This window comes from Gilliamella sp. W8145 (genome assembly GCF_016101145.1).
Taxonomy (GTDB): domain Bacteria; phylum Pseudomonadota; class Gammaproteobacteria; order Enterobacterales; family Orbaceae; genus Gilliamella; species Gilliamella apis_A.
Window position 1 is genome coordinate 115,344 of the sequence record NZ_JACFRC010000002.1, and the last position, 57,671, is coordinate 173,014.

Here is a 57,671-nt window from a genome sequence, read left to right on the forward strand (position 1 = left end):
TATTGATGAATATGCGATTGATCCCGGTATTTTTCCGCAATAGATAAAACTCTTTGTCGAGTTTGCGGAGAAATGCGATATTTTTTATCTCGTTTATTAAATATATGACTGACGGTCGTTGCCGACACGCCAGCCAAACGAGCAATATCATTAATTTTCAGTTTATTACTCGCCATATACTAATCACCTTAATATTAACGTGGGGTGCGTTGTTGTTTATTTGGGAATACTGGGTTGTTATTCACCGATGGACTTTGATACCAATAAGCAACACTGGCGATATCATCACAACGTTCATACAATCTTATATCATCATTACCTATTTGTTGAAACGCCAGTTTGATATTTTTGTGAAATGCAATTGGATCTGGAAGATGCCAACGGTATAAACCATGCATTGGTAAACCATCGTCACCAAAGCCATGTACAGGATTGGAATCACCTGTTTGGAAAAAGTCACGCGTCGCATCACGGTTTGTTTGATAAGGGTAACCCATAAACATCGTTTGGAAACATTTTGCTTTTGGACGTCCTTGGCTATCTCGATTATGAAATGCCCATGCACCACCAAAGTAATCTTCTGAACCGGTTGAATGTTGGGTTGGATATTCACTGTCATCATCAAGATAGAATTTAAATTCACCTTCACCCCACCAATAACGCTCTAATGCAGTCAGTGCTAAGTAGGTACCGACATAATAACCATAACCTTGAACATTATCTAATATAACATAATCTTGTGCATAATTAGTTACACGTTGACGACGCCATTGTGCATGGAAATAAAGCGGATTTTCAAACGGTTTTGGCATTAATGCATAGTTAATGGTAAAGAAGAAATGCTGTAAATCGGCTTCATGTTCATTATGAATCTCAATTCGCGCTTTTTTATTAAATGGCATTCTAAAATAACTATTAAAACCACCGGTTGGATTAACCACGATTGGCATTGAATTTATATCACATCTAGCACCAAAACCATTACAGAAAAAGTCACCAATTGGACTTTCTACTGAAGGAACTGTTTCATCATCCCAATAGATACGAATAACCACATCACGTAATACAAAACTACCTCGATGCGTTCTATCGGTTAAAGTAAACCACATATGACGGATCTCAGCAGGACCAGTAATTTCAGCGATAGTTACTCTTTCACCCGCTGCAATTGAAATACAGCCTTGTCCTTTTCGACCTGGCCCTAAAGCACTAGCTTTCATACACGATTTACCCTTTTCACCAGTCATATTTTCTGGAGAAATTGTTCTGGTTTGTTCAAAGTTAAACTGTGTTACTGAATTAAATATATTCATTTTGTATCCTCAATATTTTTTATCAAATACTATTTATTAAATTACTAAAATCTGTTTTATGATTTAATGTTGTCTTCAAGCTTAGGACTATCTGACTTTTTATCACGGCTTAAGAAGAACACTGCAAAAATCATAAAGGCTAAAACCACCAAACCTAAGTTATTAAAGGTGGTTGCTGAACCATGAGTATCATAGAAATTACCAACGAAGGTAGAGAACAAAATCACGCCGACAGAACCAGCAACTTGATAACCTATTAAAAATACGGTAGCAGAGAGACGAGCGTTAAAATTATTATCAATATATTTAAACACTGACACTAAAATGGTTGAGATTTCTAAGCAGTGCATCAATTTTATTACTGAAATAATAGCAATACTTTCGACATGCCCAGTTAAGAAGATTCGCGTAGCGGAAATAAAAGCAGCAAAGATTAACGCATTTTTTGCCCCTACTTTATTAACCACAAATGGCACACAAAACATAACCGCAGCTTCTAAAAAGACCTGAAATGAATTTAAAATACCGTATAAGCGATAACCATCATTAACATCTTCAAATTGCTGAGTAAAATAGACTGGGAATAATTGTTGATCGTAAATGTTGTACAAGCTATAAGTTCCGAGAACATAAACAACAAATATCCAAAACTTTTTCAATGCAAATACTGAAACAATTTCGTTAAAACTTAACTTTTCTTTCTTTTGAAATACTAGCGAAGATGATTTGCTTAAATCAGGTTTGAAATTAAGATTGAGTATCATAAAACAGATACCTACAACTGAGGCGGCCCAAAAATTAAGATGAGGATTAATACTAATTAAAATACCAGCGACAAACGTACCAGCTGCATAAGCAATACATCCCCATGTACGACATTGACCAAATTCAAAATCAAATGCTCGGCTTATTTTTTCACAGTATGAGTCGATTAACCCCATACCAGCAATCCAACCAAAGCCAAGAAAGAAACTACCAAAAATAACACCAGCATAAAAATTATGTCGCAATAGTGGTTCATAAACATAAATTAGCGCAGGTGCAGCACAAGTTATAATGATACTTTGAAACCAAATAAGGTGTTTCTTAAGCACAAGTTTGTCTTGATAAACACCATAAATGATCATGATGATCAATGAAATAAAATAGTTAAATGAATAGATGATACCGGTTTGCTTTGCAGTTAAACCAATCTCTTTACTAAGCCATATTGCATAAAAAGAAAAAACAAAACTACCAGCTGCGTAATACATAATGCTATAAAACGAAGCAAACCAATAAGTTGGTTTTTTATAAAATGCACTTGTCATAATTTATCCTATAAAGAGTTAAGCACTAATTTGAGTATGAATAGCTAAAAATTTAGCTTTAACGGCTTTATTGGATAAATGTGATCAACTTCAAAGTAATTTTATTTTTAGTAAACGGTTTAATTGGCAATAAGTAGAAATAACATTAATAAACAGTATGTTATTTAAATTACTGAGAGGTGAATAAAAATTACAATTTAATTAAAAGAGTCAAACATCTTGATTTAAGACTTAAAAAAATAGCTAAAAATGCAATTAGCCAATAAATAAAAAAATAACCGCTAATAATAAACTAGCGGTTATTTCAAATATCATGGTTAAGCATTTAAGCTAATTAATTTACCATCTTGCTTAACAAAAGATTGATTAACATGAACATCTTGACTATTTTTAATACATAGTGGCTCACTGACTACATTATCAATAATAACGTTATTAAACAAAACACTTTGAGCATTCTCAATAAAGAATCCTTTACCTGCTTCTGGTTTTACATCTTTAAACATATCGACTTCACCAGCTTGTGCATTTAATTGCATTGAAACCCGAATATTATCAAAAGAGATATTAGAAATTGGCGATTCAGGGATGCCATATAAAAAACCGGCGTAGGCACGAACATTTTTAGCAATAATGTTTGAGAAACTAATATTGTGACATGCCGGCGTTGATACATCGACAGGTAGAGCTTGTTTATTCCAGACAATTGGGTCATTCCCTTTAGGGCCACAATAATAGTAATAGTTCATCACAAACGCAGAGAGAACTTCGTCCATGACGATATTACTAAATGTGATGTCAGAAATAGTTCCACCTCGACCTCGTCGAGTTTTAAACCTTACTCCACGATCTGTTTTTTGGAATACACAATTGGTAATCGTAACATTACGAATACAACCACTCATTTCACTGCCAAGAACCACCGCACCATGACCATGAATCATATTACAATTAGTAATTAAAATATTTTCACATGGACTTTTTTCTGCTGTTTCTTCGGTACCAGCCTTTATCGCAATACAATCATCGCCAACATCAATATAACAATTAGAAATTCTCACATTACGACAAGATTCAGGATTAATTCCATCGGTATTAGGTGAATCAGCAGGGTTAAGAATCGAAATATTATCGACAACAACATTATTCGATTCCATCGGATGAACGGTCCAACTAGGTGATTGAGTCAGAAATACTTTCTCAATAGTCACTCGTTCACAAAAATCAAAACCAATTAAATAAGGTCGTGGATATTTGAGATTGCTTCGTTCATGACGGAATGTATGCCACCATTTTTGTCCATTACCATCGATCTTACCATTTCCGGTGATAACCACATTTTTGATATTGTGTCCGTAAATACAAGGCATATACACATCTTGCTTAACCCCTTCCCAACGAGAATTAACCACCGGATAATCTTTTTCATCATCAGAAAATAATAAAGTTGCCCCTTGTTCAACAACTAAGGTTAAGTTGCTACAAAGTCTGATTGCACCAGTAAAATAGATACCAACTGGAATAACTAATGTTCCACCGCCTAATTGGTCAATATGTTGAATTGCTTTTTCAAACGCTAAGGTATTTATTGATTTTCCATCACCAATAGCACCAAAATCTGTTATAGAGAGAATCGTCATAAGTTTGTCCTAGATATTTTGGCAAATATACCCCATTTAATGTGGCTTAAATATTTGCTTTGTTACTTTAAACTTTAGGATCAGCACAGCTGATCCTGATTAAGAATTTATTCCGTTTTAGTCGTTTTTTGTTTGAAACCAATATTATTATTACCAAAACATTTTTCATAATTGATGCCAGATAATTCCTCAACCACTTTGCGAGTTTCAGGACTAACATCTTCCATTTTGCCTCCTTGTCGGATACGGGCAACTTCATTAATAATGATAGAATGAGTAGCATGATCAAGTTTCATTCGCCATGCAAAGAATGCACCAATTAAAGCCATGCCAATAACACCATACAAAATAATGCCATTAATTGCATCAATCGCACTTTGTGGCTGAATATGAGATTTCGATTCAAACCCATATGCACTTAATATCATGCCAAGAACAAACACAATTGAAGCTCTAACTAATTTACCCGCCATGGTCATCGCTCCAGCATAAACCCCTTCTCGACGTCTATTGGTTACAACCTCATCTACATCCGCCAAAAATACATATACACTCCAAGGAATATAGTAAACACCGCCGGTTCCTAAACCAAACCAAATGGTAATACCCACTACAAGCCAAGTAATATGTGGTAGATTAAAGTAATAGATACCGACATAACCTATCATTGATGAAACAACAATTAATAGAGCGATAATAAAAGGTTTTTTAAAGCCTTTTTTGGCACAATACATCATAAAAAAGGCAGTGGAAACTAACTGGCAAATACTACTTAATGAATTCATTGAAGCAACAAATGAACGTGGTTCACCGAGACTAAAAACAATGAAATAGGTAAATACCGCTGTAAATAACCATTCAGCACCAAAACCAAATAGATACATGCCTAAATGCGTTCTAAATGTTTTAATACGGAAGGTGGATAGAATATCAATAAACAGCTTTTTGATAGCCTCAAAAAAGCTATGAACTGACTCATCTTTTACTTCATCTTTAGGTTTTTCCCAGCTATTACAATACAACAAAATTAACGCTAACATCATAATAGTTGCATAGGTGATTCCGGTTAATAAAAATGGGGTTGCCGATTCTTTACTATAAAAATAAAAAAATACACCGGGAATTGCCGCCCCCAAGAAGTTCGCTACTTTACCAAACATCGCTTTCGAACCAGTTAAATAAGTACGCTCCGAAAAGTTAGCGGTCATTTCAACCGGTAATGTATTAAATGGAATCATAATACTGGTATAAATAATCTCAAATAAAATATACGTTATGAGGTAATACCAAAATCCCATACCATCGATCCATAGCATAGGATAAATAACCATTAGAGGAATGCCTATCAAAATAAAGAATCGACGTCGTCCAAATCGTTGACCTATTTTAGTTTGATAAAAATTATCAGTAATAAAGCCCATTAATGGATTGAGAATGACATCAAGATAAGTGGCAATTGAAAAAATTAGTGCAGCTTGTACCACACTTAATCCACAAAAAGTGGTATAAAAATAGAGTAACCAAGCACCGCTAATCGCTAATGCTCCACTACCTATTAAATTACCACTACCATATGAGAATCTTACTAACCATGTAATTTTATTCTCTTTTTTTTCGTTCATAAAAGATACCTATATTATTTTAAAAAAAAGGGTCCCCGCATTAAGTCCCGAAGGACTTAATGTCATAGGTATTAACTATTGAATTTATGCCTAGAGAGTTACGCCGCTTTTTAAGATGGCTAAATTCCTGAAATTATTGATTTCGTTTCGAGTTTTTTCGCCACTAGCGATCAAAGCAATATGCTCAATAAACTCTAGCAACAAAGATTGCATGGACACGCCTTGTATAAGCTTACCGGCATTAAAATCGATCCAATTGGCTTTCTTGTCGGCCAATTGCGTATTAGTTGCAATTTTTACTGTTGGCACAATTCCACCATAAGGCGTACCTCTTCCTGTAGTGAAAAGAACCATGTGACATCCAGCAGCCGATAAAGCCCCAGTAGCTACAGCGTCATTACCTGGTGCACTTAGTAAATTCAGTCCATGTTTAGTTAACATTTGACCATATTTAAGGACATCAATAACTTCACTGCCGCCCGCTTTTTGGGTACATCCCAGAGACTTTTCTTCTAAGGTTGTAATCCCACCAGCCTTGTTACCAGGAGAGGGATTTTCATAGATAGGTTGATTATTTGAAATAAAATACTGTTTAAAGTCATTTATCATATCAACGGTTTTATCGAAAGTAGACTCATCAACACAATGTGACATCAAAATATTTTCAGCGCCAAACATTTCTGGCACTTCAGTTAGTACACTAGTACCACCATGAGCAACAATATAGTCAGAAAAAAGACCGAGCATTGGATTGGCTGTAATGCCAGAAAAACCATCTGAACCACCGCACTCCAAACCAAATTTCAATTCACTTAAGCGCCCTATTTGGCGTTTATCTTGTTTCATAATCGCATAAAGATCTCTTAAGTGAACCAATGCAGCTTCCACTTCATCGGTTTCTTGCTGAGCAATTAAAAATCTAACTCGAGATTCATCATACTCACCTAAATCTGCCTTAAACTCAGAAACTTGGTTATTTTCACAACCAAGCCCTATTACCAATACAGCGCCCGCATTAGGATGTTTAACTAAATTTTGTAATATAGTTTTAGTATTTTGATGATCTTGTCCTAATTGAGAGCAACCATAAGGATGTTCAAGTACTGTAATACCGTCGATATCTAATTGATTATTTAACTCATCACAAAATTGTTTAACAATTTGTTCGGCGATACCATTAATACAAGTGACAGTTGGAATAATCCAAAGTTCATTACGGATACCTACTTCACCATTGTTACGTCGATAGATCTGTACTTCTTTATCAGCTATCTCATGTAACAGATCGTTTTTAGATAAACGAGGTTGATATTGATAATCATTAATATCACTTAAATTGGTTTTCAAATTATGTGAATGAATATGCTCACCAGCCTTAATAAAGCGAGTAGCGTGACCAATTGGTAAGCCATATTTAATAATATTTTCATTTTGCTCAATATCGTTAAGGGCAAATTTATGCCCTTGTTTAACTGGTTCTTTTAGGTCAATGACCAAACCATCTACGACAATATTTTCTTCATGTGCTTCTAAATCAGATAATGCTACCCCAACATTATCTTTATTATTAATTTTTATAAATTTAATCATTGAATCACTCATACTATTTGCTGCCAGCAATACATTTTTCAATTGCTTGACGCATACCATCGTCAATTATGATCGTTAAATACTGTGTTAATGTTTGTGCTAATTGCGGGATACTTAGTAGATCGTGCTGCCAATGGTCTGTATCACCTAATACAACATGAACTAAATCTTCTAATGAACTTTTACCCTCAGCAATCGCTGTCCAACTACTATTAAAGCGTTGTAACCAAATTGCATCATCTTGTAATGGGTAACTTTGCTCATTACGCACTCCACGATAAAAAGCAATTAATGCCGCAAAAGAGAACACCAAATGTTTAGGTAATATCCCGTTCACTTTTTGATAATTGATTAATTGAGGAAGAATACGGGTTTTAAACTTCGTCATACTATTTAAGGCAATCGACATCAGTTGATGTTCAATAAATGGATTTTTAAAACGGCTAATCACTGAGTCAGCAAAATCAACCAACTCTTGATGAGGTAGATCCAAAACAGGGATAATTTCATCAAAAATGGTCTCTTTTATATAAGATAAGATCTGTGCATCATTCATTGATTCGCCAACAGTATCAATACCAGCTAAATAAGCAACTGGCACCAGAGCGGTATGTGCTCCATTTAAAATCGCCACTTTACGCTCTTTATATGGTTTAATATCTTCAACAATTTTGATATTCATATCGCATTTATCAAGGCATAGTTTTTCTGCTAACCATTGTGGTCCTTGAATAACAAACAGATAAAAATATTCAGCAGAATCAATAAAGTTATCTTTATAACCTAATTCTGTTTCAAGTTCGGCAATTTGTGCTTTCGGGTAACCAGGAACAATTCTATCGACTAAAGTTGAACAAAATAAATTATCATTCTCTATCCAATCAACAAATTTGTCAGACAAGTTCCATTGATCTGCATACTTAAGTACTAATTGTTTGAGTGCATCACCGTTATAATCAATTAATTCACAAGGAATAATGATTAAACCACTCTCTTTACTACCAGCAAAATGAACAAATCTTTCATATAAAAAAGCGGTTAATTTAGCTGGATAACTAGTTGCAGGTTTATCGGTTAATTTGTCACTTTCAACATAACTAATTCCTGCTTCAGTCGTATTTGAAAAAATAAATTGAATATTTGGATCTTTTGCTAACTCAAGATACTCATCATATTGAGTATACACATTGATTTCATTATTCACTGAACGAATAAGTCTAAACTCTTTTACGGCTTCATTTTGTTCATTTAATCCACGAACTAATGTGGTATATAAACCATCTTGAATACTCAATGATGGTGGAAAATCAGTATTTAATGGACGCACCACAACCACACCCGCATCAAGATCAGTCTTCTCGTTAAGAATATCTAATTGCCAATCTAAAAATGCACGTAAAAAATTACCTTCACCAAACTGAACAACACGCGTTGTATATTTTGCTCCCGGAAAATCATTTCTATTTAATGTTTTCATTACTTTAACTCTTATTTAATTACTCTAATTACAACGACTTAATAATCTTAACTTAATTCAATGCCAAAATAGTTTTTAGCATTATCAAAACTAATATTTTTAACCATTTGTCCCAATAATTGGATATCACGAGGTGCTTCACCATCTTCAACCCAACGTCCAATCATGCGACATAAAATACGTCTAAAATATTCATGACGAGTATAAGATAAGAAGCTACGGCTATCAGTTAACATGCCAACAAAACGACTTAATAAGCCAAGTTGGGCAAGCTGTGTCATTTGACGAATCATGCCGTCTTTTTGATCATTAAACCACCAACCTGAACCAAATTGCATTTTTCCTTGAATACCTGCACCTTGGAAGTTACCAATCATCGTGCCTAGAATTTCATTATCAGAAGGATTTAAACAGTATAAAATCGTTTTAGGTAGCGCATCTTGTTTAGCTTGTGCATCTAATAAACGAGATAGAGGCTGGGCAATCGGTGAATCATTAATAGAATCGAATCCAACATCAGGCCCCATTAAATTAAACATTCTGGAATTATTATTACGTAATGCGCCAATATGGTATTGTTGGACCCATTGACGTTTGTTGTATTCAACACCTAAAAAGATAAGTACCGCAGTTTTAAATTGAGCAACTTCTTTTGTGGTCAACACTTGACCAGATAATCGCTTACTGAAAATAGTATCTAATTCTTTTTCTGTTGCTTCTTCATAAACCACTGTATCTAATGCATGATCGGAAATCTTACAGCTATGAGCAGCAAAATGGTCCATACGTTTTGATAAAGCTTGACAAAGAGTCTGGAAATTAGAAATTTCAAGATCGGCAACCATAGCTAGTTTTTGCATATAATCAGCAAAAAATTCAGAATCAATATTGAATGCTTTATCTGGACGCCAGCTTGGTAAAACTTTAACGTCAAATGAACTGTCTTGAGCAATAGTTTTATGATGCGTTAAATCATCGATTGGATCATCTGTCGTTCCTACCATTTTAACTTTCATTTTTTTCATAATACTGCGAGCTGAAAATTCCGGTGTGGCTAACATCTCATTACAACTATTCCAAATTTTCTCGGCAGTTGATGGTGATAATAAAATATTATCAATTCCGAAAGGACGACGAAGTTCTAAATGAGTCCAATGATATAGAGGGTTACCAATAGTATGAGGTACAGTTTCAGCCCAAGCTTTGAATTTTTCAAAATCATTAACATCAGTACCTGTACAAAATTTTTCAGCAACACCATTGGTACGCATTGCGCGCCATTTATAATGATCACCTTTTAGCCATATATCATACAAATTTTTAAATTGATAATCGTTGGCAATTTGTTCTGGTGGTAAATGGCAGTGATAATCAAAAATTGGCTGTTCAGCAGCATAGTCGTGATAAAGTTGACGAGAAAATTCAGTATCAAGCAAAAAGTTTTCAGTTAAAAAACTCATTTTATTCTCCAAAAAGCAGTGATTAACTAGTAGGTTTAGATGTCAATATTTTGTCTTATATTAACATATAAGACAACTTAAAAAGTTGACATACATCACAGAATTAGTTCATACCCATAATATATAAAGGGATATTTTTCATTAAAAGTTAGCTGACAAGTATGTTTATTTGAAAAAATTACAGCAATATTATTTAACTTAAAGCAATTAGATGTTATTTTAAAAGTCTGAGAAAACTTAAAGGATTTATGCCAACTTCACCATGACCCAAGAACAGAACGAATATCAACGACTTTATCAAGTCATCGCAACTGAACTTAAGAATCGAATTATTAATGGTATTTATCCAGTTGGCAGTAAATTACCTTCCGAAAGATTAATTTGTGAAGAGTTAAAAGTTAGCCGATCAGTAGTTAGAGAAGCCATTATCATGCTTGAAGTTGAAGGTTATGTTGATGCACGTAAAGGGTCTGGCATCCATGTAATTGCTAATAGTTTGCAAAATAATATTATTACTACCTCACAAGGTTTAAATTTTTCGACTACAGGCCCCTTTGAGTTACTACAAGCTCGGCAACTTATTGAAAGTAATATCGCTGAATTTGCCGCCACTCAAATTACTAAAGATGATATTGTTAAACTTTTAGAAATTCAGCATAACGCCAAAAAAGAAGATCATTATCGAGATTCTGATTGGGATTTAAAATTCCATACTCAAATTGCAATGATTACCCGCAATACTGCTTTGATCACCATTGTTCAAGAAGCGTGGCAGCAACGGACATTAAATCCTTTATGGAAAAAACTTCATGAACATGTACAACAACAAGATATTGAAAGTTGGTGGGATGAACATGATAAAATTTTAGAAGCGTTAATTAATCGAGATCCTAAAGCGGCTAAATTAGCCATGTGGCAACATTTAGAAAATACAAAAAAAATGTTATTTGATGCAGCTAGCGAAGATTTCGAAACCAAACGCGATCACTACCTCTTTTCTGATAACCCAGTTATCAGTATTAATGAAATGGAGCATTGAGAGAGAGTAAATAGCCAATTTAACAGCAAAACTCAAAAATAGCTTAAAAGCAAATTAAAACACTTTGCATTAGTAGGCAAAGTGTATCAATTCGTGAATCGAAAAAAATTAGATATTGCTAAAATAATTAGCGTTGATCGTCAATTGTCACCCCAGCAGGTGGTGTAAACTTGAACTTATCCATCGCAACTTTGCCTAAAGTTTGACGAGATAAATCATAAAAGCTGCGCTGACCATCTTCTTCAATAATCGTAAAATTCGAAATCATGCCGGTTGGTAAAACCGAAATAACAAAATCTTGATTAGAGCCATCAGTCGGTTTTAAGGTAAAAGAATCTTGTTTACGTGTAACATTATAGGCATTCCAAATTGGATTATGGCTATCAGTAATTAGCAACATTAAACGATTATCTACCGCTTTTTTCAAACTCATTACACTCACTTGTTCAACGGCTGGAGTGTAGACCCACATATTAGTGCCATCAGAAATAATCGAAGTTTCATCAGGTTCAGTCATTGTCCAATTAAAATAATAGGGTCTTGTCACCCATAAATCACCTTTTCCTTGTTGAACTGGTTGCTTATCAGCTGTTTTGACATCTTGTGAAAATCGTGCATAAAATCCATCAATTTTAGCTAATCGTTCTTGTAACACCTCTTTATCGCCTGCCCATGCAGAAAGACTTGTAAGTAACCCAATTAACATTAAAAACTTCTTCATTACCAATCCTTATGTATTTTGTATAATAAAATATATTCAATAATCATTTATTTTAATAACTAATTTAGTTCAAAATATTACCGTTTTTCCGTTAGCTGTGGAAGATATTTTCTTTTCTTTTTCACTATTATTAATGAAGCGGTATATAATAACCATATTTTGTAATTACAGGTATATAGTACACCATGCCTAGTCTCTCTTTTGAATTTGGTTCAGATGAATTTAAACCTTTAGCTGCAAGGATGCGTCCACGCAATTTATCGGAATACATTGGTCAAAGCCAGCTACTGGGTAAAGATAAACCGCTACCCAAGGCTATTGAGGCGGGTCATCTGCACTCAATGATTCTGTGGGGACCGCCTGGTACAGGTAAAACCACCTTAGCAGAAATTATTGCCCATCATGCCAACGCTAAAGTTGAACGTATTTCAGCGGTTACTTCTGGTATAAAAGATATTCGAGAGGCAATAGAGAGGGCAAAAATAAACCAGCAATCTGGTGTTAGAACCATCTTATTTGTTGATGAAGTCCATCGTTTTAATAAAAGTCAACAAGATGCATTCCTACCTTATGTCGAAAATGGTACGGTAACCTTTATCGGCGCAACAACTGAAAACCCATCATTCGAATTAAATTCAGCACTTTTATCTCGTGCGAGAGTATATCTACTAAAATCACTGACCAATAATGATATTGAGCAAATTTTACAACAAGCTATGGATGATACTGATCGGGGTTATGGTAACTTAAATATCAAATTACCGGAACAAACTAAACAACAGATTGCCGAATTTGTTGGTGGTGATGCAAGGCGAGCACTAAATACACTTGAATTATTGGTCGATATGTCCGATGGCCAAGCCCTTACACCAGAATTACTAAAAGAAGTCATTGGCGAGCGTAGTGCAAGATTTGATAATCAAGGCGATCGTTTTTATGATCTGATATCCGCAGTACATAAATCAATTAGAGGCTCTGCACCTGATGCCGCACTTTATTGGTATGCCAGAATCATTTCGGCTGGTGGTGATCCACTCTATGTTGCCCGTCGATTATTAGCGATAGCTTCAGAAGATGTTGGAAATGCCGATCCAAGAGCAATGCAAGTAGCACTAGCTGCTTGGGACTGTTTTACCCGAGTGGGGCCAGCTGAAGGCGAACGAGCTATCGCCCAAGCAATCGTTTATCTTGCTTGTGCACCAAAAAGTAATGCTGTTTATCTTGCATTTAACCAAGCAATGAAAGATGCAGCATCTCAGCCAGATTATGATGTACCAGAACATCTACGCAACGCACCAACCCAATTAATGAAGAATTTAGGTTATGGAGCTCAATATCGTTATGCCCATGATGAACCTAATGCCTTTGCTGCCGGTGAAAACTATTTTCCTCCAGAAATGGCGACAACTAAATACTATTATCCCAGCCAACGAGGAGCTGAAAAAAGTTACGCTGAAAAATTAGCGTGGTTAGAAGATCAAAATAAAGCGAGTAGCATTCAACGCTATAAATCGAAATAAAATTAACATGTAATTTAATATATTTTACCAAATAAAATTGCATTGATTATTCGTCAAAACCTAAATTAGCAATAATCGAAGCGTATTAATCCACATAAAGAACAAACAACAATTAAAGTAGAATTGATAGAAATAAAAAACAAAAAATATTATTTAACAAAGTGTTAATGCAAAAAAAATCAATATTAATTTTAGAAATTAACAATCATTTACAATAAATCATTCGCTATAAACTATCGTTTAACCTATAATCATTCGTGAAATCTTGCACGCAAAAAAAGCCTTTCTAAGAAATAATTAAAGAAAAATGAAATATAGGAAATATACCGTGAGTTACTTAACGAGCAGTAGATATTTAGCACTATGGTTTTATTTAGTATTGTTATTCCAATCAATCCAGTCCTCAGAAGCTAGCCTTTCGCAAACGACGGTTAAAACGATAGTAGGATCACCACCACATTTATCACTACCGTTAGAGATGAATATGGACGATTTAGACTTATTTGGTTTAAAAGTCTACAATCAAAATTATTATGGTGAGGAGGTCGATCATTTACCTCTCATGAGTAACTATCCTTTCAAAGATAAAGTTGCAATTGCTCCAATGAAATATCCAAATGAAAATGAGTTCCATGATGCTGATGGTGATGAATTAATTGGATTTGAAGCAAACGGCAATATTAAAATGGAATGGTTTTATACCAATTCAAAAAATAAATTAGTTTCGTTTGTTCCAAAAGATAATGACACATTTTGTTCTTTAGCCAAAAAAAATATAAATGCTCCGTTCAAAGTAAAATTGACAGCTGATTCTTTATTATTAGTAACTACTCATGGGCATCCTGACTACTTTGTCTATCCTAATGACGATGTAACAACACCACCGTCAAAAACTTATACCATTATGGATGATGTCGGAATTTGTTATGCTAAACCAGAAATAAAACCAAAAGAATCCAAAGCTAATGGACTATCGCAATGGGATCGAGATAATGGCTTTTTACCACAATCGAGAAATGATCCTAGCAAAAACTTTCCTACAACCGGTTTTTATGGTGCGCGATTTCAGTTAAATTTGACTAATGCACAATTGGCTAAAGATTATGAGTGGTCAATTAAACAAGGTAGTGAGTTGGTACAAGTTAACAAAGACGATAAAACTCAAGAGGTCACAGTGTCATTTGATATGCCAGATGCTAAAGATCCAGCAAAAGCTTGGCAATATATAATGGGATCTGATGATGGATATACGGTTATTGTAGAAGGAAAAAATCCCCAAAAAAATACCGCTATTCAATATTCATTTACCCTCGTTAAATGGTTTACCGGTTGGGATGAAAATAAAATTGGTGAACCTGGTGCCTCTGTTACAACGGGGCCTAAAGTGGATGAAAGCTGTAGCGCCTTAGCTGGTGGAGGAAAATATCGCATAAGTTATACTAACGAAGTGGTTAATTCCAGCTTACAGGCGGCTAAAGCTAAATATACTCGAGAGATAGGCACGCTTTTCAGTGAATGGGGAGACCCTAGTCAAAAAGCATACCCAAACTCTTGGGCGGCCAATGATAAACAAGATCTTAGACACAAAAGAATTTGGTTATATGATCCGGACCAAAAAAAATACTGTGATTTACATACTTATCAAGCAGTTTATCACTGTGTCGCTGAAAGTGATTTAAAAAATGGCTTATGCACAGCAGTAGCTGAATATAACTAGCAATTTTTGATACGACTGCTTAATAACTATTAACCAACTATCCAATAATAGTTTTTTATGATTTTGGATAATTAGTACTAACAAATAACTTATTAGTTTGCAATCTATTGGTGAAAATAACCTCAATAAGATGAAGGTTATTTATTGTTCATGTAATTATTATCACTAAATTGTATAAATTATCAAATATTGAAAGACAAAATCTTAAATATTGTTATTTATCAAATATATGTTAAAAACATGAATATTTATTTATAAGTAAAATAATGATTAGTTGTCTTTGAGATCGACTAAAGAGATTGTTTGCTTTATAATCAGCGCCACAAAAACATAAAAAAAATAAAAATATCATTTTATCAAATACTTATAAATTATTAAATTAGAATGATAAAACATGAATAAAAAGGAATTTAACAGTGAATCAAATTATCGAGATGTCTGTAAAGATAATATCGTCAATGCTACTTTTATTACTAGTATCTTCCTCTAGCTATGGTTCGCTCGATTCAAAAACCGTTGAAGCTATTCATGGTAATAAGCCATTATTATCAGCAAAATTAGAAAGTAATATGAAAGACTTTGATCTTTTCGGTCTAAATACCGATGGTAAGAACTATTACGGTGATGAAGTCAAAAAAATGCCATATTCAACAAGTTATCCATTTAAAAATAACATCAAAGTCGCTCCTATAAAACTTCCTGATAATAGCCAATTTGTTGATGAGGATGGTGATCAACTATCTGCAATCGATACCAGTAGTGCAATTACCATGAAATGGTATTATACCAATGCTAAAAATCAACTTATTGAATTTGAACCAGAAGATAGCGATACATTTTGCTCATTATCAGAAAAAGGGTGGTATGCGCCTTATAAGATCAAACTAGAAGCAGATGGTGTACTATTATATACTCAATATGGACTACCTAATTCAAATCAATACCCTAATGAAAACATTATTGATAGCCCATCTAAAATGTATACCTTATTGGAAGATAATGGATTTTGTTATGCACGACCTTCGTTACAACCAAATGAAGCCCAAAGTGGCAAAAAAAACCAATGGAATAAAAATTATGGTTTCTTAATTCAATCAAATACAGAATCAAGCAATTTTCCAACTACTGCTTTTTATGGTGCGCAATTTGACCTAACGCTTGCTCAAAAAGGCATGGCCGACCAATATGATTGGCAACTGTTAAAAGGGAAAGAACTTGTCAGTGAACCAATAATCAGTGCGAGCAACGACTTTGTCACACTAAGATTTGGTACTGATAATGCAAAAAATACCTTGATAGCTTGGAATTACATCATGGGTAACAATACCGGTTATGAAGTCATTTTAGAAGGCACGCATAAAACTAATGGTTACAAAATCCGTTATGGATTCACTATAACACAATGGTATTCTGGATGGGATCTAGCTACCATAGGAACGGGTGTTAGTTCAATAGGAAAAGCATTACAAATTGCCGAAGCATGTGAGCAGTTACCAGGTAATTATCGTATTGCTAATGCAGATGAACTGAGTAACGCAGATTTCAATGCAGGAAAAGAAGCAATATTTACTCGTGAAATAGGTTCATTAATGAGTGAATGGGGTTATCCAACACAAGAATCCTACCCAGACTCATGGGCTCCTGCATTAAAAGAAAATAATAAACGAAAAAGAATTTGGGTCTATGATCCGACAATGAACAAATTTTGTGACTTACATCCATATGATGGTAAATATCACTGCAAAAAAGAGAGCCAAGATAAAAATGGCTTATGTATAGCGGTCGATACTAATTAAATTTGTCATTTTATATTTAGAGCTCTATCTATTCATAGGTAGAGCTTATCATTGGCAATTTTTATTTTTCTTTGATAGCACCTATCATTATCGTTTTTACTATTAAAAACCAATTCAAAAAATATTATCCGTAATCATTGATTTTCGTTAATAAATTACCGATCACTGTTTATTAAGCATACTACATATAGTAATAAAATGATTAATAGGTACTATATATTGTATATTTTGACAATTATCAATTATCATACGCTCCATTAAAACATAAAAATGGATGATAAATGAATAATGAACAAATCAATGCTAGTAACTAAACGTGATGGAAAAAAAGAACCTATCGATCTTGATAAAATCCACAAAGTAATCACTTGGGCAGCGGAAGGATTAGATAATGTATCTGTTTCTCAAGTTGAATTACGTTCACATATTCAATTTTATGATGGTATTCGTACTTCGGACATTCATGAAACTATTATCCGTGCAGCAGCTGATCTTATCTCTCAAGATGCGCCTGATTATCAATATTTAGCAGCCCGTTTAGCTATCTTTCATTTACGTAAAAAAGCCTACAATCAATTTACACCACCATCACTTTATGAACATGTAAAAAAACTTGTTGCCAGTGAACGCTATGACAAACACCTTCTTGAAGATTATACTCAAGAAGAATTTGAGCAAATGGATAAAATGATCGACCACTGGCGCGATATGAATTTTTCCTATGCAGCCGTCAAACAACTTGAAGGTAAATATTTGGTTCAAAATCGCGTAACCGGTGAAATTTATGAAAGTGCTCAATTCTTATATATCTTAGTTGCCGCGTGTTTATTTGCTAACTATCCAAAAGAGAGTCGTTTAGATTATATCAAACGTTTCTATGATGCCGTTTCGACATTTAAAATTTCATTGCCGACACCAATAATGGCTGGGGTTCGTACACCAACTCGCCAGTTTAGCTCGTGTGTATTAATTGAATGTGATGACAGCTTAGATTCTATCAATGCCACAGCTGGTGCGATTGTAAAATATGTTTCACAACGAGCTGGAATTGGTGTTAATGCGGGTCGTATACGAGCATTAGGTAGCTCCATTCGTGGTGGTGAAGCATTTCATACCGGCTGTATCCCTTTTTATAAATATTTCCAAACTGCAGTTAAATCATGTTCACAAGGTGGTGTTCGTGGTGGCGCAGCTACAGTATTTTATCCACTCTGGCATTTAGAAGTTGAAAGTTTATTAGTCCTACGTAATAACCGTGGCGTTGAAGAAAACCGAGTAAGACATTTAGATTATGGTGTACAAATCAATAAATTAATGTACCAACGTCTAATTAAAAATGAAAACATCTCTTTATTCAGTCCATCAGATGTGCCGGGTCTTTACGATGCTTTCTTTGCCGACCAAAACAAATTTGAAGCACTTTATCATCAATATGAACAAGATGTTAATATTCGTAAACGCGTAGTTAAAGCAGTTGAATTATTTTCATTATTAATGCAAGAACGAGCATCAACTGGCCGAATTTATATTCAAAATGTTGATCATTGTAATACTCATAGCCCATTTAATGCTCAACTGGCACCAGTACATCAATCCAATTTATGTATGGAAATTGCCCTACCAACTAAACCACTTAATAATGTTAATGATGATAAAGGTGAAATTGCACTTTGTACGTTATCTGCTTTTAATTTAGGTAAAATTGAATCTCTTGACGATTTTGAAGAGCTAGCTGATTTAACCGTTCGTGCACTAGACGCATTGCTTGATTATCAAGATTATCCGGTTCCGGCAGCTAAAACGTCATCAATAAACCGCCGCACATTAGGTATTGGTGTAATTAACTATGCCTATTATTTAGCTAAACATGGAGTTAAATATTCTGATGGTAGTGCCAATAACTTAACCCATCGCACATTTGAAGCAATGCAATATTATTTATTAAAAGCATCAAATAATTTAGCTAAAGAAAAAGGTGCCTGCCCACTATTTAGTGAAACAACCTATGCTCAAGGTATCTTACCTATCGATACTTATAAACAAGATATCGATACACTTACTAAAGAACCATTACATTATGATTGGGAATCTTTACGTCAATCAATCAAAACTTATGGTTTACGTAATTCTACTTTATCAGCATTGATGCCATCTGAAACTTCCTCACAAATATCAAATGCCACTAATGGTATTGAGCCACCACGAGGATATGTCAGCATAAAGGCGTCAAAAGATGGTATTTTAAAACAAGTGGTACCTGAATATAAAAAATTAAAAGATTTATATGAGTTACTTTGGCAAATCCCAAATAATATAGGTTATTTGCATTTAGTCGGTATTATGCAGAAGTTTATTGATCAATCAATTTCAGCCAATACTAATTATGATCCAACTAAATTCCCTAATGATAAAGTACCAATGAAACAGCTATTAGCTGATTTATTAACAGCTTATAAATATGGTGTAAAAACCCTTTATTATCATAATACACGAGATGGTGCTGAAGATATTCAAGGTGATATTGAAGTCTCATCAAGTGATGATGGTTGTGAAGGCGGAGCATGCAAAATTTAATTGTTCTGCTTAGCCCTAAAAATAAAAGTAGCGGATAACAACTGAGTTATCCCTACTATTCCGACTTTTTACTTATCTGCACAGTAAAAAGCTTAACAAATTTCTGTTAGGAGTTCGATTATGAGCATGAATTACAGCACCTTCTCACACGTCCATAATGATCAACTTAAAGAGCCAATGTTTCTTGGTCAACCGGTAAATGTTGCTCGTTACGATCAACAAAAATATGAAATGTTCGAAAAGTTAATTGAAAAACAACTTTCTTTCTTTTGGCGTCCTGAAGAGGTCGACGTATCGCAAGATCGTATTGACTATGCAGCGCTCCCAGAACATGAAAAACATATATTTATTAGTAACTTAAAATATCAAACTCTGCTCGATTCCATTCAAGGTCGAAGTCCAAATGTGGCGTTATTACCTTTAATTTCTATTCCTGAACTTGAAACATGGATAGAAACTTGGTCATTTTCAGAAACTATCCATTCACGTTCATACACCCACATTATTCGTAATATCGTTAATGATCCTTCGGTTGTATTTGACGATATTGTGACTAATAAAGAAATTCAAAAACGGGCTGGTGATATTGCAGGCTACTACGATGAATTAATTAGTTATGCTAGTTATTATAATTTGTTAGGTGAAGGTAAACACACTGTCAATAATCGAACTATCACTATTGATCTACGAGAGTTAAAAAGACGACTTTACTTATGCCTAATGAGCGTTAATGCGCTTGAAGCGATTCGTTTTTATGTGAGTTTTGCTTGCTCATTTGCCTTTGCAGAACGTGAATTAATGGAAGGTAATGCCAAAATAATCAAACTGATTGCTCGTGATGAAGCATTACATCTAACCGGTACACAGTTCATGATTAATACCCTAAGAAGCGGTGAAGATGATCCAGAAATGGCCGAAATCGCTAAAGAGTGTGAACAAGATTGTTACGACCTCTTCTTACAAGCTGCTAATCAAGAAAAAGAATGGGCTGAATATCTATTTGAAGGTGGTTCAATGATTGGTTTAAACAAAGATATTCTATGCCAATACGTTGAGTATATTACTAATATTCGTATGCAAGCGGTTGGTCTCAAATTACCATTTGAAGTAAAATCGAATCCAATTCCATGGATCAATAACTGGCTTGTTTCTGATAACGTACAGGTTGCGCCACAAGAAGCTGAAATGAGCTCATATTTAGTTGGACAAATCGATTCAGAAATTAGTGAAGATGATTTAAGTGATTTTACCTTATAATTATTAATCGCAAAAAACCCTTTCCTCAAATTTTTTATTAAAGGAACCTTATCGGTTCCTTTTTATTAACGTTATTTCATATAATTAAATTACAGTCTTTATTAAAAAATAAATTTTAATTTTCTTTTAGTATCTAACGAAAATTTTCTGTAAAAAGTAATCAAAAAAAAGAGAAATTACACGAATAATTTCTCTTTTGTATTAAGGATGGAGCTCTGACGAAATTTATCTATCTTTTCGTGATAAATAATTTTCACCATACTGGTTGGCAGCAATTAAAGCAGCATAAACATCTTTAGGTTGAATATTACCAGGCATGTTTTTCATTGTGTCATTATCAGCGCAAGACTCTGCTGCAACTTTCTGCATTTTCTGTTCTATATCAGTAGTAACACCAATTTGTGCTAATGAGATTGGTAAGCCAAGATCATAGCAAAAGCTCGTGATTTGCTCTAACACTTCATCACTAGCATTTTCTAAAATCAGTTGTGTTAACACACCAAATGCCACTTTCTCACCATGTAAATATTTATGTGTTTCATCAAGTGTTGTTAGTCCATTATGCACAGCGTGAGCTGCAGCCAAACCACCACTTTCAAAACCAACACCACTAAGATAAGTATTCGCTTCTACGATTTTTTCAACTGCTGGAGTAACCACTTTATTTTGCACAGCAATCATCGCTTTTCGACCTTCTGCCATTAAAGTATCAAAGCAGAATTTAGCCAGATTTAAAGCTGTTGATGATGCCAATTCACCAGCCATAGTTTTTGCACCACTTTGATGGCAAGCTCGGGCTTCAAACCACGTCGCCAATGCATCTCCCATTCCTGCTGCAAATAAACGACTCGGTGCGTTAGCTACAATTTGAGTGTCAATAAGAACAACGTTAGCATTGTTTGGTAAAAATAGATAAGAATCAAAAATACCATCATCAGTGTATATAACAGAAAGCGCGGCACATGGAGCATCAGTAGAAGCAACGGTTGGACTTAATACGATTGGATATTTTGCATAAAAGCCTACTGCTTTGGCTGTATCTAGTGTTTTACCACCACCGATACCTAAAATAGCTAAACAATGATTCTCAATCGCTATCTGCATAACTCGATTAACTTCTGAATGACAACATTCTCCACCAAACTCTACAAATATATATTTGATATTTTTTGCCGTGAGATTTTGTTCTAATCGGTCTTTCACTAATGGTAATACAAATGGATCAACTAAAATGACAAACTTATTAGCTACTGGTGACAAATATTTAGCAATATCATCATAGATCCCTGCACCTTGTATATATTTACCTGGTGATTGAATAGCAACAACACTCATACTTTTTTTCCTATTAAAAAATAGAATTTACTAACTTTTCTTGATTTTGAAGCTAATAATTTAAATTGCTAAAAAATCATTCGGCGAATACTTAATTAAAACAATGTATTAAAAAGATAGTGTTCCGTAAGTTTTCTTCCAATCATCTTCGAATTTACAAATAGCAGCATCGACTGCAGGATCGGCAAGGAATAACTCAGCTACGTCTACTGGTAAAGTTATAGATTTACATCCACTTAATAAACAATCTAAGGCTTGTCTTGCCGTTCTAAAACTTGCCGCTAATACCATTGAAGATGGCGCGTGCAAATCTAATAAAGTTTGCAATTCATTTACAACATCAATTCCATTTCCGCTTTGAGCGTCAATACGATTAACATATGGTGCAATATATTTTGCTCCAGCTAAAGCAGCTAATAAGCCTTGACCGGCACCATAAACAGCCGTTCCTAACGTTGGAATACCTTGCTTAGTTAATTCTTTGATAGCAATAAGGCCTTCAGTCGTTACCGGAATTTTCGTTATGATCGATGGAATTTTACTGCGTAATTGTTCTGATTCTTTAATCATATCTTTGGCATTATTACCAATAGTTTGCGCAAATAACTGCCCTTCTGGACCAATAATATCCTGTAACGCCAATAGTACGTCAAAAATCGGCTTACCAGATTTAACTACAATACTAGGGTTTGTAGTCACTCCTTTAATCGGGAATATTGGCGCAAGTCGTTTAACTGCAGCAATATCTGCTGTATCTAAGTAAAGTTCCATAACATCTCCTTTTTTATTTTCTTTCGTAAATAATTTTACTTACTATAGAAAATAATTCCACTATTTTTTAATCTTTTTTTGTTAAATTTAAAAAATAAAATAGCACCAATAAAGCGCACAATAATCAAAAGGAATAAAAGTGATAATTAACTTATATAGATTAAATAATTATCGAAAAAAACATTCTTTTGCTTACTAGCAAAAGAATGTAAATCCGAAGAATAATTTTTACAATTTGACTTGTATGATGATCTAAGAAAATTTAACCATAACAACTATGAAGCTGTCGCTAACCCCTCTTGTTGTTCTTTTGCATACGCAATTGCATCCATTTTCTTAAAAAATGGATAATATCCTACGATAGAAATACCTAAGATAATCACTTGTAATAATGCACCTTTCCAACCTGCAACCAAGAATCCAGAAAGAATTCCAGGTGTGCTCCATGGCAACATAACACCAGAAAAAGGTTCTAAAAAGCCAATAACAAATGAAAAATAGACTAATAATCCACTTAGAATCGGCACCACAATAAACGGGATAAACATAATCGGATTAAGTACAATACCAAATCCAAACGTAATTGGTTCATTGATATTAAATATAGTAGGGAAAATTACAGCTTTACCTAAAAACTTATATTGCTTAGACTTTGCTGCGACAATCATGGCGAACACAATACCAAAGGTGATACCAGAACCAGTTAAAAGAATAAATGAATCTAAAAATTGTTGAGTAACAATGTGTCCTCCGTTACTTAGATCCAAATAGCCTTTTTCAGCTAAAATTTTAGTATTATCAATGGCATTTGCGGTTAATATTGATGTCACGATTCCATTGACAATCGATTGTCCATGTACGCCAAACCACCATAAAAAGGAGATAAAAAATGCAATCGCTATCATACCACCTAATGAATCGGTTAAACCTTGTAAAGGAACTTGCAATAAACTATAAATAGCTTCTAACAAAGTCGTTTGACCAAAAGCTTTAAATAAAGCATAAGTAATTAAAGCACAAGTAAAAATACAAGCTGCTGGCAAAAATGCGGTAAATTGTACTGCGACAGTTTTTGGTACAGCTTTCGGCATTTTAATCACGATATTACGGCGCAAAAAAAGTGAATAAATATAACCAACGAATAAACCGATAATGATTGCTGAAATCATTCCCTGCCCACCAATCCAAGCTTTAGATACCGTATTATCGATAATTTCACTTGAAATAGGCGCGACAACATAAGAGTTAGAAGTAATAAAAAAGGCCGAAACAGCAAGTACCCCAGCAGGTAACGGTTCAAACCCCTCATTTTTAACATAAGCATAAGCAATGGCAAAACAGGAGATTAAACCCATGATAGCAAAAGTACCACCATAAACTCGCATAAAAGGTTCAGTCCAATTATTACCGAAAATATTAGCAATAAAATCATTAATTTCTTTCGAAGGTATTTGACCAATAACCAGAAAAAAACTACCAACCACAGTTAATGGAAGAATACTTAACATTCCATCTTTGACAGCAATAATACCTTTACTATTCACAAATACTAAAATTTTGGGTAACACTTTGGTATTAATAAAATTGACAATAATACTCATAATTATTACCCCTTGTTTTTATGAAGATTTAGCGCAAATTCAAGTACTTTTTGTCCATTCATTGTGCCATAGTCAATCATAGGAATAACTTCGACAGGTAAACCGACTGGATCACAAACTTCTTTTGCTTTAGCTAATGCATAACCTACTTGAGGTCCAAGTAAAGCTACATCAGTATCATTTATATGATCACGTAAATTTGCATGCGAATGTGCTTGAATATCCACTTCAAGATTTTGTAATTTCGCCGCTTCAATCATTTTTTCAACTAGCATACTAGTAGAAAATCCTGCTGCACAAAATAATTTAATTTTAATCATAATACTCACCTTGTTATCTTTATATAATTAATTAGCTAGTAGACTGTTTACTGTTTTTCGTAAATCGATGATCTGCTCTATCAATGTAATTTCTGATATGGCAGCCATTAAATGATCTTGAGCGTGGATAAATAAAGCACTAATCATAATTTTCTCACCATTGGCCTCCATTGTGAGTAATGCTGTTTGCTCGTTATGAGCTAATTTTAAATATTCATGAGCCTGTTGAAGGTCAGTATCCGATCCTTGGTAATCTTTTTCGTTTACTTTAGTTAATGCATTGTAGGCAAAAGACTTAGCTGCACCGGAGTTAACAATTAAATTCATAATAACTTGCTCTATATCGGTCATATAATTACTCTCCTTTTTAATTTATATTTTGTTGTAACTATCTTTTATTAAAAAATAACACAAAAAATACTTTCAAAACGTTGAGTAAGATCACATTAACGAAAATAAAATAAATTTCTAACGAAAATAAATTTAATTTCATAAGAACATTAAAATATTAGCAATATGATTAATTTAGCCAAAATATTTATTAAGTAATGATTTACTAAGACAAGAAAAGAAATAAGTTAAAAGCAAAAGAAAAACGTTCTTTATACAAAAAGAGAAGGAGAAGGAAAGGAAAAGTAAAATGAATTGGATAAGTTAAAAAATTATAGGCCATTCCATTTTTTAATAAAATCAAATTATAAATAGCTTAAGAAAAGTACAATTAAACTTTATGCACAATAATACCTTTATCTTTTAGTGAATTTTCCATATCTACACTAATACTGTTATCGGTAATAATTTGTTTAAAATTATCATAGTGGATAGTATAAGGATAAACAAGACCAAACTTTGATGAATCTGAAATCACGAAATTTTCTGCCCCTTTATTCAAGACAGCATTAATAACTTCTGCTCGCATCATATCACGGCCAGTAAAACCAATATCGGGACTATAACCATCAATGCCCAAAAAGCTTTTATTAAAGTGGGTTTGATTGATACATGTTCTTGTCAATGGCCCAATTACACTTTCACTTTTAGCTTGTAACAATCCACCAAATAAAATGACATCGAATGGGGCATCACGTAATAACGATGCGATATAGGTACAAACAGTGATAACGACAATTTCACCTTTAAAATTGAGTAATTCTCTGGCTAACAAAGAGTTAGTACTTCCACCCTCAATAAATACAGAATCGCCCTCATTAATTAAACTTAATGAATATTTGGCTAATTTCTGCTTTAGTGAAAAATTAACATCCATCCTCTCACTCATTAAATCACGATCTAGAATTTCAGCAAAACCATGGCTACGCTTAACATAGTTTTGCTGTTCAAGAATAGATAAGTCATTACGAATAGTCACGAGTGATACATTAGTTAATTCAGCTAACTCATTTACACTAATCTTCTTTTTATTATTAATCAATTCTAAGATTATTTGATGACGCTTATTCATATTTCCTGTCTATTGAGCTAATTTAGAGAGAATCATTATGATACCTAAATTTAACCAAATAGGTAAGATTAATTGTTAAGAATTGGAGTTTTAGTTTGAGCAAACTTAGCCAATTCTAACTTTTTATGACAACTTAATGTAAATAAAAAGCCAACTAAAAAACCAATAATAACAGCTAAAATAAAGCTCCAAAAAGCGCTTCCCATAAATACCGGTAGCGTTACAAGTCCAGGGAAAGCAAATGACATAGCAGAATTAGCAAAATAACCTGTCATGGCCCCCCCAATAGCGCCACCAAGACAAACGCCTATCATCGGTTTTTTAAGAGGCAAATTAACCCCATACATTGCAGGTTCGGTAATGCCAAATAAAGCAGATATTCCAGCAGAAAAACAGATAAATTTAAACTGTTTATTTTTAGCTAAAAAGAATACCGCAAATGCCGAACCCGCCTGAGCAAAAACTGCCGGCCCCATCATCGCTAAGATAGTATCAAAGCCATTTAAAGCAATATTATTGATGGCCAATGGGATTAAACACCAATGAAAACCAAAAATAACCATTAATTGAATGATTCCACCCAGTATAAAACCAGCTAAAATTGGGCTAGTTTGATAGGCAGATTGATAACCTATTGCCAGATATTTACTAATTGCAACACCCAATGGCCCTAATACTGATAATGTTAATGTTGAAATGAGAATAATACTAAGCAGTGGTGTTAAGAAATCACTCACCACGTCTGGCAATATTTTCTTAAAAAATAATTCAACATAATGCAAAATACCAACTGCCAATATGATAGGGATCACGCTGGCATTATAGGTAACTGGATAAATAGTTAAACCGATAAAGTTAATCGTATCTCCTTTATCTAACATCTCAACAAGGCTTGGATAAAGCAAAATTCCGGCAATCACTACAGCAGTATAAGGGTTAGCACCAAATTTTTTTGCCGAAGTAAAGGCAAGTAACATTGGTAAAAAATAAAAAAGGCTATTAGCCATTGCATGCAAAATCTTATAAGAATCACTTTCAATGTTAATACAACCTGTAGTTTGCAAAATTGCCACAATACCAATCAAAATACCACAAGCACATAATTGATTAACAAATGGCAGAAAAATACCTGAGATACCATCTATTAAGACATCAATAATTACTAAAAACTTAGGTTTTGCAGGTTTATTTACTTCATCAATAGTCACTGTATTCATCATGATTACCTCAGATTAAAAAAGTAGCTCTGCAGCGCCTACTATGCCAAAATCATCGCCTAACTCAGCTTCTTTAAAATAAACAGGTAAATCACAATGATTTAAATCATTAAACATGCTTTTAACTGGCTCGAATAATTTATCACCAATATTTAATAAACCACCGCCAAGCACAAAACAGTTAATATTTAATGAGGAATAAAGATTGTATAGCCAAACAGCCATATATTTTGCCATTTGATCTATCGCCCAAATAGATAATGCATCATCTAAATCATAAGCCTGACTAATATGCAAAACATCAATAGCATCATGCGATCCAGCTAGATCAGTCATTATTGTTTTATGACCTTCTAGAATCTTTTGTTTAACATGTTTTACAATCATAGCACCAGAACAATATGACATTAGGCAACCTCGATTACCACAACCACATTCGATACCTTCTCCCGGGGTTGCAATCATATGACCTGTTTCACCAGCCCAACCATAACGTCCACGAAATAGCTTATTATCAATAATAATACCTGTGGAAATCCCAGTACTTACCGGACAATAAAGCATATGAGTAAAACCGCGTCCAGCACCATTACGATGTTCCGCTAATGCAGCCGTATGAGCATCGTTATCAAGCATAATCCGGATATTACCGCCTAACTTTTTATACAAATAACTACGAGCAGGAAAATCTTTTATCTTAGGTAAATTTGCCGTTTTCATGATACGTCCTTCTTCATAAAAAATATAAGAAGGCATACCAATACCAACACCACGTAAATTAGAATAATTAATATCGTGATTTTTTAGAATAGTATTAATATTATCGGCAATTTCATCAAAAAAAGCTTGTGAATGCAAATTTGAATTAGTTGGTAGTTTATTTTTAAAGATTAGTTTTTTATTGCTATCAAAAAGCCCATATGCTGTTTTAGTGCCGCCAACATCAATACCAATAGTAAAATTATTCATTTTATTCTTCGTCCTTATTTGTTTTTGCATTCCGATTAAAACATAAAATTCTTTCGTTCGAAATATAAAACACTTTCAAAAGAATAATTTCATTTAAAATATGTGATCTAGATCTTATTTTTGATTTTAATAGCAAAAAATGTGATATAGATCACAGACACTTTCGTTCGAAAGTTATTAATATGTAGAAAAAAGATTGGGGCTGTGTATGATTTTTAATTTACAACGATATTCCACTCATGATGGACCCGGAATCCGAACAGTTGTCTTCTTAAAAGGTTGTTCTTTGGGATGTTTTTGGTGTCAAAACCCAGAAAGTCAATCGGCTAAGCAAGAAATTCTGTTTGATGAAAGGCTTTGCATTAATGATTGCGAACTTTGTGTTGCATCTTGCCCAAATTTAATCAAAAAATCAAATGGCAACATTCAGATCAATCGGAAAGCTGCCGAACAAGCAGATTATCAAAAAATACAAAATATTTGTCCAAGCTTAGCATTAACCGTCTGTGGTGAATCTTTATCTGTTGAAGAGGTTATGCAAACTATTAATAAAGATAGCCCATTTTACGAACGTACCGGTGGCGGAGTAACTTTGTCAGGTGGTGAACCATTTATGCAACCAAAATTAAGCCAAGAAATTTTAACTGCGTGTAAACAGCAAGGCTACCACACAGCTGTTGAAACTTGTTTACATGTGCCATGGAAAAATATTGAAGCTTCATTGCCATATTTAGATCTGTTCCTGGCGGATTTAAAACATACTGACGAATCTATTTTTTATGCATGGACGAAAGGTTCAGCTAAACGTATTTTAAAAAACTTTGAACTTTTAGCGAATACAAACAAAAAAATCACTATCCGAGTACCACTAATTCAAGGATTTAATGCTGATGAAAAGTCGATTAAAAGTATTGTCGATTTTGTCGCTAGCGAAATACCGACTGATGAGATTCATTTTTTACCGTATCACACCTTAGGTATAAACAAATACAAAATGCTCGATCTGCCTTATCACGCACCTAAAGAGCCACTAAACGACGCAAATATCATAGATTTTGCAACCAACTATGCTAAACAAAAACAGTTAACCGCTGTTTTACGAGGATAATCAAGGAGAACCTTATGTCTACGCTAGATCTTACTACCGTCACACCACGAATTAAAGCCCATAAAAATGCATTAATTCATATTATTAAACCACCAATTTGTGTTGAACGTGCAGAACATTACACTGAATCATACCAAGAACATTTGGCACAACCGGTTGTATTACGCCGCGCTTATGCATTAGCTAACCATCTAAATAAAAAAACAATTTGGATAAAACATGATGAATTAATTGTTGGTAACCAAGCCAGTTCGCCAAGAGCTGCACCAATATTTCCTGAATATACTGTTGGTTGGGTTGAAAAAGAAATTGATGTATTAGGTGAGCGCCCAGGCGCAGGGTTCGAAGTCACCGAACATGACAAGGAAGTTTTACACCGAGTTTGTCCGTGGTGGCATGGTCAAACCGTACTTGATCGCTGTTATGCACTATTTAGCGATGAGCATAAATCATTACTCGATACTGTTATGATCAAAGCCGAAGGTAATATGAACTCTGGTGATGCTCACCTTGCCGTTAATTTCCCATTTATTTTGGAAAAAGGGATTGATGGAATTATTGACAAAATTAAAGAACGTCGTAGTCGAATTAATACTACTGATTTTGACGATTTCCACAAAGATCACTTCCTAAAAGCGTCTGAAATCTCAATGCAAGCCATGAGTAAATATATTGAACGTTATGCCGAATTAGCGCGTGAAATGGCTGCTAAAGAAGAACGTTCATGGCGTAAAGATGAATTATTACAAATTGCTAAAAACTGTGATGTTATCGCTCATAAACCACCGCAAACATTCTGGCAAGCAATCCAATTATGCTATTTTGTGATGTTATTGTTACAAATCGAATCAAATGGTCACTCTGTATCATTTGGTCGTATGGACCAATATCTCTCTTCATGGTACGAAAAAGATGTTGAACAAAACAAATCTTTATCACGTGAAGCAGCTATTGAGTTATTACATAGTTGTTGGTTAAAACTTTTAGAAGTTAATAAAATTCGCTCAGGTTCACACTCAAAAAGTTCAGCGGGTAGCCCAATGTACCAAAACGTAACAATCGGTGGCCAAAAATTAGTTGATGATGTCCCTGTTGATGCGGTTAACTCATTATCTTATGCCATTTTAGAGTCTTGTGGACGATTAAAATCAACCCAACCTAACTTAAGTGTACGTTATCATTCAGGTATGAGCGATGACTTTTTAGATGCTTGCGTGCAAGTTATTCGCTGCGGATTTGGTATGCCAGCGTTTAATAATGATGAAATAGTTATTCCTGAATTTATTAAACTCGGCGTAGAACGCCAAGATGCTTATGAATATTCGGCAATTGGTTGTATTGAAACAGCAGTCCCGGGTAAATGGGGTTATCGCTGTACCGGTATGAGCTTTATCAACTTTGCTCGTGTTGCACTAGCAACGTTAGAAGGAGGTAAAGATGCAACTAGTGGTGTCGTTTATTTACCGCAAGAACAAGCATTAAGTAAAAATAACTTCAAAAGTTTTGATGAAGTCAAAGCACAATGGGACAAACAAATTCGCTACTACACTCGAAAATCAATCGAAATTGAGTATGTGATTGATACCATTTTAGAGGAAAATGCCCACGATATTATCTGTTCAGTATTAGTTGATGATTGTATTGAACGTGGTAAAACACTTAAAGCTGGTGGTGCTAAATATGATTGGGTATCAGGCTTACAAGTAGGACTTGCCAATACCACTAACAGTCTTGAAGCAATTAAAAAACTAATTTTTGATGAACACACCATCAAACAATCAGATTTAGCTAAAGCATTAGCGGAAAACTTTGAAGGTTCTGCTGGCGAGCAACTACGTCAACGTCTACTCAATGGTGCACCAAAATATGGTAATGATAACGATGAAGTTGATTATCTTTTAGCTGAACTTTATAACTACTATATTGACGAGTTAAAAAATTATCGCAACCCTCGTTATGGTCGTGGTCCAATTGGTGGTACTTATTATGCTGGTACTTCATCTATCTCTGCCAATGTACCATTTGGCGCTCAAACCGCTGCAACACCTGATGGTCGTAAAGCATGGACGCCATTAGCCGAAGGTGCTAGCCCATCTTCAGGTACAGATACCTTAGGACCAACAGCGGTATTTAACTCATTAGGTAAATTACCAACGGATAAAATTCTTGGTGGTGTACTGTTGAACCAAAAACTCAACCCATCAACTTTAGATAATCCGCGTGATAAGTTAAAACTCATGATGATGCTAAGAACATTCTTTGAAGTACACAAAGGATGGCATGTCCAATATAATGTTGTTTCACGTGATACCTTACTTGCAGCGAAAGCACATCCGGATCAGTATCGTGATTTAGTTGTACGTGTTGCCGGTTATTCCGCATTCTTTACTGCCTTATCACCTGATACTCAGGATGATATTATCGCCAGAACAGAACACGTTATCTAATTAATGATAATTATAAACCTCAGAAATTTAAAGACCTACTCTTGTAGGTCTTTTTTATCGTTTAATCATCAATATAAATTTAAGATAAAATTATTTTGTCACAACCGGTTGGATCCACATTTGCTTATTTTTAAAATCAATTTTAACTCTGTTTTTACTTAAAAAGTCAGCGCCTAATAATCCGTCAGATTGAAATTCATTAGGAAATGAATCAATTATTATTGGCAGAACGCTATCATTCGCGACATTATTCACATCAAGTGATATAGATTTAAAATCATCTTCAGGATCGCTTATTTTAATTGATTCTGGTGACAGCGATTGTTGTTTGATGAGTGATACCGTCGCTCCTGTATCTAAAACCATTTTATAATTCTTGATACCGTCAGACAGAGTGACGACCAAACCTTCATCATTTAAATCAAAGGGGATAGCAACCCAATTTGGATTTAAGTCGGTTGAAGTATCATCTGATATCGTTATATTACTTTCCGGATAATTGATAGTTAATACGTTACCATCAAACAACCCAAGCCCAATAACAGGTTTATCTTCATCTGTATCCTCACTATCATCAATATTCGGATCGCTTGAAATAACTAATCCCCAATCCTTATATTCAACCACTTGCACCTTGTTAAAGGTAAAAGAATTTAATTCTAACTTGTTGACAATAAATGATTTAAGTTCTGTGACACCCCCAGAAAGATCAATCGATCTGATTTTTTCAGAGTTTTCCGTTTTATTAGGAATCTTATTAATTAAATCCATTGGTAGATGTAAAGCTATTTTCGAACCGGTATCCAAGGTCATGGCAATTTGTTCACCTTGAAAATCCATCATGATTAAAGGTAAATTATATTTGTCATCAAAATTTAGATCCCAAGTGACTTCAGCACTTTGTGCAAAGCGGCTGATAAACAGCATGATTAGAAATAATATTTTTTTATTCACTTAACTTACCTCATTGTATTCTCATTCTTAATATACCTTTCTGATTGAGACTTATTAAAATTATTTATCCTTTGCGGCTTTAGCCATATTAATTGTTTCAAACATACATACAATAACAAGTTTTCTATAACGTAATTTAGCTGTTATTGCTACTGATCATTCAGCGTCCTTTGAGGTATGACAAACTGTGATACTAGATAATATTATTGTCAAAAAAGAAATCTAATTTATAAATTCATTCAAAGACCGACAAACGTCTTTTGTGCCACTTTTATAATGACAAATACAATTTAATTCATTACTATCTTTCTGTAAAGTAACTACTTATATTTAAATATAAAGATATGATGATTTAATAGCAGGTGACTATGCTTTATTTAATGAATGAACGACAACAAGAAATTATTTATAAAGTGAATGAACTAAATCAAGTTAGTGTCAATGATTTAGCTCAGCAATTTAATGTTTCTGTTGTCACCATTCGTCATGATCTTAATTTTTTGGAACAAAACGGTTATTTAAAACGAGAACATGGTTATGCTGTTGCAGTAGATAGTGATAATCTCGATGCTCGTATGAAAATCAAGTTCCCACTGAAACAAAAAATAGCCGAATATGCAGCGTCACTTGTCAATAATGATGAGCACATTTTTATTGAAGGCGGAAGTACCAATGCCCTGCTCGCAAGACACTTAGCCTATACTCGCCGTATAACTTTAATAACATCCAGTTATTACATTGCTCAACTATTGAAAAATACCGATTTAAAAGTAATTTTGATTGGTGGCGAATATCAAAAAAATAGTGAAAGTGTAGTCGGTGAGTTAGCTTGTCTAGCAATAAAACATTTACATTTTGATAAAGCTTTTATCGGTATTGATGGATTTTTACCCTCCACTGGTTTTTCAGGCCGAAACAAAATGCGTACAGAATTAGTTAATACTATTTTAACTAAGCCAAGTGAAAACATTATTATCACGGATTCATCAAAATTTGGTCAAAAACAATCTTATCAGTTATCACCTCTTGAAGCGATTAATCGAGTAATTACCGATCAGGCAATCAATATCAAAGACGAACAATATCTAATAGAGAAAAAAATTATTGTCGATAAAGTTATTTAGTTAACAACAAATCATACTATTTAGCACTAACTTAGTTTACGAGGGAATAGGCTCAAAATTGTCAAAATTTCCTATTTTGTCGGTCAAAAAAACACCTTTCCTCAACATTTTTTTATTTAAAAAAACTCTAAACAACAGATAATCAACCTTTATCTAATAACTAAAACACTCAATAAGTTAATTGAGTAAAAAATCAAGCTTAACTGATTCAATACTCTTATTTACCCGCAATAAATCATATTTGATGGTATAGACTTCTCAATTGTTTTTACAAAATCTTAAATAATACATTTTATAAGCATGTGGCATAACTATTTTTATCAACTCGTTTTTATTGTTAATAATTCTAAATAAATTGTGTCATGGAACATTCACATTAAGTTATTTAACTTACTATTTTTCCTAAATAAACACTATTTGACGGTATAGACTCCTCAATTATTTTTACAAAAAATATTTACTCATCAATTTTAAAAGTCGCGAATGGATTGAATAAACGTTATTGCTTAATGTTATTGTATGAAAACTGTTGTCATTCCAGCTTGACACTGCTTTAAAATCGGTGGACGATATAACAATTCGATTTTGCTAATTTGATATGATGACTATGACTGATGCGCATTTGTTTTATTCTATCTCTCCGCTTGATTTTAGTGATGAGCAAATAACTGTCCCCTATCTAAAACAGCAACTAAATGCGTTTCAACAATGGTCAGTGACCCAATTTAAAAATAACGCCGATATTGATGACTTAGTTCATCTGCGCAGTCAGTTTATTGATCAGCTACTTCAACGATTATGGCATTATTATCGAATTCCCGAACAAGTTTCATCGCTGTTTAAACAAAATCGCATTGCACTGATTGCAGTTGGTGGTTATGGTCGAACCGAACTTCATCCATTATCCGATATTGATATTTTGATACTAAGTGATAACTCACTAACCAAACAACTGGAAAAACAAATTGGTGATTTAGTCCGTCTACTTTGGGATCTGCATTTTGATATTGGCCACAGCGTTAGAACGTTAAAAACCTGTTTGCAAGAAGCTAAAAATGATATCACTATCATGACAAACTTAATTGAATCAAGATTAATTGCCGGAAGTGAGTCATTACTTAATAAGCTCCGCAGTGAAATTTTTAGCGATAAAATCTGGCCTTCTCCAGCTTTTTATCAAGCCAAAATGCAAGAGCAACAAGAAAGACACCAACAATATCACAGCACTACCTATAATTTAGAGCCAGATCTAAAAAATAGTCCGGGTGGTTTACGTGACATGCAAATCATCCAATGGGTTGCAATCCGACATTTTGGCGGAGAGTTTTTAAAAAAAATTGCCCAGTTTGACTATTTAACGCCAGAAGAAGTGGCCGAATTTAAGACTTGCCGCAAATTTTTATGGCGCATGCGCTTTGCGCTTCACTGCGTGATCAACCGCTATGACAATCGTTTATTATTCGATCGTCAACTAAGTATCGCTAAAATGTTGGGATATAGTGGTGAAGGCAATACACCGGTTGAAAATATGATGCATGATTATTATCGTGTTGCGCATAATATTACCGAACTCAACCAAATGCTTTTACAACTATTTGATGAGTCATTATTAAAACGTTACTCATCACAAAAGACCTATGATATTGATCAACATTTTCAAGTCAGAGGCAACCTAATTGATGTTAAACATAACAGCGTGTTTACTGATAACCCGCTGATGATCCTCAATCTGTTTTATACAATTTTGCTTAATCCGCAAGTTACAGGATTATATTCTAATACGATTAGGCAACTTCGTTCTGCAAGGCGAAAACTCAATTATTTACTTAGTGAAACGCCAGAAGCAAGAACATTGTTTATGAAAATCATCAAACATCCAGATGCAATTAAAAAAGCCATTTTGCCAATGCATCAATATGGTATTTTGGCGGTGTATATACCTGGTTGGCAACAAATCTCAGGCATGATGCAATTTGATCTGTTTCATGCTTATACGGTCGACGAACATACTATCCGCTTATTGCTAGAACTCGATCGTTTAAAAACCGAAGTCGGTAAAGAAAAACATCCTAATAGTTCAACAGTATTTGCCAAACTATCTAAACCTGAATTACTGGTAATAACGGGATTATTCCATGATATTGGCAAAGGTCGACATGGTGATCACTCGGAAATAGGCGCTAAATTAGTCGAATCTTTTTGTCAATTACATGAACTCGATGCGAAAGATACCGATTTGATTGTTTGGTTAGTTCGTTATCATTTATTGATGTCGGTAACTGCGCAAAGTCGAGATCTCCAAGATCCCGATGTTATTCGCGAATTTATTCAATTAGTAAAAAGCAAACGCCGTTTACATTATTTACTCTGTTTAACGGTTGCCGATGTTTGTGCCACTAATGAAACCTTATGGAATAGTTGGAAGCAGAGCTTAATGCGTGAGCTCTACTTAACCGCTAAACGATCATTTGATTCGGGCATTCATCAAATACCAGAACAACGAAGTGTTGCTCGTCAACATAAACAACAAGCACTAACTGAATTGCTGGCACAAAATTACGACGAGCAAATGATAAAAAACCTTTGGCAAGATTATCGTGTCGATTACTTTTTGCGCTATAGCGCTGAACAGATCGTTTGGCACGCTCAACTATTATTAAATCATGATTTGAATCAAACATTAGTTTCGATTAATCCCAATCCATATCATGGTGGCAGCGAAATCATCATCTACTCATCTGATAGACCTTTTTTATTTGCCGCAGCATGTAATGCGTTAAGTATGTTAAATTTGAGTATTCATGATGCATTGATTATTACTAATAAAAATGGATTTGCATTAGATACCTTTATTGTACTTGAACCTAATGGGCAAATTGTGCCAGAAAATCGACATCAAGATATTATCCAAGCGCTACATAAAGTACTACATCAATCAGTCTACAAAGGCGTGACAATAAAACCCGCTAAACAGCGACTACGTTCGTTTTCTGTACCAACACAAGTCAACTTTATTTCGTCATTTAACGAAAACCAAACTTATATGGAACTCATTGCGCTTGATAAACCGGGTTTACTTGCTTGTGTTGGTGAAGTGTTTGCAAAATTAGACTTATCGCTAAGCAGTGCTAAAATAGCCACAATTGGCGAACATATTGAAGATCTGTTTATTCTAACCGATAAACACAATAAAGCCCTTGATGATAACACCTGTCAAAAACTAACCGAATCGATAGTTGAAACTATTGATTCAATAAATTAATTAACCAAAAAGTTTAAAGTTAAAATTATGCAATTTTTCCTTATTTTGTTTCCTATTTTTTGTATTTTTATTGTTGGATTTATTGGTCAAAAGATTCTTAATTTTGATGTTGCTAATCTCTCAAAAATGTCGCTATATGTGTTATCACCCTTTTTGGCATTTAAAACATTTTATACACATACCTTAACCAGCGATTATTTAATCTATATTGCTTATCTCATTGGACTCTGTTTTTCCTTGGTTCTTATTGTCAGCATCTGGTCAATGATAATGAAGTATTCGGTCAAACAACGCTGTGCAATGATTTTGAGTTCGTGTTTTATGAACAATGGTAATTATGGTACACCAGTACTACTGGTTTTTTTTGGCACGATCGGTTTTGATCTAGGTGTCATAATGATGGTGTTACAACAATTTGTTATGAGCACTGTTGGCATCTATTATGCTGCCAAGGGCAGCACACATAGTGATATTGTCAGTCAAAAAGATGTCATTAACAAAGTAATTAGAATGCCGGTTGCCTATGGTGCCTTTGCTGGTATTCTTTTCCAACTGTGTCAAATACCATTATCAAAATCGATTATGACTTCGATTAGTATGATCGGTGATTCTTCCATTGTGATAATTATGATTATTTTGGGCATGCAATTGGCCAAAATCAAAATTAAACAACTTGATTATCCAAAACTTTCTTTTGCTTTAGTAACGAGGATGGTTATATCTCCGCTGGTCGCTTTTGCAATGGTCTATTTTATGCCTATTACTCCAATGGCAAAACAAATCCTTATTGTTCTAGCGGCAATGCCAAGTGCTGCCAATACCACATTAATGTCAGTTCAATTTGATACTAACCCAGCACTGGTATCAAGTGCTACTTTAGTCAGTACTTTATTGAGTTTAATTACATTACCAATCGTACTCTCTTTAGTTGGTGCACCAATTCCCTTTTAAATAGAAGCGATGCCTCAAAGAGTTTGAAAATCAGCTAGCTAAATCCTGATTAATCGTCAGGATTTAGTTTTGATAAAATTTAATCGTTACTCAGCCACTCTTGCTCAAATTGATTAACAAATTCAACTAAAATTTTATGGCGTTGCTCGGCGATCTGTTTAGCTATGTCAGTATTCATCATATCTTTGAGTAAAAATAACTTTTCATAAAAGTGATTGATTACTGTATTGGGCTGTTTGTAATTGTCTTCATTAAGTTTCGTTCGCGGTGGAATGTTTGGATCGTGCATAATATTATGTTTATTACCACCATAATAAAAAGTACGGCCAATACCTATTGCGCCAATAGCATCAAGACGGTCAGCATCTTGAACTATTTGTCCTTCCAACGATAACTCGGTTTTTTGCGAAAGATTTTTCCGATAAGACATATTTTCGATAATAGCAAAAATAGCGTTAATCTCGTTAGTGGTTATCTTTAATAATTGCAGATAATCACGCAATTCAATTATTGCTTTATCAACATCCTCAACCACTTTCTCATCAATGACATCATGCAAGTAAGCACTCATCAATACAATAAATGCATCTGCTTGTGGCTGATCATTAAGGATTTTTTCGGCTAATTTTACAACTCGTTCAATATGCGCCATATCATGACCCGAAAAATCATGCGAAAGCTTTTGTTGAACAAATAGTTTAATCGAATTAAGAATTAGTTGTTGTTGGGCAGTTATTCGGTTGGTCATTTTATTAGCTTAATTAAAAATAGTAATGATAGATTATATTTGATCGAGATATTATGTATATTACCGCAGTTAAAATCTAATCGCTATTGATGGTTTTAATTAGCACTTTATCAGCTAGACATTTATTCTTGCATAAAACCACCAAAATCAATTTAAAATGAGTTAAAAATCACATTTAATATCATTATTTATGATTATTCTGACAAATTTAACAAAAAACCACTTGCATTTAATGTTTTTTTATATTTTTTTTAATTTCTTTCGATTGTTTTCACTATTTTCGAAGGGTAGAATGCTCTAATCACAATTTATTATCAATGCAAATAACTGGAGTTGATTAAGTGAAAATATCAGCACGCAAAGTTTTGCCTTGGCAACTTATAGAATGTTTCACTCGATATCGTCAATTTATCGCTCTACTATTTGGACTCACTATTTTTTGTATCGCACTGGTTGTGTGTTGGCATTTATTACAATCAATTAACCTTATCGATTTACAATCAGCTCTGCATAAACTGCCTTACCATGCAATTTTACTAGCATGTCTATCGGCGATAGCGAGTTATATTATGTTGATGGGTTATGAATGGTCAGCTGCACGATATGCAGGCGTTGATTTAAAACCATCGACAATAGCTACTGGTGCAATTTGTGCCTCCGCCATTGGTAATGCAGTCGGGTTATCCGCCCTATCCGGCGGTGCAATTCGTTGTCGGCTCTACTTTAAATATGGATTAACCACCATAGATGTTGCTCGCATGTCGATTTTTGTTAGCCTTTCGTTAGGCCTTACATTACCCTTAATTACCACAATTGCTGCATTAATACATATACAAAATACCATGCTAGCGCTACATATCTCGGTAATCACTATTGAATTAATCGCTAGTGCAGTATTGATCATTTATGCTGGTGTATTGTTATTTTTACATGCGCACCGATTAGCAGAAAAACCCAATAAAGATACTTGGCTATATCAAATTTTCCATTGGCAGATCCGTTTACCTAACTGGCAATTAGCCGGTGGACAATTTTTAATTACCTTAATCGATGCCATTTTAGCCGGTGCTATTCTCTATTTTTTACTCCCGAATCAACCAAACTTTATTACCTTTATTATGATTTATATCTTGGCATTAGTTGCTGGGGTACTTAGTCATGTTCCTGGTGGAGTTGGCATATTTGAAGCGGTTATATTAGCGGCATTTTCATCACAAATTGATACTGCATCATTAACGGTTGCTTTGGTCATTTACCGTCTAATTTATATCATATTACCATTGATTCCTGCCGGAATTTTACTGCTAATTAACGAAGGAAAACACTTGTTAACCGCGCCTCAAGTTAAGGAAACCGATACCGGTATTGCGGCAACGATTATGGCCACCTCGGTATTTTTTGCCGGAGTAGTCATGATGTTTTCAAGTGTTATACCTGGCTTTAATCATGATTTTTTCGGCACTTTTTTTCCGAAAAAAATTGTCAATTTTGCTCATTTAACCACAAATTTAATCGGGGTTTTATGCCTACTAATGGCGGTAGGATTACGTCGCAGACTTTATTCGGCATGGGGAGTATCGGTTATATTGTTGATATTAGGCAGTATCTGCTCGTTGCTAAGAGGTTTACACTGGATCGAAGCAGCGACATTATTAGTAATAGCCATACTATTAATCAATTTTAGACATGCTTTTTATCGTAAAAGCCGATTAAGTATTTTACCTTTCTCACTAAAATCCTTTGTAGTCAGTTTTGGTTTACTTGCCTTATTTGTTTGGCTAATCTTATTTATTTATCAAGATATTCCTTATAGCCATGATTTATGGTGGCAATTTGAGTTAGATAGCCGAGTTCCCCGAGCATTACGTGCAGCATTAGGTAGTTTTATCTTATTGAGTGGCGTAATGTTATTTTGGTCATTTAAACCGACATTACCTATCTTAACGATTCCGACTGAAGAGGAGTTAAGTGAAGCCTATCAAATCATGCTCAACTCAAAACAACCTGAAGGCGGATTAGCGATGAGTGGTGATAAGTCATTGCTCTTCAATCAATCACATACTGCTTTCATTATGTATGCAAGGCGAGGAAGAAGCATGGTAGCGCTATATGATCCTATTGGCAATGATAGCACAGCTCGGGCTGATTTAATCTGGGCATTTAGAGATCTTTGTGATCAACACCATTTACGTCCGGTTTTCTACCAAGTTAAAGCAAACAATTTACCATTTTATATGGATATTGGTCTTCGAATTGTCAAACTTGGTGAAGAAGCCTTAGTTAATTTAAAAGAGTTTGATTTAACCTCTAAGGGATATAAAGATCTTCGATATACTTGGAACCGTGGGCAACGCGATGGGCTTAGTTTAAGATTTTATCCACCGGGTACTGCACCAATTGATGAATTGAAAGCCGTCTCCGATGCATGGTTAAAAAATAAACATACCAAAGAGAAAAAATTCTCATTAGGGGCTTTTTCTAAATCCTATTTAGATAATTTCACGGTTGCCGCAATTGAATATCAAGGGAAAATTATTGCTTTTGTGAATTTATTAGAAACCCAGCAAAACTATAGTGCTAGTATTGATCTAATGCGAGTTTTACAAGATATTCCAAAATCGACCATGGAGTTTTTAATGGTTGGTTTAATTTTACATTATCAAGAAAAGGGTTATCAGTATTTTAGTTTGGGAATGGTACCACTTGCCGGCATGCAAAGAAGACGTGGTGCACCAATGATCCAACGTTTAGGCGCATTAGTCTTTCGCCGAGGTGGCCGATTTTATAACTTCCAAGGCCTACGCCGGTTTAAAGAAAAATTTGCAACGCATTGGCAACCCCGTTATATGGCGGTTCCTGCCGGACTCGACCCCTTGGTTGCTTTAATTGATACTACCATGTTAATTTCAGGTGGCAAAACAACATTAACTAACCAGAAGAACTAATCAAATGAAAAAAATCATACTTTATGTTTTATTATTCATTATTTTAGTATTCATTACATTTTGTATTGCTAAAGGTTGGTACAGTTATAAAAACCAACGAACTGCTTCGGTTAATACTTTTACAATTAATCAAAACTTTACTATCTTATCTGCTAGCCCTAGACAGTCAGCAGAAGCTTCAGCAATAATTGTTGCGACACAAGATAATCACTTTACCGCTAATCAATTATTAACCTTATCTGAATCAATGGGTGCTAAATTGGTGCAATTTGAATTACAACCACAAGGAAGTTGTGCCGAACAACAAACACGCTTTGAACAAGCGAAGAAGATCTTAAATGAGGATAAATTTACTGTTGCCGGCATGCAAGAAGGTGCAGCTTTCGCTTATCGTTGGTTAAGCAAACAACAAGATGATGATGCTAAAGCTTTATCCATTGAGTTTACTTTAGATCATAAAGATTGCGACGCACCTTTACCTGCACAGGCCAGCCATGGAACATGGCAGGTTATTTGGAACAATCCACCTGATGAACAAGTGGCTATTTTTCCTCGCCAACAAAAACAGATTAAAGTAACCACGTCAATTGGTGAGTATCAAGCGTCACCAAGCGAACTGTTAAGTTTACATTTATCCTCGATTTTATTTGGTAAACATGAACCATTACCTGTCATTGAATTACCAGCTAAAGCTAATCCACAACATCCGAATAGTGCTACCTTTTATTATTCAGGTGATGGTGGTTGGCGAGATTTAGATAAAGTTTCAGCAGAATATATGGCTTCACATGGTTATTCGGTGGTTGGGGTCGATGCGTTAAAACTTTTTTGGCAACATCGCTCGGTTGAACGTAGTGCTAAAGATCTGACTTATTTAATGCAAGAATACCGTGATAAATGGGGTGTGAATAAATTTGTACTAGCGGGTTATTCTTTTGGTGGTGACATTTTACCAGCACTATATAATCGCTTATCCAAAGCAGATCAACAAAGCGTTCAAGCATTGATCATGATTGCTTTTTCTAAAGATGCTAATTTTGAAATAGAAGTCAGTGGTTGGCTGGGGCAATCTGGCGATGAAATGAAAACAGCACCTGAGGTTGCGCAGATTCCGGAAAAGAAATTATTCTGTATCTATGGCGCAGAAGAGAAAGATAATAGCGGTTGCCTACAACCGGAGATGAAAGGCGAAGCATTTCAACTACCGGGTGGCCATCATTTTGATGAAAATTATCAGCACTTAGGGCAAATTATTATGCAAGCTATCGACAAACGTATGCAATAAATGTTGCGATTTAAGTATTATTTTTAAATAAAAGCATTAATAAAAAATTATAAAAATATTAATGCTTTTTAAGTTTGATTTTACCTTCTGATAGAATACGCCACCAAGTGTAAATAAGGTACCTATTGCCGCAATCCATGTAAAAGGTTCATCTAAAATTAATACTGCATTAATAATTGTCAAAATTGGTACTAAATAGATATAGATGCTAATTTTGACCGCACCCACTAATTTTACCGCATAGTTCCAAGAGGCAAAGCAGATAGCTGAAGCACCGACGCCTAAAAATAAGATATTCATTAAGTTTATTGGTTGCTCAAATCGAGAAAAATTCCATTCAAAACCAAATAAATACAGTGCGGGTAGCATAAACATTAGACCGTAAAAAAAGAATCTTCGCGTCAGCAAAATAATATTGTAACCATAGTTACTACTTTTTTTAGTTAAAATTGAATAACACGCCCAAAATAGGCAAGCAAACACCGCCAGTAAATCACCAAGTGGATTAACCGATAATACAAACTGACCATTGAAGCTAATTAAGGCTATACCTATCATGCCGAATAGACAGCCGATATAAAATACTTTCGCTGGTTTTTCAGCCTTAAGGAAGAAGATGGCCAATATAGCAGTAAAGACTGGAGCTAGTGTGGTGATCACACCAACATTTGATGCGGTAGTATAGGTTAAAGCAATATTTTCACAAAGAAAATAACAAGTGACACCACAAAATCCAGCGCCAAGGAACATCAACTCTTGTTTAATCCCTTTCCAAGTGAAAAAGCGAGGTGCTAACAACCAAAGCGTGATATAACCTAAGGTAAAGCGAAAAAAGAGAATTTCAATCGGTTTAAAATCTGTCAGTAAAACTTTGGTGGCAATATAAGTGATTCCCCAAATAAACACTGTCATCAGTGCGATTAGGTGGCCTTTTGTCCTTGATGAAAATAACATAAAAATTCTCTCTGCTCACTTATTAGTATTTAAGCACCATCCATTACCTTATTACTTAGTTACCAGACTAAATATACCAAATAAATTGAGAATAGATAAAAGGCTTGATAATAATAAAAATAACACTATTTATTAGAATAATGAAAATCGCTAGATATTAACTTGCTGTTAATAATTGTTCAATATATTTTCATATATCGATTATTTATGTAGATTATATAATTCTATAGCAGGACTAGTTAGTACTAATAAAAATTGTAGGCAAAAAAAATCCACTCAAAAATGAGTGGAGGGCAAAAAAATGAATTAACGTAATCTGAATATATAGACAGACTAAATCACAAAAAGTTCCAATTAATTTCAAAAAAATTTAATATTTTTCCAAAAAACATTCTATTATATTGATTTATATAAATAATTATTTTAAAAAATATTTAAAAAAATATAAATATTTCTCATTTTTCAGCACAGAAAAACTAATTTGCTTAAAACTTAATTTCATTGCAAATTTAAATAAGCTAACGCTATACTGCGGTAAAAATAGTCTATATAGCTATATAGGAGTATTTATGAAAAAGAATGTTGTTTTATTTAGTAAAATTCCAGCTGATCAGCAAGAAAGACTAGTGCAAGCTTTCAATCTAACACTATTTCAAGGTGATCCCAAAACCGATATTAGTGAATTTATCCAAATATTAGCCAATGCTGACGGTATGATTGGATCTAATATTCCAACTCGGATTGATGATAATTTTTTACAACAAACCCCTAAATTAAAAGCGGCGGCGACAATTTCAGTCGGTTTTGATAATTATGATTTGCTTGCTTTGAAAAAACATGGCGTCCGATTAATGAATACTCCGAAAGTTCTCACTGAAAGTACCGCTGATCTCATTTTTACCCTACTCATGGCTACCGCTCGTCGAACCGTTGAATTATCTAATCTTATTCATAATGGTGGTTGGAATAAAAGCATCACACCTGAATACTTTGGTACAGATATTTATGGTAAAACCATTGGTATTTTAGGCATGGGCCGTATTGGTCAAGCCATAGCTAAACGAGCACATTGTGGTTTTGATATGAACATCCTATATTATAATCGTTCAGCCAATGCCCATGTTGAACAAGCCTATCATGCTAAACGTCTTGAACTAGATGATGTCCTTAAACAAGCTGACTTTGTTGTTATCATTTTACCGCTAACCGATCAAACAAAACGACTTATTACTAAACAAAAATTAGCGTTAATGAAATCATCAGCTATCCTTATCAATGGCGCTCGAGGTGCAATAATTGATGAACAAGCGCTCTATGAAGCATTAAAAAATAAAACAATTAAGGCTGCTGGCTTAGACGTTTTTGAAGTTGAACCATTAGCCAAAGATTCGCCATTATTAAAACTTGATAATGTTTTATTATCACCACACGTAGGTTCAGCAACCACTGAAACTCGATATGCCATGGCCAAATGTGCTGTTGATAATATTATTGCCGCATTAAAACCAGAACAACCAACTGAAAATTGGGTAAATCCTGAAGTCGGATAACTTGTATTACTGCTTGAATTCACCTATAATGCCCCAATATTTTCCAAAAATACCAACCACAATTGGGGCTGATTCTGGATTCGACGGGATTTGCGAAACCCAAGGTGCATGCCGAGGTGCGGTAGGCCTCGTAAATAAACCGCAAAAAAATAGTCGCAAACGACGAAAACTACGCACTAGCAGCTTAATAACCTGTATAGAGCCTTCTCTCCCTAGCCTCCGCTCGTAGGACGGGGATCAAGAGGAGTCAAACCTAAACGAGATCGTGTGGAAGCCTTGCTTGGGGCGGAAGCATTAAATTTAATCAAGCTAGTTTATCAGTGGCGTGTTTGTCCGCAGCGGGTAAGCGAAATTTAAAGACAAACTACGCATGTAGTACCAAGGATGTAGAGATTTCGGACGCGGGTTCAACTCCCGCCAGCTCCACCAATTCACTATTCAGTAACATTCTTTTAAATCCTTTAAAACACATCAAAACCAACAAATACAAGGCTTAAATCCTATTTTATTATTCATTAAGCACCAGTAAGATACATTTACAACCAGAATTTTTAGGACTATATTAAGGACTACATAAACATAATAAAATAATTTCATAGTCCCATAAGAGTAAAGTATGCCTAAAAAAGTAATTCCAATGACTGATACACAAATAAAGAATGCCAAGCCACAAAGTAAAGATTATCCTATTTATGATGGAAATGGTTTGCTTTTACTTATTAAGTCAACAGGCACAAAAATATGGCAATTTAGATATTACCGACCTATAACTAATAATAGAACTACTGTAAGCTTTGGAAGTTATCCAGAAGTTTCGCTACAACAAGCACGAAAACAACGAGACGAAGCACGCGAATTAATTAAACAAGGTATAGATCCTCAAGAACATAAAGCAGAACTAGAACAACGCAAGCAAGACGAAATAACCAGTACATTTAAAAAGGTAGCTACTGACTGGTTTAAAGTTAAGAGTAGTAAAGGATTAACTGAAATTACATTAAAAGGTATTTGGAACTCATTAGAGTTACATATTTTCCCTTACATCGGTAATAGTTCCATCTTCAAATTAAAGGCAAAAGACTTCATCAAAGTTATGGAGCCATTAAGAGCAAGTGGCAAATTAGAAACGATTAAAAGGCTTTGCCAACGCATTAATGAAATTATGTTTTATGCTGTGAATATAGGCTTAATTGAGGCTAACCCAGTAGTCAAGATTAAAGATGCATTTGAAAGCCCTACAAAAGGACAAATGCCAACAATCAAAGCACAAGAGCTACCTGAATTTATGCAGGCTCTTGCTATGGCTAGAATTGAATTACAGACGCGTTGCTTAATTGAATGGCAACTATTAACAATGACCCGTCCTAATGAAGCTGTAGGAGTGAAATGGCAGGAAATTGACTTTAATAATTGCTTGTGGGTAATTCCTGCTGAAAAAATGAAGATGAGAAGAGAACATACTATCACTCTTAATAAGCAAGCTATGGCACTTCTATCAATCATGAAACCTATAAGCGGTCACAGGGAACACATTTTCCCAAGTCTAAAACCTCCTTTTTCCACTCCCATGAATAGCCAAACAGCGAATATGGCAATTAAACGAATGGGATATAAAGATAAGTTAGTGGCGCATGGATTAAGAGCTTTAGCGAGCACAATATTAAACGAGCAAGGCTTTGACCCTAATGTTATTGAAGCCGCGCTTGCTCATGTTGATAGTAATAGCGTTAGACGGGCTTATAACAGAGCTACTTATTTGGAACAAAGGAGAATTATGTTAGACTGGTGGGGCGACTTTGTCGAGCAAGCCAGTAAAGGGAATGTCTCATTGTCAGGTAACCGTAATCTAAAGCTAGTTAATCATTAACCATATCACGCTATTCATACCGTGCCCCATATTTGGGTTATTCACTTCAATTCTCCATAATAACCACTCCTCATATCTGAGGGGTGCTTTTTCAAATGTCATCCTTTACATTACAAATCAGTGCGTTAGTCGTAACTCAGATTTGAGTTACGCACAACATATACTTTGCTTATTTAATTACCCCCCGTTAATTTAGAATTTATCAGATAACTATACATACTATACATAAATACAAAAAACTTGATATATATTAATAAATTATATTATGTATACTTATTTTTTAAGTGTTCATAAGTATTCATTACTATACATACATCTATATCTTTTAGATCACACATATAACAGTATGATTTATATTAATATTACGGACAACCCAAATATTCAATTTGTTAATAATCAATATATTATTATTTCGCTTGATCATTAGGCAGCTGAATGGTGATTTCCACCATACAGTATTAAATTTGTAATCTGCTAAAAAGCTAGCAGATTTATTGCATTGGCTTGAGTTACTCAACCATAGATATTTATGGTTACCCATTTAGTAATAACGGTCAAAAAAATTATTTCAATTCGCGGTTTTGCATAAAAAGCAGAGGGGCGGTTTTGAAGGCAAAAAGTTGTAGAAATTTACTACCCCCTCCTCTTGGTTGGCTTAGTGAATTTTTGGACACGTTAGAAAGCAATCTGATAATTCGCCTTGTTGGATTATAATAGCCTTATTATTAGTAAGTTAAGTGGTAATATGGCAGGGCGAAAATCAAAGATAAAGGACATGTTAAAACTAGGGCTAGAGTATTTGCATAAACAGGGCTATATCAAAAATGGCGAAATCATTCCCTCTATGGCTGGACTGACTTTATATGCTAACTGTTCAAGGTCGAGTTTATATAATTATGCAAGTTCAAGCGAAGAATTTAAGGACATGTTAGAACTTATCAAAGCACGCCAAGAAGTGGAGTTGATTAATAAAGGCTTAAAAGGTGAGTTTAACGCGAGTATTGTCAAATTGATGCTTGCTAATCATGGCTATTCTGAAAAGCAGACATTAGATCATCAATCTATGGGAAATAGCATTATAGCCAAATCAAAACCAATGCGCATAGAACTAGTATCGCCACCATCAAGAATTTAACCACCTGACAAGCAAAGAGCATAAACTTGTTACCTGCTCAAGTTTTAGATGCTCAACTTGAGCCACTTCATATGGAATTTAAATACCTAAAAATCTATTTAATATAGGTATCCAAACAAGTATCCAGTAAAAAGGTATTTAATAAATGGATACCAATTTAATCATAAAAGGCAGTTATCTTCATAATAAAGACAACTTACAAATCCCTTTCATGGGGTTGAATTTAAAAAGCCATCAAAGGGCTTACTACTATCTTGCTAGCGTACGAGCCTGAAATTTTGATGTAGCGCGACGGCTCAAATATTTATTATTATTTTTTATTAAATCTCTCATTTACCTATCCTCAAAATATTATTTTACTCCTCCAATTTTACCATGATTGTATTTCTGTATATAGATACAGTGTTATAATGTATCTAACTGTATGTTAAAGTATTATTTGAATCTAGCTAATATCAGCAAGTAGGAGGAATGCATGGTAAGTTTTGCAAAAATGGGGGTTTTCGAACAAGCAACTAAGTTACCAATAATCGAATCTAAAGAACTAGCTTTACTATTATGCGGTTTAGATCCATATATTAAGATAAAAGAAATACCTCAAGACAAATTAGCTGATTTTCGTTCTTATCGAAACTATATCCAGCGTTGCCTAACTTCTTATAGTGGAAGCATGTACCAAACAGGATTTGCAGATATTATGTTTACTATAGCTTATATTTTAATTGATGAAGATGTCACTCCTGAACCAGTAAAAAAGCGAGCATTAAAAGCTATTATAAATATAACTGAAACTCAAAAGTGGAAAGAAACTCTCTACAAAATTGGAGGTAAAGATTTAGTTGATAAAGGTACTGAACTATCTAAAAGCCAAAGAGGACTGTATAAGAAAGACGAAGAGCAAACAAATATCTACAAAATGACAGGCATGTTATTAAAGCTAATTGCCGAGAAACAAGGTAATTCATATGGAACTGCTGAAAAACCTAATATTGCAGCAATCAAAAAAGCTATAGATGAGATGGCAGAAAAAAATAACTTAAATTTAGATGGTTTATCCAAATCTTCTTTTTATGAAAAAGCCAAGTTAGCACTTTCTTATACTCAAAACTAATCTTCTAATTTAAATGACCTGTTTCCTAAAAATCCGTTGGTCATTTTTTCTAATTAAAAAAATTATCTCTATAAATAATAATAATTTTTACTCTTTTCCCCCTTTTTATACTTATTCCTCTTTTTCTCTTTGCGCCCAAATTGTGCCGTAAAATTTGTAAAAATCTGTAAAGATTAATAAAGATCTGCAACGCCCTTAAACGATTTACAAAATCATTCAAAAAAACCAAATTGACTTATATTGACCCTAATTTACCTAAATAAAATGAAATATTCAGAATAAAAATAAATAAAACAATAAGGTATATTCTAACTTTTTTCCATATTAAAGTGTTTTTTATAGCATCAGCGGCGGATCATTATTTTAATGGAATAAAATTATTTTGGTGGAATTGCATTTATTTCAAAGTAATTCCTAATTCAATGGAACACTAGGTATTTATCCAGTATCATAATGATAACCACTGATGAATAAAGGAAATAAAAAATGACAAATACAATCCTATCTAAGAAAGAAGTTAAAAATTTACTTCACTTCAAATCTGACACTAGTCTTTATACGCTAGAAATGAAAGATAAAACCTTTCCACAAAAAATAAGAATCGGCTTGCGCCGCGTAGGGTATCGCGCTGATGAGATTTACTCTTGGCTTGAATCTCGCAGAGTAGAACGTCGAGAGGTGGCTTAATGGTGATAAAGCAAAACCCTTTATATCGCGAAATGATAAAAGGGCTAACACTGGAATAATGACTCTTCCAATGATAGCCAATCTCGCGTTAAGTGTCTAGCTAAAAAACACCGAAATAACTAATTGATTTTAAAGTAAAACGAAAAAACTCGTTACGGTCTCCCCTTGCCTAAATTCAGCTAAAAGGGGAATTTTTCGACACGCTAGGAGTAATACTTATGACAGATTTTAATAATTTAGTACCAGTAATAGAAACGCAATTCAACGGTAAATTACAGCAAACAGTTAGCGCCAAAGCATTGCATTCTTACTTAAAAGTAGGAAATGATTTTTCCACATGGATAAAGGGAAGAATAAAAGAATATAACCTAATTAAAGGTGATGATTTTTTAACCTTTGATTCATTAGAATTCAGGAATCAAAGTGCAAATAATGAACAGTGGACAACTAAGCGAGGCGGAGACCGTAAAAGTATTGATTATATTCTCACGATTGGAACCGCTAAAGAATTAGCAATGATTGAAAACAATGAACACGGGCGAGCTATCAGAAAATACTTTATTCGTTGTGAAGAACACCTTAAGAACATTGCACCCGCCATCCAAAAGAAAGAGCTAAAACGCTTAAAAGCACGAAATGAAGTTGCAAACTATAGCCGTCCTATGTGTGATGCATTAACTCTACACAGGCTATCACTTGGCAAAGAGACAAAACCTCATAACTATACTAACGAATTTAATATGATTAACGGTATTGTACTAGGTATGACAGCTAAAGCTTTCCGAAAAACTCATAATATAACTGGTGATATCCGCGATTACCTCAATGAAGAACAACTAAACCAAATAGCTTATCTTGAGCGTTCTAATATTACACTAATTGATTTGGGTTGGAGTTATGAGCAAAGGAAAGATGAACTAATCAAGCTATCACAAAGCTACATGACTAGATTAATTGGTAAAGAGGCTTAATCATGACTACAAGTTTATATAACAATCTAGCAATACTGATGTATCCCCAACCCTTAAATAATCGCCCTGTGAAGCGTTACGGCGCAATTTTCCGACACGTTAGAGAAGATTTTATTGATATCACTACGCGCGCGTGTATGCATCGGGAAACTCATTGCATGGGGTTGAATTTCAAAAATATGTTTCTTGAGTCCATAAAAAGGGAAAGCAGAATACTAATAACTAGGTTTTGTCAGCCCATAAAAAAGGAACCAGGAAAACAAATACCACCAAAAAGTGGTATTAAGCTGGTAAATTATTTCTTATTTGGCTTGGTGAGTCTTTCGCGTCAATCAGTAATAACGAAGGTAAAAATAAAAAAGCGCTTGCATGAATTTCAGAATTTGGGCTATATTAATCTTGCACTAGCAAAATCTAGTGTCAGGATTGGAACCCTGTTTATCCTACTGGCGACACATGACGCCCTAAGCGTCTTTTTTTGTGTCAATGCTTGCGCGCACCTATTTATCAAATCTTTTTCTATGGTGGCGTTAGTGGGGCAACCGAAAGGTTGGCTAGTATCCAGTAGAGCTAGTAGTTCCAACCCTGCTAATGTCACCGCCAACGAGATTGGAACCTCTAGCGGTGATTATCTTAATAATTATCTACTGGAGGCTGTCATTATGACTACTACCCCTAACCCTATTGTATCCACACAAAAACTATTTAAATTTTACGACCTTTCAACCGCTCAAGTTATCCAAACTACAGCTACAACTGAACGAGAAGCACGTAAGAGCTTAGGCAAGCAATCGCTTATCTTTATTGCCAGAATTCGATTAACCCCAATCATTGAACGAGCTAGAACTTGGGGAGGTTATAGCCATGAATAACCATCAATTAGTTTGTAAAGTTGAAGGCACACTTCTTCAAGTTAAAAGTATGGCAAAAATCGCGCTAGATAATACAAATTACAAATTATCAGGGTATGACGAGCCTTTTATTAACCAATCGGATATGAGTAATTTGCTATGGGCTATAGTCGATTTAGCAGAGCAAGCCTTTGATGATTTACAGGAATACCACTTATTAGGGGGTAAAGACAATGGCTAATATCTCTTTAGATGCAATTAATACTATTAACTCAAAACTAGGTCAGGCAGACGCAATAACAATGCTTTTAATGTGTGAATGCGATTCAGGTAGTCAATTAAGCGATGAACTACGCTCATATGTGCTTGGTGCGATATCAGACCTAATAACTGATTCTAAAAAGCTATTTCGAAGTGAAACAGAGCGAGGGGTCAGTAAATGAACGAGTTTGACTTTAAATACAATAGCGATGGAACCATCACCGCGCTAAGGCTCAAAAATAACAAATATGTGGAAATTCTTTCTTTTGGCAAGGCAGACATTCCTCACTTGCTAGCAGATGTAACCAAACGATTACCGCCCGAAGTTAGGCGATATATGGAACAAATTAAGGAGTAATTATTATGGATAACCAACAAAGAATAACCGCAATCCACCATATCATCGTTGATTCAACTATGGCGATAGTAGCAAGTCTGTTTTTAATTGAGCAGATTAACAAAAATGATAGTCAGGTATTTATTCATGAAGGCACTAAGATTGATATTAACAAAGATTTAATTGTCTTAGGTTTAGATATCAATCTTAAGCAATGCTTGATTGAGGATTTCGGAGAAAAAGAGGGATTAAATCGCACTTATGGAATGTTGAAAGACATGTACATAGAAAGTACAGATACCCCTTTAGCATTAACCTCATTAGGACAAGAATTACTTTCAACATTGTTTATTGATTTAGTCGAGGATATCAAAGCTGAATCTAACGGGACAATCCATTAAGGGGGCGGTAATGAGAATAAATGAAATTACCACTCAAGCGGTAGGTAAATGGCAATCAATCTTTAGTTCATTAGGTATTGAGGTGGGTAATGGTAGACATTGCCCCTGTCCCGTCTGTGGTGGTAAAGATAGATTTAGATTTGATAATAAAGATGGGCGCGGTACTTATATCTGCAATCAATGCGGTAGCGGTGACGGCTTAGAGCTTATTAAAAACTATTATCATTGTGATGCGAAAGAGGCGAGCAGTAAAGTAGCCGAATGCTTAAATTTAAGAGACACCTCCACAAGCTCGGATTTGAAATCCGACCTACAAGACAACATACCAGATAATCCTGTATGTAAAAAGGTTAACTATTTACTATCTAAAGCAATATTAGGTCAATCGGATTACCTCACTGAAAAAGGGTTAACGTTCGATTTAACCTTGCTAGATGATGGGCGTATCTTTGTACCTTTGATTAATATCAACAGTGAATATACAGGCGGTCAATTTATCGAGCCAAATGGAAATAAGCGCTTAATGAGAGGCTCAAATAAGAAAGGTGCTTTTATATGGGTTAACCCAAAATTGGGCAGACCTGACGAGGTAAACAAAGAATTACTCACAGCTACCGAGATTATTATTTGTGAGGGATTAGCCACAGGGATATCGATAGCGGAATTCCGCCATCGGTCACTGGTGATATCTGCTATTGATGCAGGCAATCTTATTCATGTGGCCAAAGCTATCCGTGAGGTTAATTCTACCGCAAATATTATTATTGCCGGTGATAATGATATAGGTAGTCATAAAAACACGGGTAAAGAAAAAGCGATAGAAGCGGCTACTGCGGTAAATGGTTATTACACAATCCCCGATACAGATTATAAATGTGATTGGGATGATTATAGGCAACAGTTTGGACTTCAGAAAACTTCAGGTTTATTTGATAAAAACCTCATAAAACCAGAGTTATCCACCATAACAAAACATAACATGCAAAACGAGTTATCAAGCATGAACCTATCGCAAATGGCATCAAGCCAACGAGCGGAACTGCTTAATCAATATTATGATAATAACCTTGCGATTAATCTTACTACTGATGAAATTTATCACTATCAAGCTAATGCATGGCAACCCATTAACGATAAAGTCTTAATGCGGACATTAGCAGATTTATTTAATCAATCAGGTGAGCCATTTAATCCTATGCGCATAAGTTCGGCGGTTGAATCGCTCAGGTTATCACTGCCTATAATGGGAACACCTCAGAAAGATTTAATCTGTTTTAAAAATGGTGTTTATGAGCTGAAGACACAAACTTTTAGACCTCACAATAAAAAGGATTGGTTATTGGTGAGTAATGACATTGATTATTACCCTGCCAAAGAAAATGAATCCTTCGAAACTCACGCGCCAAACTTCACTAAGTGGTTAAAGAGAGCATCAGGCAATCAAGATAAGGCTCAAAACATACTAGCAGGGCTTTATATGATATTAGCTAATCGTTATGACTGGCAATTATTCCTCGAAGTTACAGGCGCAGGCGGTAGCGGTAAAAGTGTATTTGCTGAAATCGCAACTATGTTATCAGGCAAGAATAACACTGTTATAGGCACAATGGAATCACTGGAAAAGGCAAGAGACAGGGCGCTAGTTGTTGGTTACTCTCTTATCATTTTACCAGACCAACCGCGATATATGGGTAGTGGAGCAGGTTTAAAAGCCATTACTGGCGGTGATGAAGTTGCAATTGACCCAAAACATAAGCAACCCTATTCCTGCAAGATTCCAGCAGTAGTGTTAGTAATCAACAACGAAGCCATGCGATTTAATGAGCGCAATGGCGGTATATCAAGACGCAGGGTAATATTTCACTTTGGCGAGGTTATACCAGAAAAAGAACGAGACTTAAACTTGGTTAGCAAAATAGAGCAAGAGCTACCCTCAATTGTTAGACTGCTACTTAATGAGTTCGCCAACCCTAATGATGCTAAAGAAAGATTACATAAACAGCAACAATCAGAAGAAGCAACGACTATTAAAAGAGAATCTGACCATTTAGTCGATTTCTGTAGCTATTTTGACGCGTTAGACAGTCCTAATGGTATGTCAGTAGGCAATCTGGGTATTACCCCATTCAATCCAAGAAAGTATCTTTACCATTCTTATATCGAATACATCCGTAACACAGGGCTGAATAATCCCCTATCCCTTACCCAGTTCGGCACATCTTTAAGTTATGCAATGAACGAGAACGGCAAGCAATACATGAAGAAGCGCTTTACAGTAGGGGTTAAAACTAATTTAGAACTTAATTTAAATGCCAGTAAAGACTGGCTACCTAAAGCAGAACATGAGGAAATAAGAAAATGAAATCGTTAACCGCACTCGCTGACGCGATAGCAGAAACCTATGTTAATGAAATGATTGCAAAACAAGGAGATACAACATTTACATTTACTAAAGGCGAAGATACATACACAGGTACTATTACAAAAGAACTATTATCGGCAGGATTGGTAGAGTTAGCTGTATTTTGCACTGATAACGGTAAAAAAGGCAGTCCGTTCGATTATATAGCTGACATGATTAATTTTTATGGTAAGCGCTGGCAAATAACTGACTGGGGGAATGATGCTATCAGAATATATACCGAACAATCATTATTAAATATTAAAACACGCGTTTATCATTAATTAGGAGGTTATTATAATGCCAACTTATGTATCACCAGATAGAGAGTTTACAATTTACTGTAACGTAGAACTAAATGATTTATTAGAGGCATCAGACAAAGCCAGAATGGAGTTAAAAAAAATAAATAAAAGCGCTGCTGAGGCGTCAAAAGGAGTAGATAAACTTGAATCATCAGCAAAAAGTGCGGGTAACTCTCTTGGCAAGCTCACAACTATTGCTAAAGCGGTATCAGCGGCATTAGTATCAAGCACAGTAATTGCATATGCACAGAGTTGGAATGAACTTGAAGACCGCATCCAGAATACTGGTGCTACAGCATCACAAACTAAAGATATTTTGGATCAACTTGTGATTACATCTAACCGTAATGGACGACAGATTGAGGAATCATCAGAGCTTTATATTCGTTTGTCTAATTCTATGAGTGAGTTTGGATATAGTACACAAAGTACTTTGTCTTATATTGACACTCTATCGAATTTATTAACAGTTGATAAAACAAAGGCATTAGGCGCAGAATCGGCGATAAATGCACTAACCAAAGCACAGATAAAGGGTAAGCTGGCGGGTCTAGAAGCGATGTCTGTTTTTAGTGCAATGCCTACAGTTCTTAAAATACTCGGTAAGCAATTAAACAAAACCGAAGCCGAAGTCCAAAAAATGGCAATGGATGGCAAATTGTCAATGTCGCAGTTCACTAATGCGATGATTGATGCTCAGCAAGAAACCGCTGTGCTTGCTGATAATATGAGAAATAATATACAGGATGGGATGAATCGTATTGCTAATAATGCGAAACAGTATTTAGGAGAGTTAAATAATTCAACTGGAGTAACTAAATCATTCGTTGATGCACTAATTTTAATGTCTGAGCATATTGATATCCTAATGACTAGCGTGGGTGTTTTAGCGGCAATCTATGCTGGTAAATATATTACATCATTAGCAAACGCTACTAAGCAAAGTGTCGAAAAAACAATTGCTGATATGAGGCAAGCTCAAGCTGAAAAAGTTTTAATCCAAGCGGAAGTTGATAGAACCAGCCAAAACGTCAAAGCACTGCAAATTCAAAAGCAAAATATTATTATGGCGCAAGCTCAGTGTAATAATTTAAAAGCACAAACGGCATTGAATAAACAGCTTGAGGTGGTTGAGAAACAGCTTGTCACTGCTACGAATGAACATACAGCCGCACAGGCAAGACTTAACGTTGCGGTTAAAGCTACTTCTTTTGCGGCTAAAGGCTTACAAGCCACAATGGCAATGTTAGGCGGGCCTGCAGGGATATTGCTTATAGCGGCTGGGGCGTTGACGATATGGTCAAG

The 57,671-nt window shown here is 34.7% G+C and carries 47 protein-coding genes and 1 other RNA gene (2 of these 48 cut by a window edge); 28 read left to right on the forward strand and 20 right to left on the reverse strand.

Translation table 11 applies throughout. The features are described 5' to 3' along the window. The 8 genes from H3T80_RS08060 to uxaC form a co-directional block, all read right to left on the reverse strand. Window positions 1-176 carry the 5' end (the start) of a substrate-binding domain-containing protein gene (locus H3T80_RS08060; RefSeq protein ID WP_110448475.1) on the reverse strand. Its footprint begins 823 nt before the window's first position, so 176 of the gene's 999 nt are visible here — the first part of the coding sequence; its start codon is at window positions 174-176; the stop codon falls past the left edge of the window. A gap of 18 nt (window positions 177-194) precedes the next feature. Continuing rightward, entirely contained in the window at window positions 195-1,313 is a 1,119-nt protein-coding gene (locus tag H3T80_RS08065) for a glycoside hydrolase family 172 protein (RefSeq protein ID WP_198201333.1), read from the reverse strand. A 56-nt stretch (window positions 1,314-1,369) separates the two neighbouring features. Then, the gene (locus tag H3T80_RS08070; protein ID WP_198201334.1) at window positions 1,370-2,623 is read right to left on the reverse strand and encodes an oligosaccharide MFS transporter; all 1,254 of its coding nucleotides are present in this window, start codon (window positions 2,621-2,623) and stop codon (window positions 1,370-1,372) included. 317 nt (window positions 2,624-2,940) lie between these two features. After that, the gene (locus tag H3T80_RS08075; RefSeq protein ID WP_110448477.1) at window positions 2,941-4,263 is read right to left on the reverse strand and encodes a glycoside hydrolase family 28 protein; all 1,323 of its coding nucleotides are present in this window, start codon (window positions 4,261-4,263) and stop codon (window positions 2,941-2,943) included. Window positions 4,264-4,370: 107 nt separating this feature from the next. Next, complete coding sequence (locus tag H3T80_RS08080) at window positions 4,371-5,885, reverse strand: MFS transporter (protein WP_110448478.1); 1,515 nt, start codon at window positions 5,883-5,885, stop codon at window positions 4,371-4,373. Window positions 5,886-5,975: 90 nt separating this feature from the next. Further along, the gene (locus tag H3T80_RS08085; protein ID WP_232350160.1) at window positions 5,976-7,475 is read right to left on the reverse strand and encodes a UxaA family hydrolase; all 1,500 of its coding nucleotides are present in this window, start codon (window positions 7,473-7,475) and stop codon (window positions 5,976-5,978) included. A gap of 13 nt (window positions 7,476-7,488) precedes the next feature. Further along, window positions 7,489-8,952: a tagaturonate reductase gene (locus tag H3T80_RS08090; protein ID WP_198201335.1), complete on the reverse strand. Its 1,464-nt coding sequence runs from the start codon at window positions 8,950-8,952 to the stop codon at window positions 7,489-7,491. A gap of 47 nt (window positions 8,953-8,999) precedes the next feature. Further along, on the reverse strand, window positions 9,000-10,412 hold the full coding sequence (gene uxaC, locus H3T80_RS08095) for a glucuronate isomerase (RefSeq protein WP_198201336.1): 1,413 nt from the start codon (window positions 10,410-10,412) through the stop codon (window positions 9,000-9,002). A 262-nt stretch (window positions 10,413-10,674) separates the two neighbouring features. Between uxaC and exuR the strand changes: the two genes are divergently transcribed. Next, a complete protein-coding gene (gene exuR, locus H3T80_RS08100; protein WP_198201338.1) occupies window positions 10,675-11,451 on the forward strand; it encodes a transcriptional regulator ExuR in 777 nt (258 codons plus the stop codon). 127 nt (window positions 11,452-11,578) lie between these two features. On the opposite strand, the gene lolA is transcribed toward exuR, so the two are convergent. After that, complete coding sequence (gene lolA, locus H3T80_RS08105) at window positions 11,579-12,172, reverse strand: outer membrane lipoprotein chaperone LolA (RefSeq protein WP_110448482.1); 594 nt, start codon at window positions 12,170-12,172, stop codon at window positions 11,579-11,581. 185 nt (window positions 12,173-12,357) lie between these two features. Here lolA and H3T80_RS08110 point away from each other — a divergent pair, with 185 nt between their 5' ends. The 5 genes from H3T80_RS08110 to nrdB all read left to right on the forward strand — a co-directional run bounded on the left by H3T80_RS08110 (window position 12,358) and on the right by nrdB (window position 21,036). Further along, window positions 12,358-13,692 carry a replication-associated recombination protein A gene (locus tag H3T80_RS08110; protein WP_110448483.1) on the forward strand — a complete coding sequence of 445 codons (1,335 nt, stop codon included), beginning with the start codon at window positions 12,358-12,360 and terminating at the stop codon, window positions 13,690-13,692. A gap of 328 nt (window positions 13,693-14,020) precedes the next feature. Beyond that, window positions 14,021-15,409, forward strand: a complete 1,389-nt coding sequence (locus tag H3T80_RS08115; RefSeq protein ID WP_198201340.1) for a hypothetical protein — start codon at window positions 14,021-14,023, stop codon at window positions 15,407-15,409. Between the two features lie 416 nt (window positions 15,410-15,825). Beyond that, window positions 15,826-17,205 carry a hypothetical protein gene (locus tag H3T80_RS08120; protein ID WP_146208346.1) on the forward strand — a complete coding sequence of 460 codons (1,380 nt, stop codon included), beginning with the start codon at window positions 15,826-15,828 and terminating at the stop codon, window positions 17,203-17,205. Window positions 17,206-17,493: 288 nt separating this feature from the next. Next, complete coding sequence (gene nrdA, locus H3T80_RS08125; protein ID WP_198201342.1) at window positions 17,494-19,779, forward strand: class 1a ribonucleoside-diphosphate reductase subunit alpha; 2,286 nt, start codon at window positions 17,494-17,496, stop codon at window positions 19,777-19,779. Window positions 19,780-19,905: 126 nt separating this feature from the next. Further along, window positions 19,906-21,036 (forward strand): class Ia ribonucleoside-diphosphate reductase subunit beta, encoded by a 1,131-nt coding sequence (gene nrdB / locus H3T80_RS08130; RefSeq protein WP_110448536.1) that lies wholly within the window; start codon window positions 19,906-19,908, stop codon window positions 21,034-21,036. 225 nt (window positions 21,037-21,261) lie between these two features. Here the strand turns inward: nrdB and H3T80_RS08135 are convergent, their stop codons facing one another. The 8 genes from H3T80_RS08135 to H3T80_RS08170 form a co-directional block, all read right to left on the reverse strand. After that, a complete protein-coding gene (locus tag H3T80_RS08135) occupies window positions 21,262-22,371 on the reverse strand; it encodes a glycerol dehydrogenase (RefSeq protein WP_198201344.1) in 1,110 nt (369 codons plus the stop codon). Window positions 22,372-22,479: 108 nt separating this feature from the next. Further along, window positions 22,480-23,142, reverse strand: a complete 663-nt coding sequence (fsa, locus tag H3T80_RS08140) for a fructose-6-phosphate aldolase (protein WP_065577604.1) — start codon at window positions 23,140-23,142, stop codon at window positions 22,480-22,482. Window positions 23,143-23,417: 275 nt separating this feature from the next. Next, window positions 23,418-24,743: a PTS sugar transporter subunit IIC gene (locus tag H3T80_RS08145; RefSeq protein ID WP_198201346.1), complete on the reverse strand. Its 1,326-nt coding sequence runs from the start codon at window positions 24,741-24,743 to the stop codon at window positions 23,418-23,420. A 5-nt stretch (window positions 24,744-24,748) separates the two neighbouring features. Beyond that, window positions 24,749-25,063: a PTS sugar transporter subunit IIB gene (locus H3T80_RS08150; protein ID WP_065577606.1), complete on the reverse strand. Its 315-nt coding sequence runs from the start codon at window positions 25,061-25,063 to the stop codon at window positions 24,749-24,751. 27 nt (window positions 25,064-25,090) lie between these two features. Continuing rightward, a complete protein-coding gene (locus H3T80_RS08155; protein WP_065577607.1) occupies window positions 25,091-25,414 on the reverse strand; it encodes a PTS lactose/cellobiose transporter subunit IIA in 324 nt (107 codons plus the stop codon). Window positions 25,415-25,784: 370 nt separating this feature from the next. Next, window positions 25,785-26,525, reverse strand: coding sequence for a DNA-binding transcriptional regulator YciT (locus tag H3T80_RS08160; protein ID WP_198201347.1), 741 nt, complete (start codon window positions 26,523-26,525; stop codon window positions 25,785-25,787). A gap of 68 nt (window positions 26,526-26,593) precedes the next feature. Continuing rightward, the gene (locus tag H3T80_RS08165) at window positions 26,594-27,742 is read right to left on the reverse strand and encodes a PTS transporter subunit EIIC (protein ID WP_198201349.1); all 1,149 of its coding nucleotides are present in this window, start codon (window positions 27,740-27,742) and stop codon (window positions 26,594-26,596) included. Between the two features lie 15 nt (window positions 27,743-27,757). After that, entirely contained in the window at window positions 27,758-28,711 is a 954-nt protein-coding gene (locus H3T80_RS08170) for an ROK family protein (RefSeq protein ID WP_198201352.1), read from the reverse strand. Window positions 28,712-28,919: 208 nt separating this feature from the next. Here H3T80_RS08170 and H3T80_RS08175 point away from each other — a divergent pair, with 208 nt between their 5' ends. Together H3T80_RS08175 and H3T80_RS08180 are read left to right on the forward strand one after the other, a co-directional pair. Beyond that, window positions 28,920-29,819, forward strand: coding sequence for a glycyl-radical enzyme activating protein (locus H3T80_RS08175; RefSeq protein WP_065577611.1), 900 nt, complete (start codon window positions 28,920-28,922; stop codon window positions 29,817-29,819). A 14-nt stretch (window positions 29,820-29,833) separates the two neighbouring features. Further along, complete coding sequence (locus H3T80_RS08180; RefSeq protein WP_065577612.1) at window positions 29,834-32,266, forward strand: formate C-acetyltransferase/glycerol dehydratase family glycyl radical enzyme; 2,433 nt, start codon at window positions 29,834-29,836, stop codon at window positions 32,264-32,266. A 90-nt stretch (window positions 32,267-32,356) separates the two neighbouring features. Here the strand turns inward: H3T80_RS08180 and H3T80_RS08185 are convergent, their stop codons facing one another. Continuing rightward, a complete protein-coding gene (locus H3T80_RS08185) occupies window positions 32,357-33,220 on the reverse strand; it encodes an aspartyl protease family protein (RefSeq protein WP_198201354.1) in 864 nt (287 codons plus the stop codon). Between the two features lie 380 nt (window positions 33,221-33,600). Here H3T80_RS08185 and H3T80_RS08190 point away from each other — a divergent pair, with 380 nt between their 5' ends. From H3T80_RS08190 to H3T80_RS08200, 3 genes are all read left to right on the forward strand, one after another. Continuing rightward, on the forward strand, window positions 33,601-34,344 hold the full coding sequence (locus tag H3T80_RS08190; RefSeq protein WP_065577675.1) for a DNA-binding transcriptional regulator YciT: 744 nt from the start codon (window positions 33,601-33,603) through the stop codon (window positions 34,342-34,344). Window positions 34,345-34,951: 607 nt separating this feature from the next. Further along, on the forward strand, window positions 34,952-37,606 hold the full coding sequence (gene glnD / locus H3T80_RS08195; protein ID WP_198201356.1) for a bifunctional uridylyltransferase/uridylyl-removing protein GlnD: 2,655 nt from the start codon (window positions 34,952-34,954) through the stop codon (window positions 37,604-37,606). 27 nt (window positions 37,607-37,633) lie between these two features. Beyond that, window positions 37,634-38,557 carry an AEC family transporter gene (locus H3T80_RS08200; RefSeq protein WP_086362308.1) on the forward strand — a complete coding sequence of 308 codons (924 nt, stop codon included), beginning with the start codon at window positions 37,634-37,636 and terminating at the stop codon, window positions 38,555-38,557. A gap of 79 nt (window positions 38,558-38,636) precedes the next feature. Here H3T80_RS08200 and H3T80_RS08205 read toward each other — a convergent pair whose 3' ends face one another. Further along, entirely contained in the window at window positions 38,637-39,305 is a 669-nt protein-coding gene (locus H3T80_RS08205) for an HD domain-containing protein (protein WP_198201359.1), read from the reverse strand. Between the two features lie 341 nt (window positions 39,306-39,646). On the opposite strand from H3T80_RS08205, the gene mprF reads away from it, so the two are divergent. Then, window positions 39,647-42,250, forward strand: coding sequence for a bifunctional lysylphosphatidylglycerol flippase/synthetase MprF (gene mprF, locus H3T80_RS08210; protein ID WP_198201361.1), 2,604 nt, complete (start codon window positions 39,647-39,649; stop codon window positions 42,248-42,250). Window positions 42,251-42,254: 4 nt separating this feature from the next. After that, window positions 42,255-43,535, forward strand: coding sequence for a virulence factor family protein (locus H3T80_RS08215; RefSeq protein WP_198201363.1), 1,281 nt, complete (start codon window positions 42,255-42,257; stop codon window positions 43,533-43,535). Between the two features lie 36 nt (window positions 43,536-43,571). Here the strand turns inward: H3T80_RS08215 and H3T80_RS08220 are convergent, their stop codons facing one another. Then, entirely contained in the window at window positions 43,572-44,489 is a 918-nt protein-coding gene (locus H3T80_RS08220; RefSeq protein ID WP_198201365.1) for a DMT family transporter, read from the reverse strand. 569 nt (window positions 44,490-45,058) lie between these two features. Here H3T80_RS08220 and H3T80_RS08225 point away from each other — a divergent pair. The 15 genes from H3T80_RS08225 to H3T80_RS08295 form a co-directional block, all read left to right on the forward strand. Next, window positions 45,059-46,039: a D-glycerate dehydrogenase gene (locus H3T80_RS08225; RefSeq protein ID WP_198201367.1), complete on the forward strand. Its 981-nt coding sequence runs from the start codon at window positions 45,059-45,061 to the stop codon at window positions 46,037-46,039. A 64-nt stretch (window positions 46,040-46,103) separates the two neighbouring features. Next, window positions 46,104-46,468: a transfer-messenger RNA gene (gene ssrA / locus H3T80_RS08230) on the forward strand. A gap of 187 nt (window positions 46,469-46,655) precedes the next feature. Then, entirely contained in the window at window positions 46,656-47,906 is a 1,251-nt protein-coding gene (locus H3T80_RS08235; RefSeq protein ID WP_198201369.1) for an integrase domain-containing protein, read from the forward strand. A 745-nt stretch (window positions 47,907-48,651) separates the two neighbouring features. After that, window positions 48,652-49,041 carry a terminase small subunit gene (locus tag H3T80_RS08240; RefSeq protein ID WP_198201370.1) on the forward strand — a complete coding sequence of 130 codons (390 nt, stop codon included), beginning with the start codon at window positions 48,652-48,654 and terminating at the stop codon, window positions 49,039-49,041. Window positions 49,042-49,516: 475 nt separating this feature from the next. Beyond that, window positions 49,517-50,152 (forward strand): hypothetical protein, encoded by a 636-nt coding sequence (locus H3T80_RS08245; protein WP_198201371.1) that lies wholly within the window; start codon window positions 49,517-49,519, stop codon window positions 50,150-50,152. Between the two features lie 486 nt (window positions 50,153-50,638). Next, entirely contained in the window at window positions 50,639-50,839 is a 201-nt protein-coding gene (locus H3T80_RS08250; protein ID WP_198201372.1) for an AlpA family transcriptional regulator, read from the forward strand. A 218-nt stretch (window positions 50,840-51,057) separates the two neighbouring features. Beyond that, window positions 51,058-51,810 (forward strand): antA/AntB antirepressor family protein, encoded by a 753-nt coding sequence (locus H3T80_RS08255; RefSeq protein WP_198201373.1) that lies wholly within the window; start codon window positions 51,058-51,060, stop codon window positions 51,808-51,810. Window positions 51,811-51,989: 179 nt separating this feature from the next. Beyond that, on the forward strand, window positions 51,990-52,682 hold the full coding sequence (locus H3T80_RS08260) for a host cell division inhibitor Icd-like protein (protein WP_232350165.1): 693 nt from the start codon (window positions 51,990-51,992) through the stop codon (window positions 52,680-52,682). Next, window positions 52,675-52,902: a hypothetical protein gene (locus tag H3T80_RS08265; RefSeq protein WP_198201375.1), complete on the forward strand. Its 228-nt coding sequence runs from the start codon at window positions 52,675-52,677 to the stop codon at window positions 52,900-52,902. The genes H3T80_RS08260 and H3T80_RS08265 overlap by 8 nt, the downstream gene beginning before the upstream one ends. Continuing rightward, on the forward strand, window positions 52,895-53,104 hold the full coding sequence (locus H3T80_RS08270) for a hypothetical protein (RefSeq protein ID WP_198201376.1): 210 nt from the start codon (window positions 52,895-52,897) through the stop codon (window positions 53,102-53,104). The genes H3T80_RS08265 and H3T80_RS08270 overlap by 8 nt, the downstream gene beginning before the upstream one ends. Then, complete coding sequence (locus H3T80_RS08275) at window positions 53,101-53,280, forward strand: hypothetical protein (RefSeq protein WP_198201377.1); 180 nt, start codon at window positions 53,101-53,103, stop codon at window positions 53,278-53,280. The genes H3T80_RS08270 and H3T80_RS08275 overlap by 4 nt, the downstream gene beginning before the upstream one ends. A gap of 5 nt (window positions 53,281-53,285) precedes the next feature. After that, window positions 53,286-53,660, forward strand: a complete 375-nt coding sequence (locus H3T80_RS08280) for a hypothetical protein (RefSeq protein ID WP_198201378.1) — start codon at window positions 53,286-53,288, stop codon at window positions 53,658-53,660. A gap of 10 nt (window positions 53,661-53,670) precedes the next feature. Then, entirely contained in the window at window positions 53,671-56,022 is a 2,352-nt protein-coding gene (locus tag H3T80_RS08285; protein WP_198201379.1) for a primase-helicase zinc-binding domain-containing protein, read from the forward strand. Beyond that, window positions 56,019-56,345 carry a hypothetical protein gene (locus H3T80_RS08290; RefSeq protein WP_198201380.1) on the forward strand — a complete coding sequence of 109 codons (327 nt, stop codon included), beginning with the start codon at window positions 56,019-56,021 and terminating at the stop codon, window positions 56,343-56,345. Before H3T80_RS08285 ends, H3T80_RS08290 begins: the two co-directional genes overlap by 4 nt. A 16-nt stretch (window positions 56,346-56,361) precedes the next feature. Continuing rightward, window positions 56,362-57,671, forward strand: partial view of a tape measure protein gene (locus H3T80_RS08295; protein ID WP_198201381.1) — the 5' end (the start) only. It continues 1,999 nt past the right edge of the window; 1,310 of the gene's 3,309 nt are visible here — the first part of the coding sequence; the start codon lies at window positions 56,362-56,364; its stop codon lies beyond the right edge, outside the window.

Excerpts from the sequence above, each read along its gene's own strand:
- H3T80_RS08065 (WP_198201333.1), bottom strand. The coding sequence starts at position 1,313 with ATGAATATATTTAATTCAGTAACACAGTTTAACTTTGAACAAACCAGA.
- H3T80_RS08070 (WP_198201334.1), bottom strand. The coding sequence starts at position 2,623 with ATGACAAGTGCATTTTATAAAAAACCAACTTATTGGTTTGCTTCGTTT.
- H3T80_RS08075 (WP_110448477.1), bottom strand. The coding sequence starts at position 4,263 with ATGACGATTCTCTCTATAACAGATTTTGGTGCTATTGGTGATGGAAAA.
- H3T80_RS08080 (WP_110448478.1), bottom strand. The coding sequence starts at position 5,885 with ATGAACGAAAAAAAAGAGAATAAAATTACATGGTTAGTAAGATTCTCA.
- H3T80_RS08085 (WP_232350160.1), bottom strand. The coding sequence starts at position 7,475 with ATGATTAAATTTATAAAAATTAATAATAAAGATAATGTTGGGGTAGCA.
- H3T80_RS08090 (WP_198201335.1), bottom strand. The coding sequence starts at position 8,952 with ATGAAAACATTAAATAGAAATGATTTTCCGGGAGCAAAATATACAACG.
- uxaC (WP_198201336.1), bottom strand. The coding sequence starts at position 10,412 with ATGAGTTTTTTAACTGAAAACTTTTTGCTTGATACTGAATTTTCTCGT.
- exuR (WP_198201338.1), top strand. The coding sequence starts at position 10,675 with ATGACCCAAGAACAGAACGAATATCAACGACTTTATCAAGTCATCGCA.
- lolA (WP_110448482.1), bottom strand. The coding sequence starts at position 12,172 with ATGAAGAAGTTTTTAATGTTAATTGGGTTACTTACAAGTCTTTCTGCA.
- H3T80_RS08110 (WP_110448483.1), top strand. The coding sequence starts at position 12,358 with ATGCCTAGTCTCTCTTTTGAATTTGGTTCAGATGAATTTAAACCTTTA.
- nrdA (WP_198201342.1), top strand. The coding sequence starts at position 17,494 with ATGAACAAATCAATGCTAGTAACTAAACGTGATGGAAAAAAAGAACCT.
- nrdB (WP_110448536.1), top strand. The coding sequence starts at position 19,906 with ATGAATTACAGCACCTTCTCACACGTCCATAATGATCAACTTAAAGAG.
- H3T80_RS08135 (WP_198201344.1), bottom strand. The coding sequence starts at position 22,371 with ATGAGTGTTGTTGCTATTCAATCACCAGGTAAATATATACAAGGTGCA.
- fsa (WP_065577604.1), bottom strand. The coding sequence starts at position 23,142 with ATGGAACTTTACTTAGATACAGCAGATATTGCTGCAGTTAAACGACTT.
- H3T80_RS08145 (WP_198201346.1), bottom strand. The coding sequence starts at position 24,743 with ATGAGTATTATTGTCAATTTTATTAATACCAAAGTGTTACCCAAAATT.
- H3T80_RS08150 (WP_065577606.1), bottom strand. The coding sequence starts at position 25,063 with ATGATTAAAATTAAATTATTTTGTGCAGCAGGATTTTCTACTAGTATG.
- H3T80_RS08155 (WP_065577607.1), bottom strand. The coding sequence starts at position 25,414 with ATGACCGATATAGAGCAAGTTATTATGAATTTAATTGTTAACTCCGGT.
- H3T80_RS08160 (WP_198201347.1), bottom strand. The coding sequence starts at position 26,525 with ATGAATAAGCGTCATCAAATAATCTTAGAATTGATTAATAATAAAAAG.
- H3T80_RS08165 (WP_198201349.1), bottom strand. The coding sequence starts at position 27,742 with ATGAATACAGTGACTATTGATGAAGTAAATAAACCTGCAAAACCTAAG.
- H3T80_RS08170 (WP_198201352.1), bottom strand. The coding sequence starts at position 28,711 with ATGAATAATTTTACTATTGGTATTGATGTTGGCGGCACTAAAACAGCA.
- H3T80_RS08175 (WP_065577611.1), top strand. The coding sequence starts at position 28,920 with ATGATTTTTAATTTACAACGATATTCCACTCATGATGGACCCGGAATC.
- H3T80_RS08180 (WP_065577612.1), top strand. The coding sequence starts at position 29,834 with ATGTCTACGCTAGATCTTACTACCGTCACACCACGAATTAAAGCCCAT.
- H3T80_RS08190 (WP_065577675.1), top strand. The coding sequence starts at position 33,601 with ATGAATGAACGACAACAAGAAATTATTTATAAAGTGAATGAACTAAAT.
- glnD (WP_198201356.1), top strand. The coding sequence starts at position 34,952 with ATGACTGATGCGCATTTGTTTTATTCTATCTCTCCGCTTGATTTTAGT.
- H3T80_RS08200 (WP_086362308.1), top strand. The coding sequence starts at position 37,634 with ATGCAATTTTTCCTTATTTTGTTTCCTATTTTTTGTATTTTTATTGTT.
- H3T80_RS08205 (WP_198201359.1), bottom strand. The coding sequence starts at position 39,305 with ATGACCAACCGAATAACTGCCCAACAACAACTAATTCTTAATTCGATT.
- H3T80_RS08215 (WP_198201363.1), top strand. The coding sequence starts at position 42,255 with ATGAAAAAAATCATACTTTATGTTTTATTATTCATTATTTTAGTATTC.
- H3T80_RS08220 (WP_198201365.1), bottom strand. The coding sequence starts at position 44,489 with ATGTTATTTTCATCAAGGACAAAAGGCCACCTAATCGCACTGATGACA.
- H3T80_RS08225 (WP_198201367.1), top strand. The coding sequence starts at position 45,059 with ATGAAAAAGAATGTTGTTTTATTTAGTAAAATTCCAGCTGATCAGCAA.
- H3T80_RS08235 (WP_198201369.1), top strand. The coding sequence starts at position 46,656 with ATGCCTAAAAAAGTAATTCCAATGACTGATACACAAATAAAGAATGCC.
- H3T80_RS08240 (WP_198201370.1), top strand. The coding sequence starts at position 48,652 with ATGGCAGGGCGAAAATCAAAGATAAAGGACATGTTAAAACTAGGGCTA.
- H3T80_RS08245 (WP_198201371.1), top strand. The coding sequence starts at position 49,517 with ATGGTAAGTTTTGCAAAAATGGGGGTTTTCGAACAAGCAACTAAGTTA.
- H3T80_RS08250 (WP_198201372.1), top strand. The coding sequence starts at position 50,639 with ATGACAAATACAATCCTATCTAAGAAAGAAGTTAAAAATTTACTTCAC.
- H3T80_RS08255 (WP_198201373.1), top strand. The coding sequence starts at position 51,058 with ATGACAGATTTTAATAATTTAGTACCAGTAATAGAAACGCAATTCAAC.
- H3T80_RS08260 (WP_232350165.1), top strand. The coding sequence starts at position 51,990 with ATGTTTCTTGAGTCCATAAAAAGGGAAAGCAGAATACTAATAACTAGG.
- H3T80_RS08265 (WP_198201375.1), top strand. The coding sequence starts at position 52,675 with ATGAATAACCATCAATTAGTTTGTAAAGTTGAAGGCACACTTCTTCAA.
- H3T80_RS08270 (WP_198201376.1), top strand. The coding sequence starts at position 52,895 with ATGGCTAATATCTCTTTAGATGCAATTAATACTATTAACTCAAAACTA.
- H3T80_RS08275 (WP_198201377.1), top strand. The coding sequence starts at position 53,101 with ATGAACGAGTTTGACTTTAAATACAATAGCGATGGAACCATCACCGCG.
- H3T80_RS08280 (WP_198201378.1), top strand. The coding sequence starts at position 53,286 with ATGGATAACCAACAAAGAATAACCGCAATCCACCATATCATCGTTGAT.
- H3T80_RS08285 (WP_198201379.1), top strand. The coding sequence starts at position 53,671 with ATGAGAATAAATGAAATTACCACTCAAGCGGTAGGTAAATGGCAATCA.
- H3T80_RS08290 (WP_198201380.1), top strand. The coding sequence starts at position 56,019 with ATGAAATCGTTAACCGCACTCGCTGACGCGATAGCAGAAACCTATGTT.